This is a genomic window from Streptomyces sp. MNU76 (assembly GCF_020982545.1).
In the GTDB taxonomy this organism is placed as follows: domain Bacteria; phylum Actinomycetota; class Actinomycetes; order Streptomycetales; family Streptomycetaceae; genus Streptomyces.
In genome coordinates this window covers 1-55,803 of record NZ_JAJKLK010000029.1, presented here as the reverse complement: position 1 = coordinate 55,803, position 55,803 = coordinate 1, and the positions used below count along the sequence as shown (strand labels likewise).

Annotated in this window: 49 protein-coding genes and 8 pseudogenes (1 of these 57 only partly in view); 18 read left to right on the top strand and 39 right to left on the bottom strand. The window is 72.3% G+C overall.

Annotated features, from left to right (window positions below):
• The 7 genes from adhP to E4N62_RS42505 all read right to left on the bottom strand — a co-directional run.
• A protein-coding gene (gene adhP, locus E4N62_RS42535; protein ID WP_230223475.1) for an alcohol dehydrogenase AdhP crosses the window boundary here: on the bottom strand, positions 1-977 show its 5' portion. The gene continues 46 nt to the left of window position 1, outside the view; only the first 977 of its 1,023 coding nucleotides appear in the window; it begins with the start codon at positions 975-977; its stop codon lies off the left edge, out of view.
• A gap of 25 nt (positions 978-1,002) precedes the next feature.
• Complete coding sequence (locus tag E4N62_RS42530; RefSeq protein ID WP_230223474.1) at positions 1,003-1,908, bottom strand: universal stress protein; 906 nt, start codon at positions 1,906-1,908, stop codon at positions 1,003-1,005.
• Between the two features lie 188 nt (positions 1,909-2,096).
• Positions 2,097-2,726, bottom strand: coding sequence for a DoxX family membrane protein (locus E4N62_RS42525; RefSeq protein ID WP_230223473.1), 630 nt, complete (start codon positions 2,724-2,726; stop codon positions 2,097-2,099).
• A gap of 152 nt (positions 2,727-2,878) precedes the next feature.
• Positions 2,879-3,112 (bottom strand): hypothetical protein, encoded by a 234-nt coding sequence (locus tag E4N62_RS49950; RefSeq protein ID WP_374117224.1) that lies wholly within the window; start codon positions 3,110-3,112, stop codon positions 2,879-2,881.
• 5 nt (positions 3,113-3,117) lie between these two features.
• Entirely contained in the window at positions 3,118-3,324 is a 207-nt protein-coding gene (locus E4N62_RS42515) for a hypothetical protein (protein ID WP_230223774.1), read from the bottom strand.
• A gap of 155 nt (positions 3,325-3,479) precedes the next feature.
• Complete coding sequence (locus E4N62_RS42510) at positions 3,480-4,403, bottom strand: carbamate kinase (protein ID WP_230223472.1); 924 nt, start codon at positions 4,401-4,403, stop codon at positions 3,480-3,482.
• Between the two features lie 219 nt (positions 4,404-4,622).
• Positions 4,623-4,874, bottom strand: a complete 252-nt coding sequence (locus E4N62_RS42505; RefSeq protein WP_230223471.1) for a hypothetical protein — start codon at positions 4,872-4,874, stop codon at positions 4,623-4,625.
• A gap of 196 nt (positions 4,875-5,070) precedes the next feature.
• Here E4N62_RS42505 and E4N62_RS42500 point away from each other — a divergent pair, with 196 nt between their 5' ends.
• The 3 genes and pseudogenes from E4N62_RS42500 to E4N62_RS49945 form a co-directional block, all read left to right on the top strand.
• The gene (locus E4N62_RS42500) at positions 5,071-5,535 is read left to right on the top strand and encodes a cyclic nucleotide-binding domain-containing protein (protein WP_230223470.1); all 465 of its coding nucleotides are present in this window, start codon (positions 5,071-5,073) and stop codon (positions 5,533-5,535) included.
• A gap of 47 nt (positions 5,536-5,582) precedes the next feature.
• Positions 5,583-6,266 (top strand): CBS domain-containing protein, encoded by a 684-nt coding sequence (locus E4N62_RS42495; protein WP_230223469.1) that lies wholly within the window; start codon positions 5,583-5,585, stop codon positions 6,264-6,266.
• Positions 6,267-6,370: 104 nt separating this feature from the next.
• Positions 6,371-6,511, top strand: a pseudogene (locus E4N62_RS49945) (respiratory nitrate reductase subunit gamma); the annotation flags it as partial.
• Here E4N62_RS49945 and E4N62_RS42480 read toward each other — a convergent pair.
• Together E4N62_RS42480 and E4N62_RS42475 are read right to left on the bottom strand one after the other, a co-directional pair.
• Positions 6,502-7,380 carry an alpha/beta fold hydrolase gene (locus tag E4N62_RS42480; protein WP_230223468.1) on the bottom strand — a complete coding sequence of 293 codons (879 nt, stop codon included), beginning with the start codon at positions 7,378-7,380 and terminating at the stop codon, positions 6,502-6,504. The pseudogene E4N62_RS49945 and the gene E4N62_RS42480 sit on opposite strands and share 10 nt — an antisense overlap.
• Positions 7,381-7,396: 16 nt before the next feature.
• Entirely contained in the window at positions 7,397-8,098 is a 702-nt protein-coding gene (locus tag E4N62_RS42475; protein WP_230223467.1) for an SDR family oxidoreductase, read from the bottom strand.
• Between the two features lie 205 nt (positions 8,099-8,303).
• Here E4N62_RS42475 and E4N62_RS42470 point away from each other — a divergent pair, with 205 nt between their 5' ends.
• Both E4N62_RS42470 and E4N62_RS42465 read left to right on the top strand, forming a co-directional pair.
• A complete protein-coding gene (locus tag E4N62_RS42470; protein WP_230223466.1) occupies positions 8,304-8,873 on the top strand; it encodes a TetR/AcrR family transcriptional regulator in 570 nt (189 codons plus the stop codon).
• 81 nt (positions 8,874-8,954) lie between these two features.
• Positions 8,955-10,805 carry a serine/threonine-protein kinase gene (locus E4N62_RS42465; protein ID WP_230223465.1) on the top strand — a complete coding sequence of 617 codons (1,851 nt, stop codon included), beginning with the start codon at positions 8,955-8,957 and terminating at the stop codon, positions 10,803-10,805.
• A gap of 68 nt (positions 10,806-10,873) precedes the next feature.
• Here the strand turns inward: E4N62_RS42465 and E4N62_RS42460 are convergent, their stop codons facing one another.
• From E4N62_RS42460 to pgm, 4 genes and pseudogenes are all read right to left on the bottom strand, one after another.
• Positions 10,874-11,104 (bottom strand): hypothetical protein, encoded by a 231-nt coding sequence (locus E4N62_RS42460; protein ID WP_230223464.1) that lies wholly within the window; start codon positions 11,102-11,104, stop codon positions 10,874-10,876.
• Between the two features lie 64 nt (positions 11,105-11,168).
• Positions 11,169-12,200, bottom strand: coding sequence for a serine protease (locus tag E4N62_RS42455; RefSeq protein WP_230223463.1), 1,032 nt, complete (start codon positions 12,198-12,200; stop codon positions 11,169-11,171).
• Between the two features lie 239 nt (positions 12,201-12,439).
• Positions 12,440-13,075: pseudogene (locus E4N62_RS42450) on the bottom strand (aspartate aminotransferase family protein); the annotation flags it as partial.
• A 109-nt stretch (positions 13,076-13,184) separates the two neighbouring features.
• Entirely contained in the window at positions 13,185-14,825 is a 1,641-nt protein-coding gene (pgm, locus tag E4N62_RS42445) for a phosphoglucomutase (alpha-D-glucose-1,6-bisphosphate-dependent) (RefSeq protein ID WP_230223462.1), read from the bottom strand.
• 172 nt (positions 14,826-14,997) lie between these two features.
• Here pgm and E4N62_RS42440 point away from each other — a divergent pair, with 172 nt between their 5' ends.
• Positions 14,998-15,645, top strand: coding sequence for a class I SAM-dependent methyltransferase (locus tag E4N62_RS42440; protein WP_230223461.1), 648 nt, complete (start codon positions 14,998-15,000; stop codon positions 15,643-15,645).
• Positions 15,646-15,768: 123 nt separating this feature from the next.
• On the opposite strand, the gene E4N62_RS42435 is transcribed toward E4N62_RS42440, so the two are convergent.
• From E4N62_RS42435 to E4N62_RS42415, 5 genes and pseudogenes are all read right to left on the bottom strand, one after another.
• On the bottom strand, positions 15,769-16,842 hold the full coding sequence (locus E4N62_RS42435; protein ID WP_230223460.1) for a MerR family transcriptional regulator: 1,074 nt from the start codon (positions 16,840-16,842) through the stop codon (positions 15,769-15,771).
• 180 nt (positions 16,843-17,022) lie between these two features.
• Complete coding sequence (locus E4N62_RS42430; protein WP_230223458.1) at positions 17,023-18,030, bottom strand: DUF5914 domain-containing protein; 1,008 nt, start codon at positions 18,028-18,030, stop codon at positions 17,023-17,025.
• Between the two features lie 52 nt (positions 18,031-18,082).
• Positions 18,083-19,159, bottom strand: a pseudogene (locus tag E4N62_RS42425) (phytoene/squalene synthase family protein); the annotation flags it as partial.
• Entirely contained in the window at positions 19,156-20,700 is a 1,545-nt protein-coding gene (crtI, locus tag E4N62_RS42420; RefSeq protein ID WP_230223455.1) for a phytoene desaturase family protein, read from the bottom strand. The gene crtI and the pseudogene E4N62_RS42425, both read right to left, overlap by 4 nt.
• Positions 20,697-21,983 (bottom strand): polyprenyl synthetase family protein, encoded by a 1,287-nt coding sequence (locus tag E4N62_RS42415; RefSeq protein ID WP_374117223.1) that lies wholly within the window; start codon positions 21,981-21,983, stop codon positions 20,697-20,699. The genes crtI and E4N62_RS42415 overlap by 4 nt, the downstream gene beginning before the upstream one ends.
• A gap of 403 nt (positions 21,984-22,386) precedes the next feature.
• On the opposite strand from E4N62_RS42415, the gene E4N62_RS42410 reads away from it, so the two are divergent.
• The 4 genes and pseudogenes from E4N62_RS42410 (at position 22,387) to E4N62_RS42395 (ending at position 26,888) form a co-directional block, all read left to right on the top strand.
• Entirely contained in the window at positions 22,387-23,022 is a 636-nt protein-coding gene (locus E4N62_RS42410; protein ID WP_230223760.1) for an RNA polymerase sigma factor, read from the top strand.
• Positions 23,023-23,033: 11 nt separating this feature from the next.
• Positions 23,034-24,553 (top strand): annotated as a pseudogene (locus E4N62_RS42405) (lycopene cyclase family protein).
• A 41-nt stretch (positions 24,554-24,594) separates the two neighbouring features.
• Positions 24,595-25,323 (top strand): class I SAM-dependent methyltransferase, encoded by a 729-nt coding sequence (locus E4N62_RS42400; RefSeq protein WP_230223452.1) that lies wholly within the window; start codon positions 24,595-24,597, stop codon positions 25,321-25,323.
• The gene (locus E4N62_RS42395; protein WP_230223450.1) at positions 25,320-26,888 is read left to right on the top strand and encodes an FAD-dependent oxidoreductase; all 1,569 of its coding nucleotides are present in this window, start codon (positions 25,320-25,322) and stop codon (positions 26,886-26,888) included. The genes E4N62_RS42400 and E4N62_RS42395 overlap by 4 nt, the downstream gene beginning before the upstream one ends.
• 369 nt (positions 26,889-27,257) lie before the next feature.
• Here the strand turns inward: E4N62_RS42395 and E4N62_RS42390 are convergent, their stop codons facing one another.
• The 12 genes from E4N62_RS42390 to E4N62_RS42335 all read right to left on the bottom strand — a co-directional run bounded on the left by E4N62_RS42390 (position 27,258) and on the right by E4N62_RS42335 (position 40,550).
• Positions 27,258-28,295 (bottom strand): polyprenyl synthetase family protein, encoded by a 1,038-nt coding sequence (locus E4N62_RS42390; protein WP_230223448.1) that lies wholly within the window; start codon positions 28,293-28,295, stop codon positions 27,258-27,260.
• On the bottom strand, positions 28,292-29,488 hold the full coding sequence (locus tag E4N62_RS42385; protein WP_230223446.1) for a tetratricopeptide repeat protein: 1,197 nt from the start codon (positions 29,486-29,488) through the stop codon (positions 28,292-28,294). The genes E4N62_RS42390 and E4N62_RS42385 overlap by 4 nt, the downstream gene beginning before the upstream one ends.
• A gap of 207 nt (positions 29,489-29,695) precedes the next feature.
• Positions 29,696-30,886, bottom strand: coding sequence for an alginate lyase family protein (locus tag E4N62_RS42380; RefSeq protein WP_230223444.1), 1,191 nt, complete (start codon positions 30,884-30,886; stop codon positions 29,696-29,698).
• Between the two features lie 142 nt (positions 30,887-31,028).
• Complete coding sequence (locus E4N62_RS42375; RefSeq protein WP_230223441.1) at positions 31,029-31,880, bottom strand: ABC transporter permease; 852 nt, start codon at positions 31,878-31,880, stop codon at positions 31,029-31,031.
• Positions 31,881-31,891: 11 nt separating this feature from the next.
• A complete protein-coding gene (locus E4N62_RS42370) occupies positions 31,892-32,839 on the bottom strand; it encodes an ABC transporter ATP-binding protein (protein ID WP_230223439.1) in 948 nt (315 codons plus the stop codon).
• Positions 32,836-33,189, bottom strand: coding sequence for a transcriptional regulator (locus E4N62_RS42365; protein WP_230223437.1), 354 nt, complete (start codon positions 33,187-33,189; stop codon positions 32,836-32,838). The genes E4N62_RS42370 and E4N62_RS42365 overlap by 4 nt, the downstream gene beginning before the upstream one ends.
• The gene (locus tag E4N62_RS42360) at positions 33,186-33,686 is read right to left on the bottom strand and encodes a hypothetical protein (RefSeq protein WP_230223759.1); all 501 of its coding nucleotides are present in this window, start codon (positions 33,684-33,686) and stop codon (positions 33,186-33,188) included. The genes E4N62_RS42365 and E4N62_RS42360 overlap by 4 nt, the downstream gene beginning before the upstream one ends.
• A 122-nt stretch (positions 33,687-33,808) precedes the next feature.
• Entirely contained in the window at positions 33,809-34,654 is an 846-nt protein-coding gene (locus E4N62_RS42355; RefSeq protein WP_230223435.1) for a carbohydrate ABC transporter permease, read from the bottom strand.
• Positions 34,651-36,006: an ABC transporter permease subunit gene (locus tag E4N62_RS42350; protein WP_230223433.1), complete on the bottom strand. Its 1,356-nt coding sequence runs from the start codon at positions 36,004-36,006 to the stop codon at positions 34,651-34,653. Before E4N62_RS42350 ends, E4N62_RS42355 begins: the two co-directional genes overlap by 4 nt.
• Before the next feature lie 5 nt (positions 36,007-36,011).
• Positions 36,012-37,346 (bottom strand): ABC transporter substrate-binding protein, encoded by a 1,335-nt coding sequence (locus E4N62_RS42345; protein WP_230223432.1) that lies wholly within the window; start codon positions 37,344-37,346, stop codon positions 36,012-36,014.
• A gap of 95 nt (positions 37,347-37,441) precedes the next feature.
• Positions 37,442-39,088 carry a glycoside hydrolase family 13 protein gene (locus E4N62_RS42340; protein ID WP_374117221.1) on the bottom strand — a complete coding sequence of 549 codons (1,647 nt, stop codon included), beginning with the start codon at positions 39,086-39,088 and terminating at the stop codon, positions 37,442-37,444.
• 196 nt (positions 39,089-39,284) lie between these two features.
• Positions 39,285-40,550, bottom strand: a complete 1,266-nt coding sequence (locus tag E4N62_RS42335) for an ABC transporter substrate-binding protein (RefSeq protein ID WP_230223427.1) — start codon at positions 40,548-40,550, stop codon at positions 39,285-39,287.
• 124 nt (positions 40,551-40,674) lie between these two features.
• Here E4N62_RS42335 and E4N62_RS42330 point away from each other — a divergent pair, with 124 nt between their 5' ends.
• From E4N62_RS42330 to E4N62_RS42320, 3 genes are read left to right on the top strand one after another with little or no spacing between them, the layout of a single operon-like run.
• Positions 40,675-41,193: a PadR family transcriptional regulator gene (locus tag E4N62_RS42330; RefSeq protein ID WP_184903048.1), complete on the top strand. Its 519-nt coding sequence runs from the start codon at positions 40,675-40,677 to the stop codon at positions 41,191-41,193.
• Entirely contained in the window at positions 41,190-41,939 is a 750-nt protein-coding gene (locus E4N62_RS42325) for an ABC transporter ATP-binding protein (RefSeq protein WP_230223425.1), read from the top strand. Before E4N62_RS42330 ends, E4N62_RS42325 begins: the two co-directional genes overlap by 4 nt.
• A 3-nt stretch (positions 41,940-41,942) precedes the next feature.
• Complete coding sequence (locus tag E4N62_RS42320) at positions 41,943-44,252, top strand: FtsX-like permease family protein (protein WP_230223423.1); 2,310 nt, start codon at positions 41,943-41,945, stop codon at positions 44,250-44,252.
• Between the two features lie 105 nt (positions 44,253-44,357).
• Here the strand turns inward: E4N62_RS42320 and E4N62_RS42315 are convergent.
• The 3 genes and pseudogenes from E4N62_RS42315 to E4N62_RS42305 all read right to left on the bottom strand — a co-directional run bounded on the left by E4N62_RS42315 (position 44,358) and on the right by E4N62_RS42305 (position 46,754).
• Positions 44,358-45,228 (bottom strand): annotated as a pseudogene (locus E4N62_RS42315) (phosphatidylserine/phosphatidylglycerophosphate/cardiolipin synthase family protein).
• Positions 45,229-45,325: 97 nt separating this feature from the next.
• Positions 45,326-45,496 carry a hydrophobic protein gene (locus E4N62_RS42310; protein WP_184904102.1) on the bottom strand — a complete coding sequence of 57 codons (171 nt, stop codon included), beginning with the start codon at positions 45,494-45,496 and terminating at the stop codon, positions 45,326-45,328.
• Between the two features lie 97 nt (positions 45,497-45,593).
• Entirely contained in the window at positions 45,594-46,754 is a 1,161-nt protein-coding gene (locus E4N62_RS42305; protein WP_230223421.1) for a PP2C family protein-serine/threonine phosphatase, read from the bottom strand.
• A gap of 124 nt (positions 46,755-46,878) precedes the next feature.
• Here E4N62_RS42305 and E4N62_RS42300 point away from each other — a divergent pair, with 124 nt between their 5' ends.
• The 3 genes from E4N62_RS42300 to E4N62_RS42290 all read left to right on the top strand — a co-directional run bounded on the left by E4N62_RS42300 (position 46,879) and on the right by E4N62_RS42290 (position 50,318).
• Positions 46,879-47,556: a hypothetical protein gene (locus E4N62_RS42300; protein WP_230223418.1), complete on the top strand. Its 678-nt coding sequence runs from the start codon at positions 46,879-46,881 to the stop codon at positions 47,554-47,556.
• 65 nt (positions 47,557-47,621) lie between these two features.
• Complete coding sequence (locus tag E4N62_RS42295; RefSeq protein ID WP_374117220.1) at positions 47,622-48,959, top strand: ferric reductase-like transmembrane domain-containing protein; 1,338 nt, start codon at positions 47,622-47,624, stop codon at positions 48,957-48,959.
• A gap of 225 nt (positions 48,960-49,184) precedes the next feature.
• Entirely contained in the window at positions 49,185-50,318 is a 1,134-nt protein-coding gene (locus E4N62_RS42290) for a cellulose binding domain-containing protein (RefSeq protein WP_230223416.1), read from the top strand.
• 58 nt (positions 50,319-50,376) lie between these two features.
• On the opposite strand, the pseudogene E4N62_RS49940 reads toward E4N62_RS42290, so the two are convergent.
• The 5 genes and pseudogenes from E4N62_RS49940 to E4N62_RS42265 form a co-directional block, all read right to left on the bottom strand.
• Positions 50,377-50,828 (bottom strand): annotated as a pseudogene (locus E4N62_RS49940) (cellulose-binding protein); the annotation flags it as partial.
• 6 nt (positions 50,829-50,834) lie between these two features.
• The gene (locus E4N62_RS42280) at positions 50,835-51,218 is read right to left on the bottom strand and encodes a toxin Doc (protein ID WP_184903038.1); all 384 of its coding nucleotides are present in this window, start codon (positions 51,216-51,218) and stop codon (positions 50,835-50,837) included.
• Entirely contained in the window at positions 51,218-51,457 is a 240-nt protein-coding gene (locus E4N62_RS42275) for a hypothetical protein (RefSeq protein WP_045561349.1), read from the bottom strand. Before E4N62_RS42275 ends, E4N62_RS42280 begins: the two co-directional genes overlap by 1 nt.
• A gap of 134 nt (positions 51,458-51,591) precedes the next feature.
• Positions 51,592-51,930, bottom strand: a pseudogene (locus E4N62_RS42270) (ArsR/SmtB family transcription factor); the annotation flags it as partial.
• Positions 51,931-52,123: 193 nt separating this feature from the next.
• A complete protein-coding gene (locus E4N62_RS42265; protein ID WP_230223414.1) occupies positions 52,124-52,498 on the bottom strand; it encodes a hypothetical protein in 375 nt (124 codons plus the stop codon).
• Positions 52,499-52,754: 256 nt separating this feature from the next.
• Between E4N62_RS42265 and E4N62_RS42260 the strand changes: the two genes are divergently transcribed.
• Both E4N62_RS42260 and E4N62_RS42255 read left to right on the top strand, forming a co-directional pair.
• Entirely contained in the window at positions 52,755-53,357 is a 603-nt protein-coding gene (locus E4N62_RS42260; protein WP_230223412.1) for an isochorismatase family protein, read from the top strand.
• 10 nt (positions 53,358-53,367) lie between these two features.
• Complete coding sequence (locus E4N62_RS42255) at positions 53,368-54,285, top strand: GlxA family transcriptional regulator (protein WP_230223410.1); 918 nt, start codon at positions 53,368-53,370, stop codon at positions 54,283-54,285.
• A 325-nt stretch (positions 54,286-54,610) separates the two neighbouring features.
• On the opposite strand, the pseudogene E4N62_RS42250 reads toward E4N62_RS42255, so the two are convergent.
• A pseudogene (locus tag E4N62_RS42250) lies at positions 54,611-55,784 on the bottom strand (IS701 family transposase).
• Between the last annotated feature and the right edge of the window lie 19 nt (positions 55,785-55,803).

Sequence of the window (55,803 nt, the reverse complement as noted above, 5' to 3'; positions counted from 1 at the left end):
CCGCGCAGCACCTCGTCGATGGAGTCGTTGACGGAGGCCAGCGGGCGGGTCTCGCAGATGACTCTGGTCCGGCCGGCCGCGTGCAGCTGGAAGACCTCGGCGAGGTCCTGCCGGGTGCCCACGATCGAGCCGATCACACTCGTGCCGTTGAGGACGGTGTCGAAGATCGGGACCTGGACGGTGCCGTGGGCGGGGAGGGCGACCATGACGAGCTTGCCGCCGCGCCTGAGGCCCGTGTTGACGGCGGCGAAGGCCGCGTCGTTCACGGCGAGGGCGATGGCCGCGTGGGCACCACCGTGCCGTTTGAGCACCTCGCCGACGTCCTCCTTGCGGGCGTCGATGAGGATGTCGGCACCGAGTTCGGCGGCGAGTTCCAGCTTCTCGTCGGTGACGTCGATCGCGGCGACGGTCGCTCCGGCGATCTTGGCGTACTGCACGGCGAGGTGGCCGAGTCCGCCGACCCCGGAGATCGCGACCAGCTGCGAGGGTCGTACATCGGCGACCTTGAGCGCCTTGTACGTGGTCACGCCGGCGCAGGTGAGCGGTGCCGCGTCGACGGCGGTGACACCGTCCGGCACCGGCTGGGCGAAGTCGGCCCAGGCCAGCATCTTCTCGGCGTACCCGCCGTCGCAGCCGTAGCCGGTGTTGATCTGCTGCTCGCACAGCGTCTCCCAGCCGGACAGGCAGTGTTCGCACCGCCCGCAGGCCCTGCCGAGCCAGGGCACGGCGACACGCTCGCCCAGGCGGAGGTGGGTGACGCCGTCACCGAGCTTCTCGACCAGGCCGACGCCCTCGTGGCCGGGAACGAACGGCGGGTTCGGCTTGACCGGCCAGTCGCCACGCGCGGCGTGGATGTCGGTGTGGCACAGCCCGGACGCCTCGACACGGATACGGACCTGACCGGGTCCCGGCTCGGGGTCGGGGCGCTCCTCGATGACCAGGGGCTCGCCGAACGCTCGGACGACCGCTGCCTTCATGGGTTCAACTCCTCGGTTGGTGACGTCAGTTGTGCGGGACGACGGCGACGGGGGCGGCGGAGTGGTGCAGGACCGTATGGGTGACGGGGCCGATGTGGGCGCCGAAGGGGTTGCGGCGGACCCGGCGGCCCACGACGACCAGGGAGGCCTCGCGGGACGCGTCGACGAGGTGGTTGCCGGGTGTGCCGTAGTGCGACTCCTCGGTGACCTCGACATTCGGGTGCTTCTCGCGCCACGGGCGCAGGACCTCGGTCAGGGCGGTGGTCTCGCGTCGCGCGAGGGCCCCGTGGAGCTCCAGATCGACGGAGAGGCCGTACGCGTAGTAGGGCGGCGGGTTCCATCCGTGCACGACGCGCAGGGAGGTGTTCCGGCGGGCAGCCGCCGCGAACGCGAACTCGATCAGTTCCTCGTCGGGGCTCTCGAGGTCCAGGCCGAGGACGACGGGCCGGAACGGTGTCGCCGCGGACGGGATGCCGGCCGGGTCCATCTCGTGCTCGTCCGAGGCAAGTTCGGCGGCGCGGACCAGGACCGTCGGCCGTTCGGCGTGCGCCACGACCGCCAGCCCGACCGAGCCGACCATGAATCCGCCGATGCCGCTCAGTCCGCGGGAGCCCAGGACCAGCAGTGCGGCGTCCTTCGCCTCGTCGACCAGCACCTCGGCGGGGCGACCGGAGACGTGCTCGGTGACGACCTCCAGCCCGGGGTGGCGCAGGCGGATGCCCTCGGCCGCCTCGCGGGGGACGCGCTCGGTCCAGTGCTGCTGCGTCTCCGCGCCGAGCAGCGGTGCCTGCGCCATGGGTGCCGGGACGGGCTCCCAGACGTGGACCAGCTTCAGCGGGACGCCGAGCAGCTGGGCCTCACGGGCCGCCCACTCGGCCGCCGAGCGGCTCTCACGGGAGCCGTCGAGGCCGACGGTGACGGTGCGGTTCATGATCTCCACCTTTGGAGTAGGGGTACTGATCGGACGGTCGCGCGAGGGCTTAGGGGTCCCGGTTCGAGTTTCGTCCGCCGGGGCGGTTCCCGGCAGGGGCCGCAGGTCCCTCGGGAGGGCCGACCGGCCCTGCCCGGGGCCGTGGTGGAGCTGCGGGCCCACCGTCGGACCCGCAGCCCCTCCCGCGGTCAACGCAGCCAGGGGCTGCGGCGCACCAGCGGGAGTCCGGCCCAGAACCTGCCCAGGCCCAGGGTGTTGCCGGCGGCCGTGGCGGCGAGCACCACCATGACGACGGCGTAGACGAGGTGGTACTCCGCGAACGGGTTCGTCGACATGCTCGGCGAACCGTCCGACAGGTGCTGCGCGGGCGGCCATTCGGCGATCCACATCAGCGCCATCATCACCGTGCCGGCGAGGGCCGCGAGCCGCAGCGCCACACCGGCGGTGAGGGCGACTCCGATGCCGAGCAGACCGAGCATGAACAGCCAGTCGGCCCAGGCCTCCCCCGCCCAGGAGTGGAAGGTGGACTCCATCGGCCCGACGGCCACGGAGCCGAGAAAGCCCTTGGTCGGCGAGCCACCGTCGATCCAGGCCTTGCCGGACTGGGTGGCGTAGCCGAGGCCGAAGGTCTTGTCGAGGAACGCCCACAGGAAGACGAATCCGGTGAGCAGGCGCAGGGAGCCGAGGGCGTAGGCCGCCACCACGTGCGTGCCGGTCGCCTCCGCGAGGGCGGGCTCGGTCGGCGAGGCGGTCCGGCCCGCGCGGAAGGAGGGCAGGTGGAGGCCCGGCCTCCGGTGAGGGTGCTCGTGCACGGCCATGATGGGCTTCCCTTCGGGAAAGGTGGGGACGCGGTGTGATGACTTCACTCTCGTCGCGTCAGGCCCGCCGCGCCGGATGCCGAAGGTCTGCGGCAGGTGGGCTGAACGTCCCTGTGCACAAGGCCTGTTGGGCACCGGGGCCGGAGCCGGGATCAGTAGGCGCGCACACCGTGCGTCCTGAACCGTTCGCGGACCCGTTCGGTCAGGTCGGCGTCCGGGCGGGGGGTGTCGCGGAGCGGGAACGGCAGCCCGAAGGCCTCGTACTTGGCGGCGCCGAGCTTGTGGAACACGGTGGCGTCACCCTCACGGGCGACGAAGCGGGTCCCGGGACCGTCCACGCCGGTGGACAGGTCCCAGGAGTGGATCCGGCACCGGAGCGAGGGCATCCGGCTCACATCGGCCCGTGGAAGGTGCGGCTGATCACGTCGAGCTGCTGCTCGCGAGTGAGCCGCAGGAAGCCTGCGTCGCCCTCGTACGGCGTGTAGTTGGCCTGGATGAGGTCACGTACGTCGACCTGTTCGCGCCAGTGCGTCCCGGCGAAGTCCCGCCAGGCGTCGCTCGTTCGGCTGCCCACGGTCGTGGTCGTGGTCGCGGTCATCGCCGGTCCTCTCCTCGGTCGGTCGCATCTGCCTGCCCCTCGGATGCTGGTCGCTCGACGCCGGGCGCGGGGAGTGCCGAGGGGCGCGCGCGACCGGGCCGTTGGACCCTCTCCCCGGTGCCGGGCCGCCCGGGGCCCAGCGGCCGGGCGTGCGCTCACTCCGTGGGCAGCCCGGGGCGAATCAGCGTGCCCGAGAGGCCGTGGACGATCTGGTAGGCCGCGTCCAGGGCGCCGATGGCGGCCAGCCCTCCGGTGCGGCTGACGAACCGGGCCGCGGCCTCGGCCTTCGGGCCCATGGAACCGTCGGAGAAGCGGCGCCCGCGCAGTTGGTCGGGGGTGGCGTCGAGGAGGGGACGCTGCTCCGGTGTGCCGTAGCCGTCGTAGACGTAGGGCACGTCCGTGAGGATCAGCAGGAAGTCGGCCTTCAGTTCCTCGGCGAGCAGGGCGGCGGTGAGGTCCTTGTCCACCACCGCCTCGACGCCGGTGAGCGCACCGGTGACACGGTCGGCGGTGACCGGTACGCCACCGCCGCCTCCGCAGATCACCAGCGTGCCGATGGCGAGGAGTTCACGCACCGTGTCGGTCTCCAGGACGCGTTCGGGGCTCGGGGAGGGGACGACGCGCCGTCGGCCGTCGCCGGCCGGCGCCATGTGCCAGCCGTGCTCGCGGGCGAGGCGGCGGGCGACGTCCCGCGGATACACCTGGCCCACCGACTTGGCGGGCCGGTCGAAGGCCGGGTCGTCACGCCGGACGAGGGTGTGGGTCACCAGGGTGGCGATCCGGCGGCGCGGCATGGCGTTGTGCAGGGCGCGGGCCAGCAGGGAGCCGATCATGCCCTGGGTCTGGGCCCCGAGGAGGTACATCGGGTAGGGCGCGCTCAGCGCGGCATCGGACTCGCTCTCCCTCGCGAGCAGCCCGATCTGGGGGCCGTTGCCGTGGGTGACCACGAGTTCGTGTTCGCGGGCCAGAGCGGCGAGGGCGGTGGCGACCCGGTCCACGTTCGCCTGCTGGACGGCCGCGTCGGGGCGATCGCCCCGGTGCAGCAGGGCGTTGCCGCCGAGGGCGACGACCATACGCATTTCTCGGTCCTCCAGGGGGCGAAGAGTACGGTCCTGACGGTATGCGGCCGGTTCTCGGGCCGGTGCGCCTGCCGCAGCGCGACGGCCCGGAGAGGGGGCCGGGGGACCGCCTTGACCGCCCACGGTCGCTGCCCGGTCGCCGTGTCCCCGGACTGCGGGGCTCACCCTCAGTGGTGCAGCCGGCGTCCGCCGGCGGGGGCGGGGTGCGGTCCGCCGGGGTCACGGGCGGGCGATCGGGTGTGCAGTGCGCGGGGCCGCGGGTGGGCGGTCCGGTGTGCGGTGCGCCGGGGTGGGGGACCGCCCGTCCGGGGCCCCGTCCGTGCGGGCGGTGGGCTGCCGGTCCCGCCGGCGCCGCAGCCGCCGCACGTACAGCGCGTCGAGCAGGGCGCTCACCACGAACGTGAGCGTCGCGGACACGGCCAGGAGGACGGCGAACAGCCTCCAGAAGTCGGGAGTCAGTGAGGTACCCACGGTTCTCATCCCCCTCGCTCGGGCAGGTCTTCCCATGTCTCCATGGAACAGCGGGGCCCGGGCCGCCACAGGGTGCCGGAAGGCTCGTCCCCCGTGCCGACCGGCCCGGGTGGAGGACCGGACGGCCCATGGCGGGTGGGGGCGGCGCGGCACAGGCTGGGCATGGCAGTTCCGATAGACCGCCTGGAGGCACGCCATGATCACCACACCCACGCCCAGCATGCTGCGGGCGCTGCCCGCCGAGCACCGGCAGCGGCTGATGCGCGTCGCCCGAGAAGTGGCGTTCCCGCAGGGGACACGGCTGTTCGAGGAGGGGAGCCGTGCCGACCGGTTCTGGATCCTCCGCACGGGCAGCGTCGAACTCGACATGCGGGTGCCGGGCCGCCGGCCGGCCGTCATCGAGTCGCTCCGGCACAACGAACTCGTCGGCTGGTCCTGGCTGTTCCCCCCGCACGTCTGGCACCTGGGCGCCGAGGCGACGACACCGGTGCGGGCGTACGAGTTCGACGCCACGGCCGTGCGCCTCATGTGCCAGGAGGACCCGGACATGGGCCGGGCCGTCGGCCTGTGGGTCGGAGAGGTGCTCGCCCACCGTCTGCAGGCGGCACGGACCCGGCTGCTGGACCTGTACGCCCCCTACGGCGCCGGCAACGTCGGCTGAGGCCGCCGCCGCCCGCCCTCCTCAGCACGGACCTCGAAGGAGAGATCATGCACGGCACACCGCACGTCGTGGGCGACGTCATGACCCGGACGGTCGTGACAGTCGGTCGTGGGACGGTCTTCAAGGAGATCGTCCGGCTGATGCGGGACAGGCGGATCAGTGCCGTGCCCGTGGTCGAGGCAGGGGGCCGGGTGGTCGGTGTCGTCTCCGAGGCGGACCTGCTGCCCAAGGAGGAGTTCCGCGACAGCGACCCCGACCGGTACACCCAGCTGCGACGACTGGCGGATCTCGCGAAGGCCGGTGCGGTGACCGCCGAGGAGCTGATGACCTCCCCCGCCCTCACGGTCGGGTCGGGGGAGACGCTCGCCCAGGCTGCCCGCACGATGGCCCGGGCCAGGGTCAAGCGGCTTCCGGTGGTCGACGCGGGCGGAGTGCTGGTGGGTGTCGTCAGCCGCGCGGATCTGCTGAAGGTGTTCCTGCGCACTGACGAGGAGATCGCCGAGGAGGTCCGCCGTGAGGTCGTCGCCTACCTCTTCCCCGCCCCGGACTCCGCGGTCCGGGTGGACGTGCGGGACGGAGTCGTACGACTGGGCGGCCGGGTCCGGGACACCTCGTTGGTACCGGTGGCGGCCCGGCTCGTCCGTGCCGTGGAGGGTGTGGTGTCCGTCGACTTCGACCTGACACCTCCCGGGGCGTCGGCGCAGTCACAGGAGGCGGCCGCGCCCCGATGAGGTCGCCGTCGGGCGCTTGCGGCCGACGGCGAGTGGCCGGCTGGGAGATCGGCGGCGAGCTGCCCGACCGTCTCCCGGTCGTCCTGGAGTGCGTCGCGCTCGCCCGCCCCCGGCCGGGGCGATGCCCGCTGGGGCAGCACCGGCGCGGGCTGGATGCCTGGCCGTTCGCCCGGCTGGTCCACGTCTGGAGCGCACCGGTCGGCCACCTCGTCCGCCCGTACCTCGTGTACCGCGGTCACGCCACCGCGTTCAGCAGGTCGGCCAGTACGTCGGGCCGTTCCAGGGCGATGAAGTGGCCGGCCTCCGGTACCTCGGTGAAGTCGGCGCCCGGCAGCAGTCGCCGGTCGGCCTCCCGGTCCGAGGGCCGGGACCAGTCCTTCTCGCCGTAGACGAGGTGGACGGGGGCCTTGACCTCGGCATAGCGCGCGCGGGCGGCGATGAGGCTGGGCAGGGCCTGGTACACGCCCCGGGCGACGGCCGGGTAACCGGGGCGGCCCCCGACCCGGAGGAGTTCGTCGACGTAGTCCTCCCGCAGTGCGCTCCTGTCGCCGAGGCCGCCCCGGAGGATCTTGCTGAGGGCGGCCCTGGGCTCCACCCCGGCGATCAGAGGGCCCACTCCCGGCGCGAGGACACCGCCGACCACCACGCGGGCGAGGAGGCTCGACCTGGCGATGCCGCCGCGGAAGTCGTAGGTGTTGACCGCGACGACGCGCCGTACCCGCTCCGGGAGATCGGCCGCGGTGGTCAGGGCGAGCACGGCCCCCATGGACTCTCCGACCAACGTCACGTCCTGGAGGTCGAGTTCGGTCAGGAGCCGCTCGACGCCCGCGCGCATCGCCGGCTCGTCGTACGACGCGCCGGGCACGATCTCGGAGTAGCCCATCCCGGGCAGGTCCAGGGCGTACACGGTGTACCGGTCCACGATCGACGGGATGAGGTGCCGGAAGTGCTCGGCCTGGGTGCGCACGGTGTGCAGCAGGACCAGAGGGGCCCCGGAGCCCGCCTTCAGGTAGCGCAGTGTCCCCTCGCGGCCCCGGAGTTCCGCTCGCGGGGCGATGGTGTGGCTCGTGGTCCCGGGGACGTGGATCGTGGGACCTGGCTCCCGTACGGGCATCTCGCCGTCTCCTCTCCTACTCGGCCAGCTGGGCGTACTGCCCGGCCAGGTCACCGGACAGGCCCGCCTTGACCTGCCGCGAGATGTCGTCGGCGAGCACCTCGTACGCGCCCGCCTCGACCCCGTCGAGGGCCAGTGCCGCGACGTCACGGGGGTCGGACTTGGGCGCGTCGACGCGGGCCGCCAGGTCGGTGTCCACGTACCCCACGTGCAGTCCGGTGACGGCGATGCCGCGCGGCTGGAGCTCCAGGCGCAGGGAGTTGGTCTGCGACCACAGGGCGGCCTTGGAGGCGCTGTACGAGCCGCCGAGAGCCAGCCAGGAGAGCACGGAGTGGACGTTGAGGAGGTGGCCGCCTCCGTTGCGCTCGATGACGGGTGCGAAGGCCCGGGTGAGGAGGAGCGGGCCGTAGAAATTGGTCTCGAACTCCCGGCGCACGTCGTCGACCGGGGAGTCGAGGAAGGACGCGCCGACCGAGGCTCCGGCGTTGTTGATCAGCACGGTGACGTCCTCCGCCCGTGCGGCGGCGGCCGCCACGGAGGCGGGGTCGGTGACCTCCAGCGCCACGGGGACCGCGTCGGGATGCGTCACGGTGCGCGGGTCGCGGGCCGTGGCGTAGACCTTGCCGGCGCCGCGCGCGTACAGCTCCTCCACCAGCGCCCTGCCTATGCCGCGGCTGCCGCCGGTGACGAAGACGTGTGCGCCCTTCAATGCGGTCATGACTACCTCCGGAGAATGGGAAACCGATCGGTTTCCCTCATCGTAAACCGATCGGTTTCCAGGCGCAAGGCCGGGGGTGCCGATCCGCCACAGAGGCACGGGGCATGGGGGTGCGGGGCACGAGGGGCACGATGGGCGCGAGGGCACGGGACCCGCTGGAAACCGATCAGTTTTCTTTCGGCGTGGAGCGCGTTAGCCTCGCGGTATGACCACCGAGGCGAAGCCAAGTCCCCGGGAGCGGCTGCTCAGCGCGGCGGCCACCCTCACCTACCGAGAGGGCGTCGGCATCGGCGTCGAGGCCCTGTGCAGGGCGGCGGGGGTGTCGAAGCGCTCCATGTACCAGCTGTTCGAGAGCAAGGACGAACTTCTGGCGGCGAGCCTGGAGCAGCGCACCGCCCGCTACGTGGCGGCACTCCTGCCCGCGACGGAGGACGACCGGCCTCCCCGGGAACGGATCCTGCACGTCTTCCGGCAGATGGAAGCGCAGTCGGGAACGCCCGAGTTCCACGGCTGCCCCTACCTGGCCGCCCAGATCGAGCTCAAGGACCGGAACCATCCCGCCAGCCGTGTCGCCCGGCAGGTCAAGCAGAACCTGACCGGCTTCTTCCGCGCCGAGGCCGAGCGGGGCGGGGCGAACGCCCCCGACCTGCTGGCCCGGCAGCTCAGCCTGTTCTTCGACGGCGCCGCAGCCCGCGCGGGCATCGGAGCGGACACCCTCACGGGCCTCGTCGAGCCGACGGTGACCACGCTGCTCGACGCGGCGGGCATGCGCTGACCGCGTCACCTCCGGGTCTCCCGCGAGACCGGACCCCGGGGGTCGACAGGGCTGTCGGTCGCGCCAACTATGCTCCCGCCCATGAACGAGGACGACAGAGGCCCCGTCAGACGAGTCGTCGACGGGCGCTTCGAGTTGGAGACCCGCCTCGGCGGGGGCGGGATGGGGACGGTCTGGCGGGCCCGGGACCTGGTGCTGCACCGGCTCGTGGCGGTCAAGGAGGTCCGCCCGCCCGACCGGGACCTCGCCGAGTACGACCCGGACGGCGCGCGGACGCTACGGGAACGGGTGCTGCGGGAGGCCAGGGCACTGGCCCGTATCGACCATCCGAACGTCGTCACCATCCACCACATCGTCGACGGCGGCGACGGCACCTACCCGTGGATCGTGATGGAACTGGTCAGCGGCGGCTCGCTGGCCGACCGGCTGGCCCAGGGCCCGATGCCGCCGGCCGAGGCCGCGCGGATCGGCCGTCAGGTCCTGGGCGCGCTGACCGCCGCGCACGACGCCGGGATCCAGCACCGTGACGTCAAGCCCGCCAACGTCCTGCTGCGCCCCGACGGGCGCCCCGTCCTGACCGACTTCGGTATCGCCGCGATCCGCGAGACGAGCGGCCTCACCGCCACCGGCTCCGTCATCGGCACGCCCGACTTCATGGCACCGGAACGCATATCGGGGCACGAGGGCGGGGCCGCCTCCGACCTGTGGTCGCTGGCGATGATGCTGTACGCCGCCGTGGAGGGACACCACCCGCTGCGCCGGGGCTCCACCCTGGCCACGCTCGCTGCGGTCCTCAACGACGACGTGGCACCCCCGGTGCGCGCCGGCGCGCTGGGCGACGTCCTGATGAGCGTGCTCGTGCGCGATCCGGCGGCGCGGCCGTCCGCGGCCGTACTGGACGCGCGACTCGCCGAGGTCGAGTCGGGGACGGCCCCCGCGCCCGCCACCCCGCCCGTCTGGGACGAACCGACGTCGTATCCGCTGAATCCGCCGACTCCCGGCACCGGGGTCGGGCCGGGCGCTTCCGGCACCACACGGGTCACCTCCGCGGGCTTCGGTCCGCCGCCCGCCCAGTCACCCCCAATCCAGTCACCACCCGTCCACACACCACTCGTTCAGTCACCGCCCCACCACTCGCCGCCCGTTCAGTCACCACTGGGCCACGCGCCGCTGGTCCAGTCGCTGCCGGGCGCGGGGCCGTACCAGCCGACGACCGCGCCCGTGAAGGAGGTACGGCGACAGGGGCCTCGTCTCGCGGTCCTGCTGAGCCTGTCGGGAGTGTCGCTCGCCGGTGTCCTGGTCCTGCTGTGGTGGCTGCTGCCCCTGGACGACGCCCGCGACACGAACGCGAAGGCCGCGCCGACCACCTCCACCTCGGACTCGAAGTCGAGATCGAAGTCGTCCGCCTCACCGTCCGACGACGCGTCACCGACCGAGGACGACCAGGACACCCAGCAGTCGGGCGACGTGGCAGCCGGCGGCATGCTGACCCCCGACGGCATCCGCACGGCGATCAAGGCGTTCGAGAAGGAGACCGGCCGCGACAGGTACGGGGACTTCTCCGTCTACCCGGACTACGTGTCGGCCCAGCTCATGGTCGAGGACAGTGACACGAAGTACGACTCCTACACCTACCGCCCGGGGCGGGGCGTGGAGAAGGGCATCATCAAGGGCACGCTCGCCGGTGGCGAACAGCCCGTCAACCTCGACGACTTCAACTGGGACAAGGTTCCCGTCCTGTTGAAGGAGGCGGAGAAGAAGCTCAACGTTCCCGATCCGGAGAATCGTTATCTGCTGGTCAGGCAGCCCAACGACATCTTCGACACCCCGGCCGGAATGGCCGTGTACCTGAGCGACGAGTACAACCAGTCCGGCTACCTGGAGGCCGACACCGACGGCAAGGTGACCCGGGTGCACCCCGCGGCGGACTGACACGGCTCCCGGGGGCGTGGGGGTCTCCCACGCCCCCGGGAGCCGTGCTTCCGGCGGGTGCTCGCCCGTCAGTCGCGCTTCGGCATGGGCGCGCCCTCGGCTTCCCTCATCCGCTCGGGCGTCCAGTACTGCCGGACCTTCTCCGGCCCCTGCCGTGTCTCGTGGGCCGTGCTGCCGGAGTCCGGCTGCGACGCGGGTTCCGAGGCGGTGGCCGCGGTGCGCCAGGCGGCCACCGCCACCACGACGGCCGCGACAACGGCGGCGGCCGCCACCCAACGGCTCGTAGCGCTACGACGCATGGCTGCCTCCTGTTCCTGTCAGGTGCTTCAGGTCCTTCAGGTGCGGTGCTTCAGGTGCGGTGCTTCAGGTGACGTTGCCCTGGGCGTCGTACATCGCCTTGACCGCGTCGTCGAAGTAGGCGGCCTCGTTCCAGCCGGTCGAGGTGACGGTGCTCATCACGCCGTTGACCGATCCGAGGCCGTTGGAGTCGTTGAACTCACGCAGCCATGGTCCACCGCTGGAGCCGCCGCCGAAGTTGCACTGGAGCTCGATGCCGTTGTCACTGGCCGCCCGTGTCGTGCCCGTGCAGGCCCACTGGATCTCGCCGCTGTCGAAGTTCCCCGGGTAGCCGAGGATGGTGACGGGCTGCGTGCGCGAGAAGTTCCAGCTCATCCCGTGGCCGCCGGTGACATTGACGATCTTGTTGCCGTTGAGGGGCCACGTGGTCACCATGGCCACGTCCCGCCTGAGGTCGCTGCTGTTGATCCAGGCGTTGAACGTGCGCATCTGCTTGGCGGCGAAGGTGCCGAACGGGCGGGCCCCGGAGCGGTAGCGCGGCACATAGACCCAGTTCGTCATCCAGGTGCCGCCGCTGCCGCCGTGGACGCAGTGCCCGGCCGTGACCACCATCTGTTTCGAACCGCTGTTCAGGGCGCTCGCCGAACACGCGTACGTGCCACCGTTGCTGGGGTTGGTGAAGAACACCTTGCCCACCGCGGCGGATTCGTTGATGCGCGGGGCCGCCTGGCCGGAACGAGCGGGGGCGGACGGGATCGTGCCCGGTTTCCCGGTGGGGCCGGCCTTCATGGTGGCGGCGCCGGAGGGCGCGGGCGTTCTGTCGAGCGAGACGGCCTTCGCCATCCGTTCCGGTGTCCAGTAGCGCTCCAGCGCGGCGATGTCCTGGGCCGAGTCGACCGGGTCCCCGCTCGACAGACGCGCGGTCCGGCCGGCACTGGTCGCACCGCTCCCGGCGGTGGTGGGATCACCGGCGGCGCGCTCGGTCTGGGTGCGGGTCTGCGCCGGGGCGGGGGCCGCCTCGGCTGTCGTTGCCGTACCTATCAGCGTGAGGACGGTGGCCGCGGCCAGCGGAAGTATCGCGTGTCTGAGACTGCGCACGAAGTAGCTCCTTCGAAGATCGTGGGAGGGCGCACTCGGGAGTGGAGTGCGTACTTCTGACGGCATGACCGACATGGCCGGTCGATGTGCGGGGCACAGCGAACCTAGGCCGGTCGAGGACATGCCAAACAGCCTCAGATCAGCCGCTCTGTTATTGACTCGGGGTAACCCTGCCTATTCGGCCGGTCCGGATTTCCGCTTGCTCTCCGGCGGGGCATGGCCCACGAACGGCGGACCGCTCAGCGGGCCTCGGTGCGTTGCCCGACCCTGAGGTGCGACTCCTCCACGTGCTGTTCGGACTCCGGCTTCATCAGGACGCTGCGCAGGACGCGCGCCCTGTCGGCGAGGATGCGCGCGGATGCGGAGTCGACAGCGGTCGAAGTGGCCGGTTCGACGTTCGGGAAGTGACTGACGATGTCCGGTTCGGGCTGTTGGTGGAGTGTCAGGTACTCGGAAGCATCGATGAGCCGGGCCCACTTCCGTGCGGCGCGCCGGCCTGCCGCGAGGAACTGACCGAGACCGTCGGCCGTGGGCGGGAGCAGTTGGAGGGTGAGCAACAGGGCGGCGGCGGAGGCGCAGGCGCGTGAGCATTCCGGGCTGATCTCGCCGAGGTGGAGTTCGGCGGAGGTGAAGCAGGTGTACGGCGAGTCGTGGAGGTAGAAGCGGCCGACCTCGGGGGCGCGGAAGAGGACGGCGCCGCAGCCGTAGGGCTGGAGTCCGTGCTTGTGCGGGTCGACGACGAGCGAGTCGGCTCGGGCGATGGCCCGCCAGGGCTCGGCGGGGAGCCCCTCGGGGCCGTCTGCACCAGCGCGGAGGGTGAAGAACCCGCCGTACGCGGCCAAGAAGTGGACGCGGACGCCATGGCGTTCGGCGATGGCCGTGGGTGTAGCGGGCGATGCTTCGGACTGGCTCGTCGCGGACGCGGGCACCCCGCGGATGCCCGGGTGCCCGCCACCGGTCTCACGCCACGTGAAGGGTCGGGCGTCAGCCGCCCAGGGCCGTGAGCACCACGGACCGGGCCTCCTCCTGGACCCGGGCCAGATGGTCCGGGCCGAGGAAGGACTCCCCGTAGATCTTGTAGACGTCCTCCGTGCCCGAGGGGCGGGCCGCGAACCAGGCGTTGGCGGTGGAGACCTTGATGCCGCCGAGAGCGGCGCTGTTGCCCGGGGCCTCGGTGAGGACCGATGTCACCGGGTCACCGGCGAGGGTGTCGGCGGTGACCTGGCGCGGGGACAACTTGGCCAGCAGCGCCTTCTCCTCGCGGGACGCCGGGGCGTCGACGCGCGCGTAGGCGGGGGCGCCGAAGCGGTCGGTCAGCTCGGTGTAGTGCCGCGAGGGGGTCCTGCCGGTGACGGCCGTGATCTCGGAGGCGAGCAGCGCCAGGACGATGCCGTCCTTGTCCGTGGTCCACACCGAGCCGTCGCGGCGCAGGAAGGACGCGCCGGCCGACTCCTCGCCGCCGAAGCCGAGCGTGCCGTCGGACAGTCCGTCCACGAACCACTTGAAGCCGACCGGGACTTCGACCAGTGGGCGGCCGACGTCCGCCGCGACCCGGTCGATCATGCCGGACGACACCAGGGTCTTGCCGACGCCGGCGCCCGCGGGCCACTGCTGCCGGTGCGAGAAGAGGTACGAGATCGCCACGGCCAGATAGTGGTTGGGGTTCATCAGGCCCCCGTCCGGCGTGACGATGCCGTGCCGGTCGGCGTCGGCGTCGTTGCCGGTGGCGATGTCGAACCGGTCGCGCCGCTCGATGAGGGAGGCCATGGCGTACGGCGAGGAACAGTCCATCCGGATCTTGCCGTCCCAGTCCAGCGTCATGAAGCGCCAGGTGGGGTCGGTGAGCGGGTTGACCACCGTCAGGTCGAGCCCGTGCTGTTCGGCGATGCGGCCCCAGTAGGCGACCGAGGCGCCACCCAGCGGATCGGCGCCGATCCGTACGCCGGCGGACCGGATCGCCTCCAGGTCCAGCACCTCGGGGAGGTCCGCCACGTAGGCGCCGAGGAAGTCGTACCGGCCGGTGCCGGGGGCCGCCAGGGCGCGGGCGTAGGGGACCCGCCGTACGTCCTTCAGGCCGGCCGCGATGATGTCGTTGGCGCGGTCCTGGATCCAGGAGGTCGCCTCCGAGCCGGCCGGCCCGCCGCTCGGCGGGTTGTACTTGAAGCCTCCGTCGGCGGGCGGGTTGTGCGAGGGCGTGACGACCACGCCGTCGGCGAGACCGGACGTACGGCCGCGGTTGTGGGTGAGGATGGCGAGCGAGACCGCCGGGGTGGGCGTGTAGCCGTCGGTCTGGTCGATGAGGACGGTCACGTCGTTGGCGGCGAACACCTCCAGGGCCGTGATCCGCGCGGGCTCGGACAGGGCGTGGGTGTCGGCGCCGAGGAAGAGGGGGCCGTCGGTGCCCTGGGCGGCGCGGTACTCGCAGATGGCCTGGCTGGTGGCCGCGATGTGGTCCTCGTTGAACGCCGCCGCGAGGGACGAGCCGCGGTGTCCCGAGGTGCCGAAGGCCACCCGCTGTCCGGGCTCGGCGGGGTCCGGCCGCAGCGCGTAGTACGCAGTGACCAGACGGGCCACGTCGATGAGGTCCTCGGGCCCGGCGACCTGCCCCGCTCGCGCGTCCTGCATTTCCCCGCTCCTCCGCAAAGCTCGACCGTCGAGGGCCGTTGAGTACGGTCCTCCGAGTACGGTCCTCATTCTCCCCTGCCCGGCCCGCCGTGACGCACGCGCACCGGGCGGCCGTTGTGGCGTGTGTCCCGCGGGTGCGACCATACGGGTCGACGAGCGAAGGGACGTCGATGTGAGGCAAGAGGACCAACGGCCGCCCGCCGCCGCGCTGTTCGACGCGCTGGGTCCCTCCTACGAGAAGGCGTTCGCGCGTGCTCCCGCCCATCTGTCCGCGCTGGGCTGGCTGATCGAGCGGCTGCCGCCGGCGGCGCGGACGCTGGACGTGGGCAGCGGCACGGGCCGGCCCACGGCGGCCGCGCTGGTCGAGGCGGGCCACTGGGTGCTGGGCGTCGACGTCTCCCCCGTCATGGTGGAACTCGCCGCCCGTCAGGTCCCCGAAGCCGAGTTCCGGCACGGCGACATCCGGGACCTCCCCCTCGACGCGGACTCCTTCGACGGCGTGTGCGTGTTCTTCTCGCTGCTGCAGATGACGCGCGCCGAGCAGACGGCGCTGACGCGGCGTCTGGCCCGCGCCCTCAGGCCGGGCGGGCATCTGGTGCTGGCCACCGTGCCCGCGGACGTGGAGGACGTCGAGGTGCTCTTCATGGGCCTGCCGGTCCGCGCGACCAGCTTCGCCGAGGAGGGCGTCGTCGGCATGGTGGAGGCGGCGGGACTGACGGTCCTGTCCCGGCACAGCGCCGTGTTCACGCCGGACCACCCCGACGCCGGGCCCGAGCCCCATCTGTTCCTGTACTGCCGTCGCGACGGGACCGGGAACTGAAGCGCGGTTGATGTGTGTTGATGTGCGGCTGACGCTTTGCTTCCCGGCGGGCGCTCTCGCTCGGTGTTCGGGCGCGCCCTTTCGGCATCCGGCCTCCCGGCCGCGCCCGTCACGGTCGCGCCCCTACGGTCGCGTCGACGCGGAGAGCGGCACCAGCATGGTCACCGCGTCCTGCAGTCCGGACGGCCGCGGCAGTTCCTCCGGAGTGCGGCGGCCCCAGCCGGGGCCGCACAGAAGGACGGGGCTCTGTCTGCGCGCGCCGCGGATCCCCCAGCGGGTCGCGGCGATGTGCTGGGCCAGCGCCAGGCCGGCGGTGGCCCGCGACTGGGCCCACAGGGCGACCGCGGCCGGGGCGACACGTCGTACGGCCGCGTCCATTGCCTCGGCCGGGACCGCTCCGCCGAGCATCAGCACCGGGACACGCCGCTCCGCCAGCGCGGCGGCGAGCGCCTCCAGCGGCAGCGTGTGGTGCTCGTCGGGGAGACAGGCCAGCAGGACGGGCGCGGCCTCCCCCGCCGGTCCCGGCGTCGAGAGGTACATGTGCCGCAGCGTGGTGGAGATGTACCAGGACAGCAGGTGCTCGACCTCCACGTACCGGTCGCCGGAGGACTCCCACTTGCGGCCGACCGCCCGCAGAGTGGGCGCCATCACCTCTTCCCACGCCACGACGAGCCCGTAGGCGCCTACGACGGCCAGGAGTTGTTCCTGGACAGCCGCCGCGTCCAGCCGGACGGCGGCACGGGCCAGGCCCCGGCATTCCTGGCGTACGTCGCCCAGGGGCAGGGCGGAGGCCGGGGGGTGCCCACGCCGCGCCCGGACGGCCGGGGCAGCGGGTGCGGGAACGCCGACGTCCCCCGGCCGCGCGGCCGGGGGCACGACGGTCGAGCGGGGCACCTCACCGACCTGCCCCCTCGCCCGCTCCATGGCGGCACGGGCGGCCTCCGCCGGAGGCACTCCCGTGGCCGTCAGCCGGCACATCTCCTGGAGCATCGCCACGTCCTCGGGCGACCAGCGGCGCTGGCGGCCCTCGGCCCGTACGGCGGGCCCCAGGCCGTACCGGCGGTCCCAGGAGCGCAGCGTCGTCGGTGACACGCCGAGCCTGCGCGCGAGGAAGCCCGTCGTCACCCGGTGGCGGGGCAGTTCGGCGACCTGCTCGGGCGCGGGGGCGAGGAAGCCGGGCGTGGGACGTTGCGCCATGGTTTGCCTCCTTCCACACCCTGCGTGCGCCACGGGCCGCATGGGCCACGGCCCGCGTGTCAGCCACGGGCCGTGCGGGTCACGGGCTCCCGCACTGCCTGTCTTCCGGCGAACATGGTCGAACGGATGCGCTCACGGAGTTCGCGATCGCGGCAGCCCTCCGTCGTCACCCGCTTCTCGTCACCCGGGGAAGCGGCCCGTGGAACGCAGGTGCCAGCGCCGCTCCGCGTAGGCGAGGTCGTCGCGCCACAGGCGGCCCGCGGCAGCCCGTACGAGCGGTCGCAGCAGCGGCGCCGCCTTGCGGGCCAGGGCGAACCCGGGCCGGTCCGAGGCGGCCACGACGGCCTCCACGACGGCTGTCCGGGGCCGGCCCCGGTCGTCGGGAGCGAGCGGTGTCGCATGGGTCTCCACCACCGAGCCCTCGCCCTCGCCCTCGGTGATCCGCATGACGACCGTGCGCGGCTCGGGCGCGGTGAACACCGCCCGCACCGGCACGACGAGTCGCCCGGTGAGCCTGAAGGACACGTCGACCGTGAACCCGTCCTCCTCCCCGGCGGGCGCGTCGACGACGGTCAGGTCGACGAAGGAGTACGGGTGGAACCAGGCGCCGTGCCACGGATCCAGCCGGTTGGCGACCACGTCCTCCGGCTCGCAGACGCCGACGGCGACGTAGACCGCCGACAGCGCGGCCGCGCTGTCCGGCCGTACCGGCACCACGGGTGCTTCGAGAGGCGACTCGCCGCCCACGTCGTCCAGGCGTACCCAGACCAGCACACCGTCGTCGTACGCGGGCAGCGGCTCCCAGCCCGCGAACGGGCCGCCGGACAGGGCGAGTCCGTGCCAGTGGCACAGGAGGGTGCCGCAGCGCACCGGGCTGTCCTTCAGCGGCGCGCCCAGGTGGGGGCAGACGCCGGGCCCGGCGACCAGACGGCCGTCCGCGGCACGCCAGACGACGATCTCCCGGCCCGCGATCGTCCGGGCGAGCGGACGGTCGTCCCGGATGTCCCGGGTCGCGCCGACGACGTACCAGTTGCCCGACGGGCGGGCCTGCGCGCGTTTGAGGGCCTCGGCGATCACGGCCGGGCGGGCCTCGCGCCAGGTCGGCCGCTGACGTTCCCAGGGCACCGTGTCGCGGTTCAGGGACAGGGGATACCGGCGGCGGCCGCGGTCGGGGCGTCGGGGGCTCACGCGACCTCCTCGTGGAGCGGGTGGGCGGGGCGGTGACGGCGGTCGGCTCATGTCCGGCGGCGGGCGCGGTGTCCGGCGGGCGCGGTCCCGGCCGCCGTGCCCCGGCGCGCGCCGCCCGTGCCGCCGCCGCCCGTGCCGCCGTCAGGCGTACGAGTCCGTCGACGGCCACCGCTGCGCGCCGTCGGCGGGGGACCACGGCGCGGCGGTGCAGCACGGCGTAGCCGTCGCGAGCGACGGCGTCCAGGATGCCCCCGTACAGCACGAACGCGGTGCGGATGCAGGGGCGTGAGACGGGGTCGAGCAGGGCGAGGCCCGGGGCCGCCTCGCGGTAGACGCCACGGGTGAGGTCCTCGAAGGCACGCAGTGCCTCGGTGATCCGCCGGTCGCGCCGGCCGGTGCGGCGGCTCCACGACAGCAGTTCCCGGTCCGTTCCGTGCGCGCTCAGCAGGTCGGCGGGCAGATAGAGGCGGCCGCGGTCGAGGTCCTCGCCGACGTCCCGCAGGAAGTTGGTCAGTTGGAAGGCCACCCCGAGGGCGGCGGCGTGCGGGGCGGCCTCCTCGCGCGGGACCACCGTGCCGAGGATCGGCAGCATCTGCAGCCCGATCACGGCGGCGGAGCCGTGCATGTAGGTGCGCAGGTCGTCGTAGGTCGGGTAGTCGGTGACCTCCAGGTCGCTGCGCATGGAGGCCATGAAGTCGCTGAAGTGCCGGTGGTCGATGGCGTACCGGCGGGCCGTGTCGGCGAGCGCGAGGACGACCGGCTCGTCACCGTCGCCGACGCCGACGCCGTCACCGATGACGTCACTGATGCCGTGGCCGTCGGTCAGGGCGTGGCCGTCCGTTCGGGCGTGGGCGTCGCGCAGTCCTCGTTCCAGCCGTTCGTGGAGGAGCGCGAGGTCCGCCGCGCGGCGGTGCGCGGGCGCGTCGGTGTCCAGGGAGTCGACGATGTCGTCGGCCCAGCGGGCGAAGCCGTAGAGCGCGTGCACGGCAGGGCGGCGTTCCACGGGCAGCAGCCGGGTGGCGAGGAAGTAGGTCCTGCCGTGCCGGGCGTTGAGGCGGCGGCAGCGGGCGTAGGCGTCGCGCAGCACCGGCTCGGTGATGCCCGCCGCGTCGAGTTCGCGGGCGGTCATGAGGGGGTTCCTTCCGGTGCGGCCGACGCGGTGCGCCGACGCCTGGGGACGGGGGGCGCGTGTCGGCCGGTGATGCGGGCGGCGGCGAGCTTGCCGGACAGCAGGACGGTCGGCACGCCCACGCCGGGGGTGGTGCCGCAGCCGGCGAGTACGGCGTTGGCGGTGCCGCGGACGAGGTTGCGCGGCCGGAACGGGCCGGTCTGCGCGAAGGTGTGGGCGGCCGAGAAGGGGGTGCCCGCCGCGTGGCCCTGGGCGTGCCAGTCGGCCGGGGTGACGAGCGCCTGCTCCTCGACGGCGTCGGCGAGGCCGTCGAAGCCGCGGCGTTCCAGCTCCCGCAGGATGCTGTCGCGGTAGCGGGGAGCCAGGTCGCCCCACGCGGCGGCGTCCGGTCCGATGTCGGTGTTGGGACAGGGCGCGAGGATGTAGTGCAGGTGGTGGCCGGGCGGGGCGAGCGTCGGGTCGGTGGCGGTCGGGCGGGTGATCAGCAGGGACGGGTCGCTCATCAGGCTTCCGGTGCGGGTGAGTTCGTCGAAGGTGCGTCGCCACGCGGTGCCGAAGGACAGGGTGTGGTGGGCGAGTCGGGGCCAGGTCCGGTCGGTGCCGGCGTGCAGGACGACGGCCGACGGCGCGTGTCTGATCCGCAGCGGGCGGCGCGGCGGGCGGCCCAGCAGGGCGTAGGCGACGGGCAGATCGGGGGTGAGGACGACGGCGTCGCACGGGATGCGCTCGTGTGCGGTGACCACGGCGGTGACGCGGTCGCCGGAGCGTTCCAGCCGGGTGACGTCCCGCCCGAACCGCAGGTCCGCGCCCGCTTCGGCGGCGGCGTCCGCCATGGCCTGCGGCAGGGCGTGCATCCCGCCGCGGGGGAAGTACACGCCGGCCACGGTGTCCATGTAGGCGATCACGGCGTAGGCGGCGAGGGCACGCGCGGGCGGGACGCCGGCGTAGAGCGCCTGGAAGGAGAAGACCCGGCGCAGGCGTTCGTCGCGCAGATGGCGGCCGATGCCGGCGTCCAGCCGTCCGAAGCCGCCGAGCGCGGCGAGCCGCGCGAGGTCCGGGGTGAGCAGCTGGAAGGGGGAGTCGAAGTTGGTGTCGATGAAGCGTCTCATCTGCGCCCGGTACAGCCGCTCCAGCCAGCCGCGCAGCCGCCGGTAGCCCGCGGCCTCCTCGGCGCCCGCGAAGCGTTCGACCTCCGCCTCCATGGCGTCGGCGTCGGTGTGGACGTCGAGGCCGCTGCCGTCGGCGAACAGGGCCCGGTAGGCCGGGTGCAGGGGGATGAGGTCGACGCGGTCGCGCAGGGTCGCGCCGACCGCGGCGAATGCCTCGTCGGCGAGCTCGGGCATGGTCAGCACGGTGGGGCCGGTGTCGATGCGATAGCCGCCGCGCTCCAGGCGTCCGGCGCGACCGCCGGGCAGCGGGTCACGCTCGACGAGGGTGACCCGGCGGCCGGCTCCGAGCAGGTGCAGGGTGGCCGCCAGGCCGGAGAGTCCGGCGCCGACGACCACCACGTGGTCCGTGCGCCCGGGAACGGTCCTGGTCATCGGGCGGCCCCTTCGACGGCGCCCAGCAGCAGCGAGACGGGCACGCCGTCCAGGGGGCCATGGGCGCCGGAGGAGGGAGGCGGCGGTGACGGGGCGCCGGCCGCGGTGTGCAGCAGGTCCCGCAGCCGCAGTCGGCCCTCCGCCTCCAGCGGGGCGGATTCCAGGTGACGCAGGCCCTGGGCGACGAGGCGCTCGATCTTCGCCTCGACGATGTCGCGCGCGCCGGTGCGGACCAGGACGTCGCGGACCTCGGCGAGACGGTGCTCCGGCAGATCGGCCCGGCCGAGGGACCGCCCCAGTACGGCGAGGGCGTGGCGGTCGTCGGCCACCTCGGCCCGGGCCTGTGCCACGGCGACCAGGTAGGTGGGCTTGCCGGCCCGGATGTCGCCCCCGGTGGGTTTGCCGACGTGCCGGGGACCGCCGAAGACGTCGCCGAGGTCGTCCCGGAGCTGGAAGGCGATGCCGACGCAGCGCCCGGCCGAGCACAGGGCGCGGGTCCGCGCAGCGTCCGCGCCCGCCAGCGCCGCCCCGAGTGCCAGGGGGCGCTCCACCGAGTACAGGGCGCTCTTCAGGCAGGCGGCGCGGATCGCGCGGGCCAGGGACCTGGAGGAGGTCGCCTGGCCCTGGATGTCCAGGTACTGACCGGCCACCATCTCGGTGCGCATGGTGCTCCACAGCTCGCGCACGGCGTGCTCGGCGGCCGGTGTCGCCCTGGTCGCCGCCACGATGTCGTCCGCCCAGGCCAGGGCCAGATCGCCGGCGAGGATGGCCGCGGCCTCTCCGAAACGCGTCCCGTGGACCGGCTCCGTGACGTCGGCGTACTGCGCGGCGATGTCGGCGTGCAGGGCGAGTCGGCCTCGGCGCAGCCGGGAGCCGTCCATGACGTCGTCGTGGACCAGCGCGCAGGTCTGGATGAGTTCGAGCGCGGCGCCGATCCGCAGGGCGGCCTCCGTCTCGGCGGCCCCTCCCCCGCACGCGCGCAGGGCCCACCAGACGAAGCGCGGCCGCATGAGCTTGCCTCCGTCCAGGGCGAAGCGTGCGACCCGCTCGGCCAGATCCCCCGCGAAGACCGGGTCGAGCGCGGCGGCCCGCTCGGTGCGCTCCGCCAGCAGACCCTCCAGCACCCGTCGTACGGCCCCGGGGACGTCGCGGTCGACGGCGTGCGGCCCGCGGTCGACGGCGTGTGGCCCGCACGCGTCCGCCGGCATGGGTGAGGGGTCCTCCTCACCGGATCCGGGCGGTGACGCTGCCGCGGGGTGATCCTTCGCGTCGCTGGGGCCCATCAGGGTTCCTTCCGTCGCCGGCAACAGCGGTGTCTGCTTCAACGCCTTCCGTGGCAGAGGCGCGCACGGATGCGCCGAAGGAGTGAAAAGTGCGGCCGCTTCGCGCTGAGCGCCCGGCGCGCCCGGCGCGCCCGGCGCACACGACAGCGCGGCGCGCTGCCGAAGCGATGTGAAGGGACGCGAAGCGCTGCGAAGCGACGCGGTGCGAAGCGACGCGGCACGGCACAAAGCGCTGCACAGGCGATGCAAGTTGTCTCCCTTCGGTCCGTCCTCGCAGGGTGGAGGAGTCGCAGCAGCCGGCGCACGAGCCGGTTCGAACGGGACGGGTGCCCCGCAGTCCGTCCGTCACCCCGTGGGACCCGACGGACCACAGCCCGCACAAGGAGCAGACGCCATGACTGCCATGACTGCAGAGCAGGCCACCAGGCACACCCACGCCGACGTACCGCCCCGGACCCCGGCGGACGACTTCCCCACGGGCGAGGACCTGGCCGCCGGTTTCGTCGCCGGGGACGAGGGCAGCCTGACCGCCGCGTACCACCGGTGGGGCCCCCTGGTGTTCACCCTGGCCCGGCGCTCCCTCGGCGACGCCCGGGAGGCGGAGGACGTCCGGCAGTCGGTGTTCCTCGCCGCCTGGCGCGGACGCGCCGGGTACGTCCCGGAGCGCGGCCCCCTGGGTGCCTGGCTCGTCGGCATCACCCGACGCAAGATCGCCGACGCCCTGGCGGCGCGGACGCGACGGGCCGAACTCGTGGCGGCTGCCGGGACGCGCCTGACCGAGGCGCCCGTGCACCCGGACACGCTGCCCGACGCCGTGCTCGACCGGGTCCTGATCGGCCGGGAGTTCACCCGGATCCCGGCCCCCCAGCGCCTGGTGCTCACCCTCGCCTTCTACGACGACCTGACGCAGACGCAGATCGCCGAGGTCACCGGCTGGCCGCTGGGGACCGTCAAGAGCCATGCGCGGCGCGGGCTGCGGCGCCTGAGTCACCGTCTGCGGGAGGAAGGCGTCCTGGACGTCCTGGACCCCTCGGTGTGACTCGGGAATCGATGCGGCTCGATGTGGCACACGGGAATCGATGCGGTTCGGTCGACACGGAATCGACACGGAATCGATGCGGAATCGACGCGTTCGATCTGGAGTTCGGGGACCGGGCGAACCGCTCCCCGTCCGTCGAGCCTGTCGCCGAGGCGGCTCCCGAGGCGGAAAGCTTGCGGAAGGTCACCACGAGGAGGGAGCGGCACATGCTGGAAGCCGATGTGGCCATCGTGGGCGCGGGGGCGGCCGGCCTGTCCCTGGCCCACCGTCTGTCACGACGCGCCCCCGGCGAACCCCGCCTGTCGGTGATCCTGCTGGACGCGCCTCCCGGCCCGCTGCGTCCCCCGAGCCGCACCTGGTGCTTCTGGGAGAAGGGGCCCGGCCCGTACGACGCGGCTCTCGGCGCCGTCTGGCGGCGGCTGCGGACGCGCACCCCCGAGGGCCGGGTCCTCCAGCACGACATCGCGCCCCTGGCCTACAAGATGCTCCGCTCCGACGACTTCGAGGAACTCGTCACCCGCGAACTGGCCCGCGGCGACGAGGTCCGCCGACTGGAAGCGGCCGTCGAGACGGTGGAGGGCATCCCCGGGGGAGCCGAGATCCGCGCCCGGTCCGGCCAGGGCACCCCTCTGACCGTCCGCGTCCGCTGGGTCTTCGACTCCCGGCCCCTCGGGAGCCTGCCCCCGCCCGCACCACCCTGTTGCAGCACTTCCGCGGCTGGTTCGTCCGCACCCCACGACCGGTGTTCGACAGCGAAACGGTGGAGTTCATGGACTTCCGGGTACCGCAGCCGCCGGGCGGGCTCGCCTTCGGCTATGTCCTGCCCACCGACAGCCGCCGAGCCCTGGTGGAGTACACCGAGTTCTCCCGAGCCGTCCTGCCCCACGACGCCTACGACACCGCGCTGCGTCGCTACAGCCAGGACGTGCTGGGGCTGCGCGGCTTCGAGGTCGTCGCGACGGAGAGCGGGGTCATCCCGATGACCGACGCCCGTTTCGACCGCCGGGCGGGCCCTTCGGTCTTCCGCATCGGTACGGCGGGAGGCGCCACGCGGCCCTCCACGGGCTACACCTTCTCCGCGATCCAGCGGCAGACCCGAGCGATCGCCGCCGCGCTCCGCGCGGGCCGGAACCCGGTGCCTCCGCCGGCCCACACGGCCCGTTCGCGCGCGATGGACGCGGTGCTGCTGAGGGCGTTGGACAGCGGCCGCGTCGACGGCGCCGCGTTCTTCACCCGGCTGTTCTCGCGGGTTCCGGCGGAACGGCTGCTGCGGTTCCTGGACGGGGAGACCCGCCTCCACGAGGATCTCGCCCTCGGCCTGCGCACCCCCGTGCTACCGATGCTCCGCTCCGCGGCGGAGTTGTCCTGGCTGCCCCATGTCCCCGCCGAACACCCCGCCTCCACCGAGCCGCCCTCCTCCACCGAGCCGCCCTCCCCCGCCGAGCAGCCCTTCTCCACCGAGCGGCGCTCCCCGGCAGAGCAGCCTTTCTCCGGCGGGCCGTTCCCCGACCGCGACCCCGGTCGCCCATGACCGGCACCGCGACCTTCCGCGCACCCGACCGAGGAGATCCCATGACCCTGCTCCGCGACGAGGACCTGGCCGCCGCGTTCGACCACGCCTCGCGCAGCTACGACACGCTGGTGTCCGCGAATCCCGGCTATCACGGCCAGTTGCGCCGCTCGGCGCGCCGCCTCGGACTCCCCACGCGGAGGGCCGGTCTGCGTGTCCTCGACCTCGGCTGCGGGACCGGCGCGTCCACCGCCGCGCTCGCCGCCGTCCTCCCCGAGGCCGAGATCACCGCCGTGGACGCCTCGGCGGGCATGCTGGAGCGCGCGGCCCGCAAGCAGTGGCGCGAGGGGGTGAGCTTCGTACACGCGCCCGCCGAACGGCTGGCCGAGGCCGGTGTGGAAGGGCCGTTCGACGCGGTGTTCGCCGCCTATCTCTTCCGGAACGTCACCGATCCCGACGCCGTCCTGTCGGCCGTGCGCGACGTCCTGGCTCCCGGGGGCCGCCTGGCGGTGCACGAGTACACACTCAGCGGCCGGCCCGTCGCCCGCGCCGTGTGGACGGGTGTGTGCCGCGGTCTGGTCCTGCCTGTCGCGACCGTCCTCGGCGACGGCGGCCTCTACCGCCATCTGTGGCGCAGCGTGGTGGAGTTCGACACCGCCGACGGCTTCGCCGCCCGGGTCCGCTCCCACGGCTTCGAAGCCGTGCGGGCCCTGCCGCTGCCCGGCTGGCAGACCGGCATCACGCACACGATCGTCGCCCGCCGGTCGGCCACGGCGAAGGACGGCCGATGAGGGCCCGGCGGGGGAACGACCCGCTGAGGCCCGGCAGGGACCGCCGGATCCGCAGGGTGAACCCGGTGCCCGGCGCCCCGCGCTGCATGGGCGACCGGCCTCCGACGACAGCGGTCGTCGGGGGCGGCATCGCCGGACTGGCGGCCGCGACGGCGCTCGCGGAACGCGGTGTGCGGGTCACCCTCCACGAACGGGAAGCGACCCTCGGCGGACGCCTGGCCGGCCGGCCGACCGTGCTGTCCGACGGGACCACCGTCACCATGAGCCGTGGCTTCCACGCGTTCTTCCGCCAGTACTACAACCTGCGCGGACTGCTGCGGCGGACCGACCCCGGCCTCACCCGTCTGCGAGGCCTGCCGGACTACCCTCTGCGACACGCCGACGGCATGTACGACAGTTTCCGCCGCGTCCCGCGCACCCCGCCGTGGAGCGCGCTGGGATTCGTCGCCCTGAGCCCCTCCTTCGGGCTCCGGGACCTGTTCCGTATGAACCCGGTCGCCGCGCTGCCCCTCCTGGACGTGCGGGTCCCCGAGGTCCACACCCGTCTCGACGACGTCAGCGCGCGCGACTTCCTCGACGCGATCCGCTTTCCCGAGGCCGCGCAGCACCTCGCGTTCGAGGTGTTCTCCCGCAGTTTCTTCGCCGATCCGCGCGAACTGTCCGCGGCCGAGATGGTCCTCATGTTCCACATCTACTTCCTCGGCTCGGCGGAAGGACTCCTGTTCGACGTCCCCGACGAGCCCTTCCCCGCCGCCCTGTGGGACCCCCTCGCCGCCTATCTGCGCGGCCACGGCGCAGACCTGCGCACCGGGACCCCGGTCGAGGCGGTCGAACCCATGCCCGACGGCGGCTTCCTCGTCGCCGCCGGTCAGGAGGAACGGCGTTATGACGCGGTGGTCCTGGCCCTGGACACGGGAGGCCTGTGTTCCCTGGTGCAAGGCTCCCCGCGGCTGGCGGACGCCGCCTGGCGCGAGCGGGTGGCGGCGCTACGGAGCGCGCCGCCCTTCCTGGTCTCCCGTCTGTGGCTGGACCGCCCCGTCGCCGCCGAGCGTCCCGGCTTCCTGGGCACCGCCGGCTACGGCACGCTCGACAACGTCAGCGTGCTCGAACGCTGGGAGGGCGAGGCCGCGCGCTGGGCCGCCCGCACCGGCGGTTCCGTCGTGGAGCTGCACGCCTACGCCCTGTCGGACCGCACGTCCCATGACGTCGAACAGAAGCGCCTGCTGGAGCAGTTGCACCGGGTGTACTCCGAGACGCGTGCGGCGACGGTGCTGGACGAACGGCACGAGTGGCGGGCCGACTGCCCCCTGTTCTCAGTCGGCGGGTACGGCGACCGGCCCACGGTGCGCACCAGCGACCCCGCTCTGGTGGTGGCCGGCGATCTGGTCCGCACCGGTCTCCCGGTCGCCCTCATGGAGCGGGCGGCCACCAGCGGATTCCTCGCCGCCAACGCGCTGCTGGAGCGATGGGGCGTCAGGGGTCAGACCCTGTGGACCGTCCCCGACGGCGGCCGCGGCCCGCTGCCGCGCCGTCTGGCCCGCCTCGGCGGTCCGATGACGTCGTAACCAGAGGGAGGTCACGGACAACAGCCCGGTGAAGACCACCAGAAGGAGCACGGACGCCCACATGGGACGGCTCCCGGGACGCGTCCACCCTTCCGCGAGCGCGGACAGCGCCCACAGGAGGGCGGCCGTCGCGTAGAAGGTGCGGATCCGGCGCAGTTGCCGCACGGCGGGCAGCGGCAGCAGGTGGTCTTCTCTCGGCGTCATGCCGCCCCGTGTACCCGTATCCCCACGGTCAACCGTCACATGTCGAGAAGGCGCGGCGGTCAGCGTGGCTGAGCCGGGCCCCCGGCAGGACGGATGCGACGCGAAGGCGTTCGCACCTGTCCGGCCGGGGACCGACGGAAGCCGGCGGAAGCGGCGACCCGCTCCTCAGAGGTCGCGTCGTACCAGATACCCCGACAGTGCCCGCAGTTCGTCCGCGGCCCCGCCCTCCGACGAGACGTCGGCCAGTGCGGCCTCCGCGGCGGCGATGTGGGCCCGTGCCTCGTCCAGGGCCGCCGTCCGGCCGCCCGCCGCCTCGACGAGCTCGGCCGCCTCACATGGGTCGCCCCCCGACCGCAGCACCTCGGCCAGCCGCCGCGCCGCGGAGGACGGGGAGTCGAGCGCGGCGAGGACGGGGAAGGTCTTCTTGCGTTGCCGGAGATCGCCGTGCACGGGTTTGCCGGTGACGTCGGGGTCGCCCCAGATGCCCAGCACGTCGTCGACGATCTGGAACGCCAGGCCGAGACGGCGGCCGACCCGGTCGAGCGCCGAGACGACGGGTGGCGGGCCACCGCCGAGCAGCGCGCCGAGCGCGGCCGCACTGCCGAGCAGCGCCCCGGTCTTGTGCTCGGCCATCGCCCGGTACTCCGCGGGCCGCACCCGTTCGGGCCCCGTCCAGGGGCGCGCGGCGAACAGCAGGTCCTCCGCCTGCCCGTGCACCAGGTCACCGAGCGCCACCGACAGTACGCGGGTCGCGGCGGCACCCGCCTCGGTGGCCGCGAGCGTCTCGACGGCCAGCGCGAACAGGGCGTCGCCCGCGAGGACCGCGGGCCCCGTGCCGTAGGCCTTCCACACGGCGGGGCGACGGCGGCGGGCCGCGTCCCCGTCCATGATGTCGTCGTGCAGCAGCGAGAAGGTGTGCACCAACTCCACCGCGACCGCAGCGGGCGCCCCGGTCCGTCCGGCGGCGCCCACCGCCTCGGCCCCGAGCACGGCCAGTGCCTGCCGCACCCCCTTGCCCCCGGGCGCGGTGACGGGAGCGCCGCCCACCTCGCACCAGCCGAAGGAGTAGGCGGCCATCTCGCCCACCCAGGGGTGCATCCGACCGACGGCCTCCACCAGCGCCGGGCGCACCAGCTCGCGGCAGCGTTCCAGCACGAGGGGGACGTCCGTCGGCACCCGCACCGCCGAGGAGACCGGGGTCACCGTGCGACCTCCGCCCGCACACCGCGATCGGCTGCCCGCGCGCGACGAGCCGCCCCGTCGCCGAGACCCGCCCGGTCGCCGAGACCCGCCTGCTCGCCGAGGCCCTCGCGACCCACCTGGCCGCGCGCGGTGCGCTCGGCCTGGCGGCCCGGACCGACTTCGGCCTGGTCCCGCAGGCCGAGTTCCTCCCGCGCCCGCGCCACCATCTGCCGCGCGTGCCGTAGCCCGATCCGATCCAACTCCCCTGCCAGATCGTCCAGTTCGGCAGCGGTCTCGACGCGGCTCCGGCCGAGCCGGGCGAGGGACTTGGCCAACCCCAGCCTGGTCAGCGCTTCCCCACGCGGCTCGCTCATCTCACGGAACTCCGCGAGCGCCAACTCGTACGTGTCCCGCGCCTCGGTGTAACGCCCCGCGCGGTAGAGGACGTTGCCACGCATCTTGTGGTTGTAGGCCAGCGCGCTGGAGAGCCGCATCTCGCGGCAGACGGCCTCCGCCTCCGACAGCAGGGCGAGCGCCCGCTCGACGTCCCCGTCCCGTGCCGAGACGATGTCGGCGAGCCCGCGCAGTGCCCAGGCATGCCCGCGTCGGTCGTCGGCGCCCTCGGCTATCGCGGCCGCCTCTTCGAACATCGCGTAGGCACTGTCGTAGGACCCCCGCTGGCGGTGGATCTGCGCGATGCCCTCCAGCGCCCACACCGTGTGCCGCGCCTCCCCCCGCCGACGGGCCTCGGCCAGCAGTTGTTCGTGCAACTGGGCGACGGCCTCGTAGTCGCCCTGGATCCTGCCCGTCTCGGCCAGTCCCGCGAGGGAGTAGCCGCGCACGACGACGTCCCCGCCCCGCTTGCCCATCTCGGCCGCCAGCCCGAGCAGCCGCCGGGCCAGGGCGAACGAGCCGCGTTGCCGGGCCAGCGTGCCGCCGCTCCACAAAGCCCACGCCATCGCTCCCTGGTCCCCCACCGCTCTGGCCGCACGGTAGCTCGCCTTCCACGCCCGGTCGGCCTCCCCGATCTGCCCCAGCCGGCGGTGCGCCTCGGCCACGGCGAGCCCGGAGCGTGCCGCCTCGCCGTGTTCCCCGGCGCGCTCGGCCTCTCTCAACTGCCGCGTGCCGGCGGCCAGTACCTCGGTGAGAGAGGAATTCACGGACAGGGTGGTCAGAGCGCCCTGGTATTCGGGCGCGAAGGCCTTGCCGTACATGGAACCCTTTCGGTGGATGCGCTCTATACACTCTGCGTATACATGCCGTGTATAGGGAGCGAAAATCGACGCCGCCCCAAGGAGTCGGGGCGGCGCCCGTCACCGATCAAGATGCCGTTCGCGCCGGGAGGGTTGCCCGTGAGGCGTAGATCACCCCACCCGGCGCCCGTGGGAGGCGACCGACCGTCAACCGCCGACGCACAGCCCTCAGTTGGGGTTGCCCGCGTGGGTGAGCGTCGCCCAGGCGTTGAAGTAGTTGTCCGTGCCCGACGGCCTGCGCGCCTCGGTGTACCTCTGGGTGTGGGACATCGCGATGCCGAGGCGATGGTGAAGGGCGTTGAAGGCGACCTCGGTGACGCGGCCGAGCCCCTTGGCGACCGAGCCGCCGCACAGCCAGGAGGGTACGGCGGTGCCGTTCTCGTAGGAGGTGTGGAAGCCGAGGGCGCGGCGCAGCCGTTCCTGGATCCTGGGGTAGAGGTCCTGGCCCTGGATCCGGCTGGTCTCGGCGATGTTCGCGATAGAGGCGATGCCCCAGCCGGTGTGCCCGAAGTCGCGGCAGGTCTCCTGGGCGAGGCCGTCGGTGAAGGTGCTCTGCCCCTGCCAGTACTTGATGATCTCGGCGCTGGTGTCGATGCTGCTGCCCGCGGGCGGCTCGGGCAGGTCACCGTCGCCGTTCAGGTAGACGTACGCCGGCACGCGGGCGAGGTAGGTGCGGACGGCCTTGTCGTAGGCGGCGCGGTCCTCGATGAACACGGAGATGCCCAGCGCCGCCTCGGTCATGACCAGTTCCCAGTTGCCGTTCTTGGTGGCCGCGCCGTTGATCACCTCGGGGAGGTACACGTCGCGCAGCATGGTCGCGAACCGGCCCGCGCCGGGCCAGCCGCCGTCGTAGGTGTACTTGATGATCTCGGCGGCGCGCGGCCAGGTGGAACCCGCCCAGCCCGTCTGCAGCGGGGCGTTGCTGTTGGTGTGGTCCCTGATCGTCGCGGACCAGGCGTCCATGATCTCGATCGACTTCTTGGCGTGCCGGCTGTCCCGGGTGAAGTACCAGGCGAGCGCCTGCGTGTAGGCCGCGATGGCGTCCTGGCGCTCGTCGGTGCAGCCGTTGTTGGGGTTGGACGACGAACCGCACTCAACGACGGGCCGCGGTTTCGCGGCACGCGACAACGAGGCGTAGGAGCTGGCCATCATGGCGTCGTAGGCGGCCTTCCACGGCCGCTGACCCGCCTGCACCTTCGACCGGGCATGGTCGAGCTGGCCCCGGCTCACCAGCACACCGGGATGGGTGAAGGCGGCCGGCGCGGCCGACGCGCGTGGAGCCGGGCCGGTGAACTGAACGCTCAACAGCCCGGCCAGCAGGGCGAGTACACCGAGCAGGGCGGTTCTGGTCCGTGGCATCCGATGACCTCTTCCGTTCAGACGTTTCCGTTCAGGAATGAGAACGCAGTTCCGAATACAGAAGCTTGGTCCGGACCATAGAAACCAATCGTGCACATGTCAACACGCACGCCCTCCGCGCCCCCCGCGCAGCGCACGTCGGCTAGGCGGCCGACGCGCCGCTTCGTTCCGCCCGGCGGCGGCGTGCGGACAGGCGTGAGCCGGACTCGCGGCGGGCCGCGCGGCGCAGCAGAGGTACCGCGAGAAGGAACCCGAACACCGCCCAGGCGGTCAGCACCAGGGCGACCAGGGGGAGTTCCCAGGAGCCGGCCACCTCCGCGGTCCGGGCCGAGTCGGGGAGCAGCGCCGAACGCAGGCCCTGCGCCATCCACTTGAGCGGAAAGACCGCGGCCACCTGCTGGACCGCAACGGGCAGCATGGTGATCGGGAAGACCACTCCGGAGGTGAGCAGGAGCCCCATCGTCGGCAGCATGATCAGCGCCAGTGCCTCACGGGGGTTGGGCAGCACGGCACCGATGGCCGCGCCCAGCGGTACGACGGCGAGCAGCCCGAGCGTGGTGACCCACAGCAGCGTCAGCCAGTCACCCGGCCCCCTCGGCAGCGGCCCGTCCACCAGCAGCGCCCCGGCCGCCAGGAGCAGGGCCAGGGTCCCGACGGCCACGACGACCACCAACAGGCATTTGGCGACGAGGTAGGCCGGTATCCCGCCGGGCGTGGCCCGCAGCCGCAGCAGGGCGCCCTCCTCCCGCTCGGTCACGAGTGTCTGCGGGAGGTTGATCAGTCCGACCTGGAACAGCAGGTAGGCGGCGAAGCCCGCCAGCACCAGATGGGTCATCGGGATCCGGGTGCCGGGCACGTCGTCGCCGAGGAAGGCGGCGACGAGCAGCGCGACGACGACGTTCGTCAAGTGGCCGAACAACTCCTTGCCGTTGCGTAGGAAGTGCCGCAGTTCGATGCCGCCGCGTCGGACCCCGGCGCGCAAGCTGCTCGTCATGGGTGTCGTCCTCATGCGACCCTCGCCTCTCCGTCCGCGCCCGCGTCCTCGTTCCCGTCCTCGTTCTCGTTCTCGTCCCCGTGCGTGCCGTCGGCCTCCTGGCGCACCATGTGCAGATAGGTGTCCTCCAGCGTCGGGCGGCGGACCTCCAGGTCGGTGATCGGGCCGTTCGCGTGCCGATGGAGTTCCCAGACCAGACGTGAGGGGTCCGCGGTGCGTTCGCGGCGGGAGGTCCCGTCGTCGGCCGTCCAGCGGACCTCCGCCCGGGCGGCGGCGCGCCGGGCCAGTTCGGCGGGCGTGCCGCAGGCCCGGATCCGGCCGCCGACCAGCATGGCGAGCCGGTCGGCGAGCCGCTCGGCCTCCACGAGGTCGTGGGTGGTGAGCAGGACGGTGACACCCTCGGCGCGGGCCAGCCGTTCCACCAGAAGGTGGAACTCGTGCCGGGCCTCCGGGTCGAAGCCGGCCGTCGGCTCGTCCAGGAAGAGAAGTTCGGGGCGGCCGACGATGCCGAGCGCGACGTCCAGCCGCCGACGCTGGCCGCCGGACAGCCGGTCCACCTGTCGCCCGGCCTGCTCGGTGAGACCGACCAGAGCCAGCACTTCGGCCGGGTCGCGCGGGTCGGGGTAGTACTCGGCGAAGTGCCCCAGCAACTCGGCGACCCGCCAGCGGCCATGGTCGCGCCAGGACTGCAGGACCAGTCCGATCCGGCCGCGCCACGTGTCGTCGCCCCGCTCCGGGTCCGTGCCGAGGACGCTCACCTCGCCGCCGGAACGCCGCCTGAAACCCTCCAGGATCTCGACGGTGGTGGTCTTCCCCGCGCCGTTGGGTCCGAGCAGCGCGAAGACCTCGCCGCGGTGGATGTCCAGGTCGACGCCGTGAAGGACGTCCGTGTCGCCGTACGTCATCGTCATGTCGCGCGCGTGGACGACCGGCCGGGCGGCTGTGTGTTCCTGCGTCATCGGCCCGCCCCCGAGTGGCGTCGCTGTCCTGACGGCGCTTCGGAAGTCACCGGGGCACCCGCACCCTCGACGATGGCCCGGAGCGCCGCGACGTGCCCCTCGAAGGCGGTGCGGCCCCGGTCGGTCAGCCGGACCCGGGTGCGCCGCTTGCGGCCGCCGCCCTCCTTCTGGAGCTCCAGATAGCCGGCCTCCTCCAGGGTGTGCAGCTGTTTGGAGAGCGCGGAGTCGCTGAGCGAGAGGCTGTCGCGGACGAACGCGAAGTCCGCCCACTCGGTGGCGGCGAGCAGCGCGACCACCGACAGCCGGGTGGCGGGGTGGATCAACTCGTCGAAGCCGGCGGGGGTGCTCATCGGCCCGCCTCCTCGTCGGCAGCCGGTTCGCCGCCGCGCCGCACCGAGTCGGCCGCCCAGCGGTTGGCGGGACCGAGGGAGAGCAGGTACACGGTCACCGCCGCCGTGGCCTGGAGGGGGCCGGCGTAGATCGGCTCCAGCCACTCGGTCAGGTGGTCCGCCAGCACGATCGTCCCGCCGACCAGCACGGCCGCCGCACCGAACGCGGCCCACATACGCCCGGGGCAGCGCGTGTGGTGCAGTCGCATCCGGCTCCTGCGGCTGATCATCACGACCAGCAGGCCCAACAGGCCGGCATAGGCGGCCATGAACACTCCGACGCCCCACTGGGGCAGGTCCATGCCCACGCCGGCGAGGAACACCCACATGAGCGCGGCCGTGCCGTAGGTCATGCGGCGCCCGCCGGACACGGTGTGCTCGAACTCGTCGTACACCCGCTCCTGCGGCACTCGGATGCGTTGCAGATCCCTCCACGCCTGTTCGGCGTCCACCGGCATGCCCACGTCGCTCGCCCCTCCCTCGCCAACTCGACTTTCCTGGAAGGAAAGCTACCTCCCGACTTTCCCAGCGGGCAAGTCGGGAGCGCGTCACGTTCGGCATGTTCGGCTCGGTACCCGCGCTACTTCACGGATCCCGCCATCACCCCCTGGACGAAGTGCCGTTGGAAGGCGAAGAACACGGCGACCGGCACGATCAGGGACAGGAAGGCCCCCGGCGCCAGTACGTCGATGTTGCTGCCGAACTGCCGTATCTGCGACTGGAGTTCCACAGTCAGCGGCTGCGCCGAGCTGTCGGCGAACAGGAGGGCCACCAGCATGTCGTTCCACACCCACAGGAACTGGAAGATGGCGAGACTGGCTAGAGCCGGCCGTCCCACGGGCAGGACGAGACGGGTGAAGATGCGCCACTCACCGCCGCCGTCCATGCGGGCCGCCTCCAGCATCTCCTTCGGCATCTCGGCGAAGTAGTTCCGCAGCAGGAAGATCGCGAACGGCAGACCGTAGGAGACGTGGAAGAGGACGACTCCCGGGATGGTCCCGAACAGCCCGAGCTGGCCGAAGAGTTTGGCCACCGGCAGCAGGCCGATCTGCACCGGAACCACCAACAGGGCGACCACCAGCAGGAAGAGCGGGTCGCGGCCGGGGAAGTCCAGCCAGGCGAAGGCGTATCCGGCGAGGGCCGCGATGACGACGACGAGGACGGTCGTGGGCACCGAGATCAGGACCGTGTTCCAGAACGCCTGGGTGATGCCGGCGTTGCCCAGCAGCGCGGAGTAGTTGTCGAAGGACAGCTGACCGGGGCTGGTGAGCGCCGTCCACCAGCCACCCCTGGCCGTGTCCTCGGTGGATCTCAGGGAGGACAGCAGCAGTCCGGCGAGCGGGGTGAGCCAGATGAGGCCGACGACCACGAGGAAGGCCTGGACGAGACTGTTGCCGAGCGCCCGCCTGAGCGCGGTGGCGTTCATCGCTGACTCCCTTTGAAGCGGCGGACGTTGAAGACCATGGCGGGGACGACGAGCAGCAGGAGCAGGACGCCGAGCGCGCTGCCGAGCCCCTGGTCGTTGCCGCCGCCGAAGGACACCAGCCACATCTGGGTGGCGAGCACGGTGGCGTCCTCCTGCACCGGTCCCGGCGCGATGATGTAGACGAGGTCGAAGACCTTCATCACGTTGATGACGAGGGTCACGAAGACCACGGTCAGCACGGGGGCCAGCAGCGGCACGGTGATCCGGCGGAACACCTGCCACTCGTTGGCGCCGTCCATCCGTGCCGCCTCCAGCGTGTCCCGGGGCAGGGTCGACAGGCCCGCGCCGATGAGCACCATCGCGAAGCCGGTCCAGATCCACAGGTAGGCGCCGATGACGGCCGGGGTGACGAGGGTCGGACCGAGCCAGGAGATGCCCTCGTAGGGCGGGGCGAAGTTCGAGCCGGGGAGCGTGACGGTGTAGGCGCCCGCCTCCAGGCCGGGGAAGCGGAAGGAGCCGTCGGCCGCCGTGGTCGTGCTCGCGACCGTCCTCCCCTCCCGCACCGCCTCGACCGTCATCGCCGGCAGTCCGCTCTCCCGGCGGTCCACCGCGCCCTGCTTCCCGCCCCCGCCGGGGGTGAAGTCCAGGTAGACGACGCCGCGCAGTTCGCCGCGGTCAGCCGCGCGTGCCGCCGCGGCGTGGGCGGGTTCGGCGCCGTCGAGGTCCTTCGGCGCGACGCCGACCAGTCCGAGGGCGACCGTGTCGCCGGGCGACACGGTCGCGGTCGTGCGGTACGAGCCGTCGGCGCCCTCCGTGAGGCCCTGGCCGTCACGGGCGCGGGCCGTGGGGTACGAGGAGGTGCCCCGGAAGACGTCGTGGACGCCGACGACCGCCGCGTTGAGGACGCCCTTGTCGGGGTCCTCGTCGTAGGCCAGCCGGAAGATGATGCCGGCGGCCAGGAAGGAGACGGCCATCGGCATGAAGAGCAGCAGCTTGAACGCCGTGGCCCAGCGGACCTTCTCCACCAGTACGGCGAGGATCAGCCCCAGCCCGGTGAGCAGGGCGGGCGCCACCACGACCCAGACGGTGGTGTTCCGCACGGCCTTGAGGGTGGCCGGGTCGCGGAACATCTCGGTGTAGTTGTCGCCACCCACGAACCGGGTGCCGGAGGCGTCGAAGAAGCTGCGGCCGACCGAGAACAGCACCGGGTAGAGGACGAGGGCGCCGAGCAGGACCAGCGCGGGGAGGACGAAGAGCAGGGCGACGGTCCGGCCCCGCCGCCGGGCGCGCCGCTGGGGTGCGGCGCTTCCGGCGGCGGGCGCGGGCGCCACCTTCGTGAGTGTGGCGGTCATCCCGGTCAGCCCTTGTATGCCTTGGCCGCGGCGTTCTCCAGCTGGGCCGCGGTCGCCCGCGGGTCGGACGGGTCGCGCAGGAAGTCCTGGAGGATCTTCCACTCCCCCGCGCCCTTCGTGCCGCCGAACGCGGCCGGTGCCTGGTCGGACATGTCGAAGCGCACCGAATCCCCGGCCGCGATCAGGGACTCGGCGGTCGTCCGGGTGACGTCGTCGCCGTAGGAGGAGAGGTCGAGTCCCTTGTTCGGGGACAGGAAGCCGCCCGCCTCCGCCCACACGGCGGCGGCCTCGGGGGTCGCCAGGTACTCCAGGAGGGCCATGCCGGCCTCGGTGTTCTTGCCGTCCTTCAGGACGACGGCCGCGTCACCGCCGCTGACCACGGGTGCCTTACCGCCGCCGACCGGTGGGAAGGGGAAGAAGTTCGCGTCCTCGCCGATCTTCCGGCCGAACTGGTCCTTGGCGATTCCGGCGACGAAGTCGCCCTCGTAGACCATGCCGGCCTCGGGCTCGGGGCCGAACACCTTCTCGACGGAGCCGGGGAAGTCGGTGTTGAGGGCGCCCTTCTGTCCACCGGCGAGGAGCTGCTTGTCCTCGAAGAGGTCGCCGAGGGTGGTGAGTGCGTCGACCACGCTCCGGTCGGTCCACTTCAGCTCGTGCGCGGCGAGGGCGTCGTACTTCTCGGGGCCGGCCTGGGAGAGGTAGACGTTCTCGAACCAGTCGGTGAGCGTCCAGCCGTCCTGTCCGGCGACGGAGAACGCGGCGAGGCCCGAGTCGGAGACGGTCCGCCCCGCCTTCTGCATCTCCTCGTACGACTTCGGCGGCTGGACGCCCGCCTGGTCGAGGGCGTCGGGGCTGTACCAGACGGTCGACTTGTGGGCCGCCTTGAAGTACAGGCCGTACAGGGTGCCGTCGACGCTGCCGTAGTCCTTCCAGACCTCGGCGTAGTCGGCGTCGACGGACTTGGCGGCGGTGGCGGACAGCGGCTTGAGCCAGCCCGCCTCGGCGAACTGCCGGAGCACGCCGACCTGCGGGACCATCACCACGTCGGGGGCGTTGCCGCCCTCGATCTTGCTGCCGACGACGGTGGAGACGTTGTCGCCGGTGGACACGAACTGCGTCCTGGCGCCGGTCTTCGCGGTGAAGGCGTCCAGGACCTTCTGGAAGTTCTTCTGCTCGGCGCCGGACCAGACGCCGGCCACGGAGACGGTCCGGCCGCTCAGCGGCTTGTCACCGCCGCCCGCCGAGACGGGGTCGCCGCCACCGCAGGCGGTCGCGCCGAGCGCCAGCGTGAGGACGAGGGCGGTACAGCTCGCGGGCAGGGTGGTACGTGGTCGCATCATCGTCGATGTCCCTTCGGAAGGTGATGGAGCGGAAGGTGATGGAGCGGACGGCCAGGACGACGGGTCGGTCCGGTGGGGAGGCCGGGGTGCGGGGTTCAGGAATCGGTGTCGTCGCCGATCCACCAGGCGGCCGTGGCGCCGGGGAGGACCCCGGCCGGGCAGGGGCCGCTGGACAGCAGAGGGGTGCCGGAGACGGGCGCCGGCGCGGGCGCCGTACCGAAGTTGACGGCGCAGACCAGGCCGTCGCCGCGGACGAAGCCGAGGACTCCGGGCGGGGTGTCCAGCCAGCGCAGCGTGCCCTCGCCCAACTGGGGCAGGGCGGCGCGCAATTGCAGTCCGTCGCGGTACAGGTGCCAGAAGGAGCGGGTGTCGGCGAGGGCCCGGTCGGTGGCGTACTCGGCGAAGTACTCGGGCTGCGGCAGCCAGGGCTTGGCGCCCTCCACCCCGGAGGTGAAGCCGAAGGGCGAGGCCTGCCCGGACCACGGCAGCGGGACCCGGCAGCCGTCGCGGATGCGGGCGCGGCTTCCGGTGCGGCGGAAGATCGGGTCGGTGAGCACGTCGTCGGGCAGGTCGACCACCTCGGGCAGGCCCAGCTCCTCGCCCTGGTAGATGTACGCCGCGCCGGGCAGCGCCAGCATCAGCAGGGCCGCCGCGCGGGCGCGGGCGGCGCCGAGACCGCTGCCCTCGGTGGCCGGTTCGCCGTAGCGGGTGACGGTACGGACCTGGTCGTGGTTGTTCAGGACCCAGGTGACGGTCGAGCCGGTGCCGGCGATGTCCTGCATGGCCTCGGTGATGACCTTGCGGAAGGCGTCTGCGTCCCAGGAGGCGCTCAGCAGGTCGAAGAAGAAGGCCTGGTGCAGTTCGTCGGGGCGGACGTAGCGGGCGTGTTCGCGGGCCGTCGGTACGGAGACCTCGCCGACCAGGAGCCGCTCACGGCCGTCGCGTGCGGTGTATTCCTCGCACACCGCGCGCCAGTGTCGCCACACGTCGTGGACCTCGGGCTGGTTCCAGGCGAGCGGGTTGACCGAGTCACGGGTGCGGGCGTCGGCCTCGGGGTCCGGCGAGTCGGGCAGCTCGGGGTGCTTGAACAGCCCCGCGGCGACGTCGATGCGGAAGCCGTCGACGCCCCGGTCGAGCCAGAAGCGCAGGACGCCGTCGAAGTACGCGCCGACCTCGGCGTCGCGCCAGTTCCAGTCGGGCTGCTCGGGCGTGAACATGTGCAGGTACCACTGGCCGGCGCCGCCGTCGGCCTCCGTGACGCGGGACCAGGCGGGTCCGCCGAACATGGCGTGCCAGTTGTTGGGCGGCTCTGCCCCGTCCGGTCCCCGCCCGTCGGCGAAGTGGAAGCGGGCCCGGGCCGGGCTGCCGGGCGGCGCGGCGAGCGCCTCGCGGAACCAGGGATGCTCGCTGGAGCAGTGGTTGGGCACGATGTCGAGCAGGATCCTGATGCCCAGCCGCCGGGCGTCCGCCACGAGCAGGTCGAACTCGGCGAGGTCGCCGAAGAGCGGGTCGACATCGCGGTAGTCGGCGACGTCGTAGCCGTGGTCGTGCTGCGGCGACGGGTAGAAGGGGCTCAGCCAGATCCCGTCCACGCCCAGCTTCCGCAGGTACGGCAGTCCGGCCCGGACGCCGGCGAGATCGCCGACGCCGTCGCCCGTGCTGTCCAGGAAGCTGCGGACGTACACCTGGTAGATCACTGCGTCGCGCCACCAGCGACGTGTGTCGATGTGCTTGGAGCTCACCCGTTGACCTGTCTGTGCGACCTGACGGTTATGCATGCATGTTAGGTAGGCGTGTCACACAGGTGTCAACGAGTTGACAGAAGCTACCGAGGAGTTGGGGATTTAAATGCTGACTTATCAGGGCATCCGGGCGCCATATGAGACCCCTGCGTTACCTAACATGTAACTAGGACGGTCACAGGAAATGCGCGGAGGACTAGCCCCGGGAGATGGCGGCGAGTTCGCGGGTCAGCCGCCGCACCGTCTCCTCGGACGTCCGGTGCCCGGCCATCGCGTCGTGCACGACCGCCTGGACGACCATGCTGACCTGGTCGTACCGCGGGCTCTTCGGACGTGGCGCGGCCGCGAGGACGCTCGCGCGCAGCGTCGGCAGGTACGGGAACCTGCGCACCAGTTCCGGGTCCTCGTACAGCTCCGCGCGTACGGGAGGCAGGGCGCCCCGGGTGAGGACCTGCCGCTGGACGCGCTCGCCGGTGAGGTACGCGATCAGGCGCGCGGCGGTGTCGGGGTGCTCGGCGTGGGCACTGACGGCCAGGTTGGAGCCGCCGAGCACACTGGTCCCGGGCCCGTCGGGGCCCGGCAGCGGCACGGCGCCGACCTTCCCGGCGACCGCGGAGCCCCGGGCGGAGGCGCTGACGTAGGCGTAGGGCCAGTTGCGCAGGAAGAGCAGCCGGCCGTCCTGGAACGCCTGCCGGGACTCCTCCTCCTTGTACTCCAGCGCTTCCCGGGGGATCCAGCCCTCGCGCACACCGCGGGCGAGGAAGCCGATGCCCTCGCGGGCCGCCGAGCCGACGGTGACGCGTTGGCCCTCGTCGCCGAGGATGGTGCCGCCCGCCGAGTACACGGCCTCGGCCGCATTGACGGTGAGGCCCTCGTAGGGCAGGAACTGGCCCGCGTAGCCGTCCAGTCCGTGCCGGGGCGCGATCGTCTTCGCGTAGTGCTCCAGCTCGGCCCAGGTGCGGGGCGGCGGCAGGCCCTCCTGCGCGAGGACGTCCGAGCGGTACAGGAGCAGGCCCGCGTTGGTGACGTACGGGACGGCGTGGAGGCGGCCGTCGTACGTGGCCGTGTCCACGACCGGCGGGAGGAAGCTGCCGAGCGGAAAGCGGTTCCTCGGCAGCGGGCGGATCCAGTCGGCGGCCGCGAACTCCGAGGTCCACGTGACGTCGATGTTGAGGACGTCGAAGCGGCCGCGTTCGCCGGCGCGCAGATCGGTGATCATCTGGGCGCGGGTCTCGTCGGCGGAGTCCGGCAGCTCGACGAGGGTGACCTTCTCCCCGGGATGAGCGCGGTTCCAGCCCTGGAGGAGGGGACCGAGATAGCCGGTGAGGTCGCCCGCGGTGGCGAGGGTCAGCGGACCCCGGCCCCTGAGTCCGCCGTCGGCCTGGGCGCCGGAGGCGCCGTAACCGGCCAGAACGACCGCGAGGACGAGAAGGCCCCTACCGGCGGCGCGTATCCACCGCATAGGTTCCTCCCTGTACACCGGCACCGGGCACCTTCGCCCGGAGTCAGAGGCCATGTATACCTGTTAGGTATGGGCGATACTAGGGCCTGGAACACAATACGAGGCTGCGAGGAGGACAGCTCGAGTGCGCCTGCCCCTCCTGGCCCTGCTGGCGCGCGGCCCGGCCCATGGCTACGAGCTCAAGCAGGACCTTGAGCAACTCCTGGGCGCCGCGTACCCTCAGCCGAACGTCGGCCAGATCTATGTGACCCTCGGCCGCCTCGAGAAGTCGGGCCTGATCGAGGGCGAGGAGGTCGAGCAGTCGAGCCGGCCCAACAAGAAGATCTACCACCTCACCGACGCCGGGCGGGAGGCGCTGCGCGCCTGGTTCGAGGAGGCGGCGGACGAGCCGCGGGTCCGGGACGAGTTCTTCATGAAGCTCGCGCTCGCCCCGCGGACCGGTCTCGCCGACCAGATCGCCCTGATCAACAGACAACGGCGCCACTACCTGAACACCATGCGCAATCTGTCGAAGCTCTCCACAGCCGAGAACGGCCGGGACAACCGTGTCTCCCGGCTGCTGATCGAGGGCGCCATGCTGCATCTCCAGGCCGACCTCGACTGGCTGGAGCGCTGCCAGGAGGAGCTGGAGGAGCCCGGGTGAGCGACGCCCCCATCCCTGTGCTGCGGGCCGAGGGCCTCGTCAAGACCCATCACGGGCAGAGCGCGCCCGCCCATGCCGTGCGCGGAGTGGACCTGTGCGTACGGCAGGGCGAGTTCGTGGCCGTCACCGGCCCTTCCGGGGCGGGCAAGTCGACGCTGCTGCATCTGCTCGGCGGACTGCAGCGGCCGGACAGCGGCAGCATCTGGCTGGGCGGCGAGCTCACGGACGACTACGGCGAGGCTCGCTGGGCCGTCGAGCGGCGTCGCCGTATCGGCATCGTGTTCCAGTTCTTCAACCTGGTCTCCGACCTGTCCGTCGCGGACAACGTGGAACTGCCGGCGCTGCTGGCCGGGGTCTCCGCCAAGAAGGCGCGCGCCGAGCGCGAGGAGCTGCTGGCGGAGCTGGGGCTCACGGGCAAGGAGCGCAGCATGCCGGGCGAACTGTCCGGCGGCGAGCAGCAGCGCGTCGCGCTCGCCCGCGCCCTGGTGAACCATCCCCCGCTGCTGCTGGCCGACGAGCCCGCGGGCAGCCTGGACAGCAAGGGGACCCGTGAGGTGACGCGGGTGCTGTCCCGTTTCCACCGGCGGGGGCAGACGATCCTCCTGGTCACGCACGACGCCCGGCTCGCGAGCGCGGCGGACCGGGTCATCAGCTTCTTCGACGGCCGCATAGCCGACGACGTCGAGCTGGACGGCACGCCGACGCCCGGCGCGGGGGTGCCCGCCGTGCTGGAGCTGAAGGACTGACCGATGCGAGCCATGTTGCGCTGGGCGCACTCGGACCTGCGGACCCATCGCGGCGAGGCGCTGTTCCTGGTCCTCGCCACCGTCGGCATCGTCACCTCCCTGCTGCTGGCGGCGGCCCTCTTCGGCTACGCCACCAACCCCTGGCAGCGTGTCTTCACGCAGTCCCGGGGCGCCCATGTGTGGATCCACACCGCCGCCTCCGCCGAGGCCTCCGACCTCACCGCGCTGGAGGACCTGGACGGGGTCGAGGCCGTCGCGGGCCCCTACCCCACCGCCGCCACCACGCTCGCCTCGCGTGGCACACGCGCCTCGGTCGAGCTGCGCGGCACCGGCGAGCGGCCCGTCACCGGCCGCCCGCTGCTCACCTCCGGACGCTGGCTGGATCCCGCCAGGTCGGACGGGGTGGTGCTGGAGAGCGGCCTCGCCCAGGCACTGCTGGCCGGTCCCGGGGACGTCCTCACCCTGCCGGGCGGCGGCGGGACACTGACCGTCCTCGGTGTCGCCGACAGCGCCGAGCCCGGTTACCGCAGGGGCGAGCGGCCCGGAGTGGTGTGGGCGGCGCCCGCGGTCCTGCCCCGTTCCGGCCCCGGGTCCGGCGGCGGCCACGTGATCGGGCTGCGGCTGACCGACCCGGACGCCACCGACTACGCCGTCCAGCGGGCCGTCACCCTGCTCGGGGCCGGTGCCGTCAGCGAGGTCTCCTCCTGGCAGCAGGCCCGGTCCGAGGCCCAGGGCGACGACCGGCTGCTCGGCCAGGTGCTGGGGCTCTTCGGGCTGGGCGCGCTGGTCGCCGCGGGACTCGCCGTGCACGGGGCGATCGGCACCCGGGTCCGGGGGCATCTGCGGGACATCTCGATCCTGAAGGCGATCGGGTTCACCCCGGGCCAGCTGGTGGGTGTCTTCCTGCTCCAGCACCTCGCCCACGCCTTGTTGGGGGCGGTGGCCGCGGCGGTGCTGACCGAGGCGCTGGCGCCCCGGCTGCCGGGCCGGCTCGGCGACGCGGTCGATGTGTGGCAGGGCCTGCCCGGGCACACGGCGGCCCTCGTCGTGGTGCCGGTGGCGGTGGTGCTGTTCATCGGCGCGACCACCGGCCTCGCGGCCTGGCGGGCGGGGCGGGTCCCGCCGGTGCCGGTGCCCCGGGCCGCCCTGCCGGCCGGCGGGCCGCTGTCCGCGCCGGCACGCCGGGCGCTCGCCCTGCGGCTGCCGCCCGCGCTGGTGCTCGGCTGGCACAAGGCGTTCACCCGCCGACCTCGCACCCTGGCCACCGTCGGGCGGCTCGCGCTGCCGTTGACGCTGATCGTGGTGGCGCTGAGCGCGTGGACGACCATCGACCGCTTCCACGGCCACCCGGAGCGGATGGGCCTGCCCGCCGCGTTGACCGTGCGTGCCGACGACGGTGCGAACGCCGCGGCCACGCAAGCTCTCCTGGCCCGTCATCCGGACGTGACCGCCGTCCACCCCGGTGTCGAGGTGGCCGCCCTCGTGCCGGGGCAGACGGCGACGATCGCGCTGCGCGGCCTCGGCACGGACGAGGACCCCTTCCCCTTCGCCCTCGCCGAGGGCCGTACCGCCCGGGGGCCCGACGAGGCGGTGGCCGGGCAGGGGCTGCTGGACCTGCTGGACGTGCGCGTGGGCGACTGGGTGCGCATGACGGTGGGCGGCCGGCCGCAGATCCTGCACATCGTGGGCCGCAGCATCGAACCGGACAACGCCGGCCGCGTCATCTCCACCTCCCTCGACACGCTCCGGGAGAACGACCGCGCACTCCGCTCCACGCTCTACCAGTTGCGGCTGCGCCCCGACGCCGATCCGCAGGCGGTCGCGGCCGATCTGACCGGCGCGGCGGGCCGAGGACAGCTGGAGGCGCACGCCGTGACGAACCCCGCCGACGGCCTCTCGCCGCTGCGGGGTGTCGTCATCGGCCTGCTGGGCGTTCTCGCGCTGATCGGTCTGGTCGAGCTGCTGACCGTCATCGGTGGCACGGTGCGCGAGAGCGAACGGGACCTGCTGGCGCTCAAGGCGGCCGGGCTGTCACCGCGGCAGATCACCGCGATCACCGTGACCGCCACGGGCTGCACCGCCCTGGCCGCGCTCACGGTCGCCCTGGTCCTGGGGCTCCCCCTCGCGCGATGGCTGATCGACGCGCAGGGCAGGTCGAGCGGCATCGGGGCCGGCATCGCGCAGGGGCCCTCCCTCCTGGCGCTGACCGCCTTCGGTGCGGCGGCGCTCCTGGGGGCACTGGCCCTGGCCGCCGTACCCGCGGCCCGCGCGTCCCGCCGACGCCTCGCGGACACGCTGAGCGCGGTGGCGTAGCGGGACGCACGCAGACACCCGGACCTCTGATCCCGGCCCCCGAACCCCGGCCTCCGGTCGCCCGGCCTCCCGATCCCGCGGCTTCCTGGTCGCCTGTCGTCACGCTCAGAGAAAGCGGCGGATGGGCTGTACCGCGGTCTCCCGGGCCCTCTGGAGGACGGAGCGCCGTTTCCACCGGCCGGGCAGGATGGCGTCGCTCGACGCGATGTCCGCCTCGAAGTGCGCGTCGAGGGTACGAGGGAACTCCTCGTCGAGCACGGCCAGCATGAGCTCCTCGTCGTGGTCGAGGGAGCGGCGGTTGAAGTTGGTCGAACCGATCAGCGCGGCGACGCGGTCGACGGTGACGACCTTCGCGTGCATCATCGTCGGCCGGTACTGGTGGATCCTCACTCCGCATCACTCGGCCCAGTTCTGCGCGAACGCGGCGGCTATGCCGTCGACCGCGGGCCCGCGGACCTCGACGTGCGTGTCGCGCCACTCGTTCTCGTCACGCGCGTCACCGCACCGTTCCTGGGCGATGCCCACCCCGCCAGTGAACGCCGTCTCCTCGTCGACGACGAGGACCTTGCGGTGGCAGCGGTGGTTCTGTTTGAGCGGTGAGAGATACAGCGGCTGGTGAGAGATACAGCGGCTTACGGAACCAGGCCACCTGCACACCGGCCGGCTCCATCGTCTCCAGTTGCTCGGTCTCGATCAGCCGGCTGCCGAACCCGTCCAGGAGGAGCCGTACCCGCACCCCGGCGCGGGCCCGCTCCGCGAGCACCTGGGCGAACTCGCGGGCGATGTCCCCCCTCCAGTACACGAACGTCATCATGTCCACCGTGTGCCGGGCACGACGGATCGCGCCCAGCATCGCGGCGAAGATCTCGTCCCCGTCGCGCAGCGCGGTGAGCGCGTTGCCCTCGGTCGCCGCGACTCCTATCAGCCGTTCCAGTCGGCGGCGCGGGCGCAGGACGCGGTCCTCCACGGACGGCATGCCGGGGCCTTCGATGAGTGGGGGAGCCGACTCGGGCGTCTGTCTTGTGCCGGTCGTGTCTCGCGTACGGGTCATGGCCGTCGGCATCTCGCCCGCGTCACCATCGGTACCAGCGGCCACGGCCACCACCGGCGTGGGTGGAGCGCATCACGAAGCCCAGCAGCCACAGCACCAGGACGACGAGAGCCACCCACCACAGCACTTCGAGGGCGAAACCCGCACCGAAGAGGATCACGGCGAGAAGCAGAACCAGAAGCAGGGGAACCATTGTCATCAACCTCCTGCACCCTCGATTGCCCTGCCAATGCTTCACCAATCCCCCATCTTTCCTTGTTTGTGAAGGCACAACTGGGGCACGGGGGCTCTCATTCGGGATTGCCGTGCCAGTCCAGCACCAGGACCGTGGCGTCGTCCTTGAGGTGGCCGTGACAGGCGTCGAGTACGGCGGCGGTCAGGCTGCGGACGACTTCCCTCGGATGCAGGTCGCGGGTGTCCTTCAGCACCGAGACCAGATCGGCGGCCGCCGCGCCGCGGTCCTGCATCCCGTCGGTGAGCAGGATCAGGCGGTCGCCGGGACGCAGCCGCAGTTCCTGTACGCGGTAGGGGACGGGGGCCGACACTCCGAAGGGCAGGTTGACGGCGAGTGCGACCTCTTCGACCGTGCCGTCACGCAGCCGCAGCGGCCAGGGGTGTCCGGCGTTGACCAGTTCGCACAGGCCGGTCGCCAGTTCGACGCAGAGCAACTGCCCGGTGGCCAGGCCCCGGCTGTGGCGCAGCAGGGCCTGGTGGGCGTGCTCGGCCTGGGCGAGGGCGTCACAGCCGCCGCGGCGCGCGTGTCGTAGCGCGCCGACCAACAACGTGGCGAGCAGGGCGGACTGGGTGTCGTGGCCCATGGCGTCGGTGATGGACAGGTGCAGGGTGTCTCGGTCGAGTGTGTAGTCGTAGGTGTCGCCCCCGATGTCGTCGGCCGGGACGAGCCCGGCCGCGAGGGTGAACTGGGCCGCCTCGCAGCAGGACGACGAGGGCAGCAGTTGGTGCTGGATCTCGGCGGCCAGACTGGTGCGGGTGGTCCGTCTGCCCAGGTGGTACAGATCGGTGAAGCGGCGGTCCGTGACGATGATGTAGGCCAACGCGTGGGCCGCGTCGCGGACCTGCCGGAGCACGGTGTCCGCGGTGTGCTGCAGGGTCACCTCCAGGACGCCGATGCAGTCGCCGCGGTTGGTGACCGGCGTGATGACGCGCTGTCCGCCCTGTCCGTCCGGTTCGATGTACTGGCGCTGGCTCCGCAGTACGTCGTCGTAGACGCTGCCGTGCAGATCGATCGGCTCGCTCCGGTCCACCCACTCGTCCGCGGGCGCGGGGAGCCGTACCAGCCGCTGCCCCATGAGGTCGACGAACAGAAACGACACGCGCTCCGCGCCCAGCCGCTTCTGCAGATCGTGCGCCACCACTTCGACGGAATCGCCGGGCGGGGCCGCCTCCGCAGCGGCCAACAACTCACCCAGTTCCAGGTCTGCACCTTCCACGACAACCTCCGATCGGTTGCCGCACCTTCTTCCCCGAGTTTTCGTGACATCACCCGACGGGCTCACGAGAAGGAGGTCACAGCCCGCGTCACGCGCGCTGCCGTTGTGCGTCTACCCTGCGGGAATGCCGTACGAGCTCAACGCCGTCGTGGGACGTTTCGATCTGCTCAGGAGCGAGACCGCCGGGATGCGGGACGCGGATGTCGTCCCGCTCCGCCGGGGCGTGGGGCTGGTTCCTGTCACGCCCCACCTCCTCGCGGAGCCGATGCTGCGCGACTGGTCCCGGGGCGGGCCGATCGCCCATGTGGAGGCGGATTTCCACGGAGGTGTGGGTCACCAGAGCGCCGCCGTGTGGCGCGCCGGCGCGAAGGTCTGGGGTCCGGCCCACACCCGGGACTTCACCGGTCCACGGGAGGAGTGGCCGATCAATGCCGCGCTCGCTCTGATCGATGTCGTGGTGGAGGGCTCCGAAGAGGCGGCCCCTCACGACCTGTTCCAGGAGCTGGGGCTCGGCCGGGAACAGGACATGGACGGCTGGCGGTCGGCAGGCCGGACCGCTCGGTGGGCGGCGACCTACGAAGCCACTCGCCATCTGCAGGATCTGTGTCTCGCACGTGGCCCGTTGTCACGGGAAGAGGCCGAAACCCTGCTGCGGACCTGGGCCGCGGAGCAGGATGCGGGCGCCGTGACGGCCGAACTGACGTGCTGCGTAACGAGGAGGAACCAGTCTCGGCCCAGCGGGGTCTACTTCTTGCCACGTTCCCTATTCTTGCTCCGCCCACGGGGACTTGGCGCATTTTGAGCGCCCGATCCCCGCGATCCCGTCGGGAGCGGGCGGAGTACTTCATATGAACCGGAGGGGAAGCGGTGGACGCGACGAGTACGAGGGTGCGGCACGGCACCATAGCTCCTGTCACCGCGGCGCGTTGGGCGCTGTGGACGTTCGTCGTGGTCAACCTGGCGATCGTCGAGATCCTGTTCGCCACGACGGGCACGGGCAAGAACGGGGTGCTCACGGTCGCCAAGTTCTTCGGTCTGCACGCCGCCGTGCTGATGCTGTTCCAGTTGCTGCTGGTGGCCCGGCTGCCGTGGCTCGACCGTCGTATCGGCATGGACCGGCTGACGGTGTGGCACCGGTGGGTCGGCTTCACCCTGCTGTGGACGCTCCTCACCCACGCCGTGCTGGTGGTGCTGGGCTACGCGAGGCTCGACGACGCGTCGATGGCGAAGACCTTCTTCGCGCTGGCCGGGGTGCCGGCCTCCCTGCTCGGGATGCTGGCCGCGGCGATCGTGGTCGTGGTCGCCGCGGTCTCCGCCCGTGCGGTGCGCCGGCGGCTGCGGTACGAGACCTGGCACGGCCTGCATCTGTTGTTGTACCTGGCGCTGGGGCTGGCCTTCGTCCACCAGTTGCTGGAGACCACGACGTTCGCCTCCTCCTCGTTCGCGTGGGCCTACTGGTGGGCCCTGTGGCTGTTCGCGTTCGGCGCCCTGGTCGCGGGCCGGATCGTCCTGCCCGTGTGGCGCAACGCCTACCACCGGTTCCAGGTCGCGGCGGTCGTACCGGAATCGGACGACGTGGTGTCGGTGCACGTCACCGGCCGCCACCTCGACCGGCTGCCGGCCCGGGCGGGCCAGTTCTGCGTCTGGCGGTTTCCCGGACACAACCACTGGTGGCTGGCCAATCCGTTCTCGCTGTCGGCGGCGCCCGACGGTCGGACGCTGCGGCTGACCGCCAAGGCGGTCGGCAGCGGCAGCGCCGGACTGCGCGAACTCCCGGTGGGGAGCCGCGCGTTCGTCGAGGGCCCGTACGGTGCGTTCACCTCGCTGCACCGGACGCGGCCCGGTGCCCTGCTGATCGCGGGCGGGGTGGGGATCACCCCCGTCCGTTCCCTGTTGGAGGAGAAAGCGACCGGTGACGTGGTCGTGCTCTACCGGGTGCGCAGCGAGAGGGACGCCGTGCTGGTCGACGAGGTACGGGCGCTGGTCGCGGCCCGCGGCGGGCGACTGCACCTGCTGACCGGTCGCAGGGGCGAGGGAACACCGCCGTTCGAGCCGGGCAGTCTGCGGGCTCTGGTCCCCGACATCACCGACCGCGACGTGTACGTCTGCGGCCCGCCCTCGATGACCGCGGCCGTGCTCGGCGCACTGCGTGAACTGGCGGTCCCCCGACGGCAGGTGCACGCCGAACGGTTCGGCCTGGCCTGACGACACGGCCGTACGTCCCGGCGCCGACAGGGTCCCTGCCGGTGCCGGGGCACCGCGCCGACGGCCCTCGCCCGTGCGACGACCCGTCGCAGCGGGGTTGTCAGGGGCATGCCCGTGCTCTTACAGTCCGGAGCAGAACGGAAATGGGAGCGCTCCCAGTCGGGGGGACCGAGGAGCGCCCGAGCCACCCCATGTCCCGGCCGTACCTCCGAGAAGAGGTCCCCCATGCGACCGTCACCCCATCCCCGTCTCCCGCGCACTGCGCGCCGCGCACTGGCCGCGTTCGTCACCGCGCTCGCGACCATCGCGGCGCTCTTCGCCGCCACGCCCTCGGCCCAGGCCGACACGACCGTCTGCGAGCAGTACGGATCGAGCGTGATCCAGGGGCGCTACGTCGTCCAGAACAACCGCTGGGGCACGAGCCAACCCCAGTGCGTCACCACCACGGACACCGGCTTCCGGGTCACCCGGGCCGACGGTTCCGTCCCCACCAACGGCGCCCCGAAGTCGTACCCCTCCGTCTTCAACGGCTGCCACTACACCAACTGTTCGCCGGGAACCCGTCTGCCCGCCCAGCTCTCGGGCATCTCCAGCGCGCCGAGCAGCATCTCGTACGGCTATGTCGGCGACGCCGTCTACAACGCCTCGTACGACATCTGGCTGGACCCGACGCCCCGTACCGACGGCGTGAACCGGACCGAGATCATGATCTGGTTCAACAAGGTGGGCCCGATCCAGCCCATCGGCTCCCAGGTGGGCACGGCGACCGTGGGCGGACGTTCCTGGCAGGTGTGGTCGGGCGGCAACGGCACCAACGACGTGCTGTCCTTCGTCGCCCTGTCGGCGATCACGAGCTGGAGCTTCGACGTCATGGACTTCGTCCGTCAGGCAGTGTCCCGGGGGCTGGCCCAGAACAACTGGTACCTGACCAGCGTCCAGGCCGGGTTCGAACCCTGGCAGAACGGCACCGGGCTGACCGTGAACTCCTTCTCGTCCACCGTGGAGACCGGCGGGGGCGGCCCCGGCACCCCGGGCGGTGGCACGGCCTGCGCGGTGTCGTACGCCACCACCGTGTGGCAGGGCGGCTTCACCGCGAACGTCACGGTCACCAACACCGGATCGGCGCCCGTCGACAACTGGCGTTTGGCCTTCACGCTGCCCTCCGGCCAGAGCGTCACCGGCGCCTGGAACGCCTCCTTCTCCGCGTCCTCGGGCCCGGTCACGGCGAGCGCCCTGACGCACAACGCGAGCATCTCCCCCGGTGCCGCGCAGAGTTTCGGGTTCCAGGGCACATACGGCGGCACCTTCGCCGCGCCGGCCGGCTTCAGCCTGAACGGGACCGCCTGCACCCGGACCTGAACACGACCGGCGCCGGACGCCCGCACGGCGTCCGGCGCCGGCCCGCGGGTTCACGTCCTCACTTCGTCGAGGCCGACGTCCCGGGCGACGCGGTGGAGTTCCGGAACTGCGTGAAGAACCTCCACAGCTCCCCGGGCAGCCAGGTCCTGGAGCCGCTGTCCCCGATCGCGCCGTCCTGCGGGGCGGCGATGTGCCCGCCGTCGAACGCGGCCCAGGCGACCGGGCGTCCGGCCGCGCACCCCGAGTAGGTGGTGACCCGGTGCGTCAGGCGGCGGCGCACCGGTTCGGGCGGGTTCTGGCCGTGCAGCCGTTGTTCCCGACGAACCGGTCGCGCATCGTCCGTCCGCCGGAGACGCCGAGGACGGTGTCCCGGATGCAGTGCACACCGAGGTGGGCGACGGGCTGGGTGCCACCGGCGCATCCGCTGAGCTGCCCGCCGTTCTGGACGGCGACCGCGCGGAAGACCGTCGGCCGGGAACACGCGAGCGCGGACGTCATGGCGGCGCCGTATCCGGGTCAGATCCTCCAGGAACGCAGCGTGTCCGCGACCTCGTAGATGGTCAGGCGGCTCTCACGGACCTTCCTGATCAGGTCCGACAGGGCGCCGTAGGGCGGATCGATGCCCTGTGCCGCCTGCTCCATGTACTGGGCGGCGACGAACGCGGCGACGAGGCTGTTGCGGTGCGGCAGCGGCTCCAGGCGCGCGATGGTGTGCAGCAGCGCGGCCGCGCGCCAGGCGGCGTCGGGGTTGGACTTCTCCAGGGTGGGCATCCGGGTCTTGTGCCGGGCGACTGCCGCCACCAGGGCGGAGTAGTCCGTGACCGACACGTCCTCGCCGCCGAGGGCGGCCTCCTGGACGTCCAGCAGCCAGGAGACGTCGACGTACAGGGTCTCGCTCATCAGGCGGCGGTGACTCCCTGATCGCGCTGGGACGGCGGCACCTCGTCGGGGAATGCCTCGTCGAACTCGCCGCGCAGCCGGTCCGCCCACGCGGTGGCGCCGGCGACGAACCGCTTGCGGTGCATCTCGCGGACCCCGAGATCGTGCATGTACTGCTTCAGACTCTTGCCCTCGGCCGCCGCGGCTGCCCGCACACCTTCCATTTCCTCGTCCGTGAAGGACACGTTCAGTGATGGCATACCCGGCATGGTACCTACTTGGCACCAGCCTGCGCCACCGTCTCTGGCACGGGCTCGGAGGCCTCCGCCGACCGGGCCTGCGCCACCGTCTGCGGCACAGGCTCGGACGCCTCCGCCGACCGGGTCCGGGGCAGGGCCGACGGGAGGTCCGCCTGCTGGAGTTCGGCGAGCAGCTCGCTCTGGCCTGCGAGCAGTTCGGTCAGGATCCGGCGGGCCGCGCGGAGCAGTTCGGCCACGTCGCCGCCGGCGAGGGCGTAGCTGACGGTGGAGCCCTCCCGGATGGAGACGACGATGCCGGAGCGGCGCAGGACGCCCAGCTGCTGACTGAGGCTGGACGGCTCGATCTCGATCTCGCTCAGCAGGTCGCGTACGGGCAGCGGGCCGCCTTGGAGCAGTTCCAGGACCCGGATGCGCACCGGGTGCCCGAGCATCCGGAAGAACTCGGCCTTCGCCTGATAGAGGGGCACCTGCATGAGAATCGCTCGCTCCCTGCCGCTTTCGACGGACTCCGTGGGCACGGCGGCCTGTGTGCCACCGCAGGCCGTACTACGTCCCCATCCTCGTGGATCCGGCCCCGCACACCCATGGGATTGACCCGATCTGGATATGTCCACTTGAAGAAATCTTCAACTCATGGGCGTGCGAGGCCATGCAGAACGCGTTTTTCTACACGTCGAGTTCGGCCCCGATGCGCCTGAGCTGGTGGCGGGCCATGGCCAGGTTCGACTTCGTCCGGTCGAGCACGAGGTAGAGGAAGAGTCCGTTGCCGCCGCGGCCCTTGAGCGGCTGGATGATGTGGTACTGACCGCCGAGGGTGATGAGCATGTCCTCGATCGCCCCCGTCAGTCCGAGGTGTTCCATGGTGCGGGTCTTGGCGCGGATCACGTCCGTGTTCCCCGCCGCCGCGACCGTCAGGTCGAGATCCTTTCCGCCCCCCAGCGTGCCCAGCGCCATACCGCTGGTGTAGTCGACGAGCGCGGTCCCCAGGGAACCCTCGATCGAGGTCATGATCTCCTTCAGGGAAATCTCCACATTGGCCATGTCGGCATCTCCTGTCGCTCGCTGCGCGGCTCGGGCAGTGCCCTCTCCGCCGGTATGAGGAACGTACGAGCTGCCCGCCGACGGCACCCGCATAGTTCCGCTACTGAACGACGCAGTCCCACATCACCGCGCCCACGGATCACTTGCGATCGTCTGTGTTCGCCGGACGACCGCACAGGGCGACTGACCGGATCGGTCCGCTCAGGGACCCGATGCGGCCTGTCGCGGCCGGGGCCGTACGGCCGAGGCTGGGGACATGACCCGAGCACTGATCGTCATCGATGTCCAGGAGTCCTTCCGCGCCGATCCCCTGTGGGAGGCGGTGTCCGATCCAAAGGTCGCCGACAAGGTGGACCGGCTGGTCCGACTGGCCCGCCGGGGCGGGGACCTGGTGGTGTGGGTCCTGCACGCCGAACCCGGGAGCGGCGACGTCTTCGACCCGGCTCTCGGCCACGTCCGGCTGCAGGCGGGGCTGGAGCGCCGGGAGGGCGAGGAGCCACTGCTCCGCAAGACCTCCCACAACGCCTTCAGCACCACCAACCTGCAGCAGCTCCTCACCGAACGCGGGGTCCGGGAACTCACCGTCTGCGGCATCCGCACCGAGCAGTGCGTGGAGACCACCGCCCGCCTCGCGAGCGACCTCGGCTACCTGGTCACGTTCGTCGTCGACGCGACCGCCACCCACCCGATCCCGCACCGCGACGCCCCCGCCGACCAGACCGTCGCCGAACTGCTCGCCGACCCCCGCACCCTGCCCGCCGACGAGGTCGTCCGCCGCACGGAGTACGCCCTCGCCGGCCGCTTCGCCACCATCGCGACGGTCGACGAGCTGGAGGCCGCGGCGGACCTTCCGGCATGATGACCGCATCGTGAGCCGGATCGTCTTCTTCCTGGTGCCCGGAGTCCATCTGCTGGACCTGGCCGGACCCGCGCAGGTCTTCTCCACCGCGGCCGACTTCGGGCACCCCTACACCCTCACCTACGTCGCCGAACGGCCGCAGGTCCCCTCGGCCCAGGGGCTGCCCCTCACGGCCCGGACCGACTGGCCCGACCTCGCACCCGAGGACCTGATCGTGGTGCCCGGCTGGCGGACCGTGACCCTGGCCGACTCGCCCGCCGTCACCGACGCCTCCCTCAGGGCGCTGGCCGACCACCACGCGCGCGGCGGCACGGTGGCCAGCGTCTGTGCCGGCGCTGAGGCGCTCGGCCGGGCCGGTCTGCTCGAGGGCCGCCGCTGCACCACCCACCACGACGTGCAGGACGAGTTGGCTCTACGCCATCCCGGGGCGGTCGTCGTCCGCGACGTCCTGTTCACCGCCGACGACCGGGTGATCACCTCGGCCGGTATCGCCAGCGGCATCGATCTGGCCCTGCACCTCGTCGCCGGACGGCACGGACCCGCCGTCGCCGCCCAGGTCGCACGCGACATGGTCGTCTACGCCCGCCGCAACGGCAACGAGCCGCAGTCCAGCGCGATGTTCCGGCACCGGTCCCACCTCGACGACACCGTGCACCGCGTCCAGGACCTCATCGACACCCGCTTCGACCGGCCTCTCCCGCTGACCGGTCTGGCCGCGGCGGTCGGCGTCAGCGAACGCACCCTGACCCGGCTCTTCGGCCGCGCCACCGGTCTCACCCCGCTGCGCTACCAGCAGACCCTGCGTCTGGAGCGCGCCGAGCACCTGATCAGCCACGGTGCGACGGTCGACGCGGCCGCCCGCTCGGTCGGTTTCGAGGACGCCCGCATGCTGCGCCGCCTTCGCGCCCGCGCGTGGCAGACGCCCTAGGGGGTGTTTCGGAAGTCCCGCACAGCACCCACGGCGCCCGGCACGCACTCTCGCTGCACCGGCCGAAACCCCAAGTACGTCCAGTACGAGGGCTTTCGTCCGGCACGCCGAGAGCACGCACCGGACACCGCGGGCACCGCACAAGACTTTCGAAACACCCCCTAGTACTGCAACGGTGCTTGTTCTGAGTACTGGGCAGTTCAGGGGCTGTGTCCGCGTCGTTTGTAGTGGCTGATGCGGGCTTGGTGCTGGCGTCGGCGGCGCCAGTGGGACCAGTGCAGGATGTGGTCGACCGGTGCTGGTCGGCGGTTGGTGAGGCGGGTTATCAGGCGTCGGATTTCGGCGAGGCTGAGGTGGATGAGCTGGGAGGATCCGTTTCTGCTTTGTCCGTGTCCAGCTGTCGGGCCCGCAGGACGGTCAGGCAGGCGTGGGCGGCCATGGCCAGAGTCATGTGGCGGTGCCAGCCGGGGTAGCGGCGGACCTGGTAGTCGTCCAGGCCGCATTCCTGCTTGGCGGTCTGGAAGCATTCCTCGACCGCCCAGCGGCTGCCCGCGATGCGGATCAGCTCGTCCAGCGTCGTGTCGGCGGGACAGTAGGCGATGTAGTAGGAGATCTCCTCGGGCCTGCTCACGCTGCGGCGGGCGAGGACCCAGTGCCGGCGGTCCTCGCGGTGCCAGGGCCTCACTTCGACGCGGGCCCAGTCGTAGATCCGTCGGCCATGTGCTCCCTCGCCGCAGGAACGGCGTTTCCATTTCTGCCGGGGCAGGCCGGGGAACAGGTCGTGGACGGGGTGGTCGATGGACCAGCGGGTGACGACGGTGTCGTGCCGGGTGGTGGCCATGACGTGGAAGACGTCCGCTTGCTCGAGCTCGAACCGCCAGCCCTTGCTGTAGCCGTAGGCGGCGTCCGCCGTGACCCAGGCGAACGGGATCTTGTCGGCGATGGCCCGGCGGACCATCGCCTTGGCCATGGCCACCTTCGTGGCGAAGGCGACGTGGTCGTCGATGCCCGCCCGGCGGCAGCGTTCCCGGTCGTCCGTCCAGGACGTGGGCAGATACAGACGGCGGTCGATCAACGTGCGTCCGCGGCCGGTGGCGTAGGCGAGGAACACGCCGATCTGGCAGTTCTCCGTGCGGCCGGCGGTGCCGGAGTACTGCCTTTGCACCCCGGCCGAACGGACGCCCTTCTTCAGAAAGCCGGTGTCGTCGACGATCAGGACGGCATCGCTGTCTCCGAGGTGTTCCACCACGTAGTCGCGTACGTCGTTCAGGACCTCGTCGGCGTCCCACTCAATCCGGTTCAGCAGCCGGTGGATGCGATCGGGACCCGCGTGTCCTGCTCCGCCAGCGTCCAGCCGTTCTTGAGCTGCAGCGGCGCAACCAGCCCACGCACGTGCCAGCCTGACTGACGGCTCCTGGCTTGAACTGGTGCACGAACCGCTCATGCAGAGCACCCAGTTCACCCGCCCACAACCTGACATCAGCAAGGTCCCCACCCATGACCACACCAACGACAGAG

Coding starts and splice junctions, on each gene's coding strand:
- E4N62_RS42530 (WP_230223474.1), bottom strand. CDS start 1,908: ATGAACCGCACCGTCACCGTCGGCCTCGACGGCTCCCGTGAGAGCCGC.
- E4N62_RS42525 (WP_230223473.1), bottom strand. CDS start 2,726: ATGGCCGTGCACGAGCACCCTCACCGGAGGCCGGGCCTCCACCTGCCC.
- E4N62_RS49950 (WP_374117224.1), bottom strand. CDS start 3,112: ATGCCCTCGCTCCGGTGCCGGATCCACTCCTGGGACCTGTCCACCGGC.
- E4N62_RS42515 (WP_230223774.1), bottom strand. CDS start 3,324: ATGACCGCGACCACGACCACGACCGTGGGCAGCCGAACGAGCGACGCC.
- E4N62_RS42510 (WP_230223472.1), bottom strand. CDS start 4,403: ATGCGTATGGTCGTCGCCCTCGGCGGCAACGCCCTGCTGCACCGGGGC.
- E4N62_RS42500 (WP_230223470.1), top strand. CDS start 5,071: ATGATCACCACACCCACGCCCAGCATGCTGCGGGCGCTGCCCGCCGAG.
- E4N62_RS42495 (WP_230223469.1), top strand. CDS start 5,583: ATGCACGGCACACCGCACGTCGTGGGCGACGTCATGACCCGGACGGTC.
- E4N62_RS42480 (WP_230223468.1), bottom strand. CDS start 7,380: ATGCCCGTACGGGAGCCAGGTCCCACGATCCACGTCCCCGGGACCACG.
- E4N62_RS42475 (WP_230223467.1), bottom strand. CDS start 8,098: ATGACCGCATTGAAGGGCGCACACGTCTTCGTCACCGGCGGCAGCCGC.
- E4N62_RS42470 (WP_230223466.1), top strand. CDS start 8,304: ATGACCACCGAGGCGAAGCCAAGTCCCCGGGAGCGGCTGCTCAGCGCG.
- E4N62_RS42465 (WP_230223465.1), top strand. CDS start 8,955: ATGAACGAGGACGACAGAGGCCCCGTCAGACGAGTCGTCGACGGGCGC.
- E4N62_RS42460 (WP_230223464.1), bottom strand. CDS start 11,104: ATGCGTCGTAGCGCTACGAGCCGTTGGGTGGCGGCCGCCGCCGTTGTC.
- pgm (WP_230223462.1), bottom strand. CDS start 14,825: ATGCAGGACGCGCGAGCGGGGCAGGTCGCCGGGCCCGAGGACCTCATC.
- E4N62_RS42435 (WP_230223460.1), bottom strand. CDS start 16,842: ATGGCGCAACGTCCCACGCCCGGCTTCCTCGCCCCCGCGCCCGAGCAG.
- crtI (WP_230223455.1), bottom strand. CDS start 20,700: ATGACCAGGACCGTTCCCGGGCGCACGGACCACGTGGTGGTCGTCGGC.
- E4N62_RS42415 (WP_374117223.1), bottom strand. CDS start 21,983: ATGGGCCCCAGCGACGCGAAGGATCACCCCGCGGCAGCGTCACCGCCC.
- E4N62_RS42410 (WP_230223760.1), top strand. CDS start 22,387: ATGACTGCAGAGCAGGCCACCAGGCACACCCACGCCGACGTACCGCCC.
- E4N62_RS42400 (WP_230223452.1), top strand. CDS start 24,595: ATGACCCTGCTCCGCGACGAGGACCTGGCCGCCGCGTTCGACCACGCC.
- E4N62_RS42395 (WP_230223450.1), top strand. CDS start 25,320: ATGAGGGCCCGGCGGGGGAACGACCCGCTGAGGCCCGGCAGGGACCGC.
- E4N62_RS42385 (WP_230223446.1), bottom strand. CDS start 29,488: ATGTACGGCAAGGCCTTCGCGCCCGAATACCAGGGCGCTCTGACCACC.
- E4N62_RS42380 (WP_230223444.1), bottom strand. CDS start 30,886: ATGCCACGGACCAGAACCGCCCTGCTCGGTGTACTCGCCCTGCTGGCC.
- E4N62_RS42375 (WP_230223441.1), bottom strand. CDS start 31,880: ATGACGAGCAGCTTGCGCGCCGGGGTCCGACGCGGCGGCATCGAACTG.
- E4N62_RS42370 (WP_230223439.1), bottom strand. CDS start 32,839: ATGACGCAGGAACACACAGCCGCCCGGCCGGTCGTCCACGCGCGCGAC.
- E4N62_RS42365 (WP_230223437.1), bottom strand. CDS start 33,189: ATGAGCACCCCCGCCGGCTTCGACGAGTTGATCCACCCCGCCACCCGG.
- E4N62_RS42360 (WP_230223759.1), bottom strand. CDS start 33,686: ATGCCGGTGGACGCCGAACAGGCGTGGAGGGATCTGCAACGCATCCGA.
- E4N62_RS42355 (WP_230223435.1), bottom strand. CDS start 34,654: ATGAACGCCACCGCGCTCAGGCGGGCGCTCGGCAACAGTCTCGTCCAG.
- E4N62_RS42350 (WP_230223433.1), bottom strand. CDS start 36,006: ATGACCGCCACACTCACGAAGGTGGCGCCCGCGCCCGCCGCCGGAAGC.
- E4N62_RS42345 (WP_230223432.1), bottom strand. CDS start 37,346: ATGATGCGACCACGTACCACCCTGCCCGCGAGCTGTACCGCCCTCGTC.
- E4N62_RS42335 (WP_230223427.1), bottom strand. CDS start 40,550: ATGCGGTGGATACGCGCCGCCGGTAGGGGCCTTCTCGTCCTCGCGGTC.
- E4N62_RS42320 (WP_230223423.1), top strand. CDS start 41,943: ATGCGAGCCATGTTGCGCTGGGCGCACTCGGACCTGCGGACCCATCGC.
- E4N62_RS42310 (WP_184904102.1), bottom strand. CDS start 45,496: ATGGTTCCCCTGCTTCTGGTTCTGCTTCTCGCCGTGATCCTCTTCGGT.
- E4N62_RS42300 (WP_230223418.1), top strand. CDS start 46,879: ATGCCGTACGAGCTCAACGCCGTCGTGGGACGTTTCGATCTGCTCAGG.
- E4N62_RS42290 (WP_230223416.1), top strand. CDS start 49,185: ATGCGACCGTCACCCCATCCCCGTCTCCCGCGCACTGCGCGCCGCGCA.
- E4N62_RS42280 (WP_184903038.1), bottom strand. CDS start 51,218: ATGAGCGAGACCCTGTACGTCGACGTCTCCTGGCTGCTGGACGTCCAG.
- E4N62_RS42275 (WP_045561349.1), bottom strand. CDS start 51,457: ATGCCATCACTGAACGTGTCCTTCACGGACGAGGAAATGGAAGGTGTG.
- E4N62_RS42265 (WP_230223414.1), bottom strand. CDS start 52,498: ATGGCCAATGTGGAGATTTCCCTGAAGGAGATCATGACCTCGATCGAG.
- E4N62_RS42260 (WP_230223412.1), top strand. CDS start 52,755: ATGACCCGAGCACTGATCGTCATCGATGTCCAGGAGTCCTTCCGCGCC.